The following is a 57671-nucleotide window of genomic DNA, read 5'->3' as shown; positions in this document are numbered from 1 at the left end:
TTCCGAGACTCGTACCAGTTCAGATACTCTTTCAGGTCTTCAAACATCTGGGTGGCCATGGGGTGCCAGATGCCGACATCGGGGAAAGTCACGGGCTCAGCATGTTCCAGGCTGTCCGCCTGGGGCGCACCTTCGATCGTTTTGTCGGTGAAGACGTAGCGATCGGCCAACATCAGGAAAAAGTTTTCCAGGTTTTCGGGCGACCCGCCCAGCCAATACTGGAAGCTGAGCATAAAGTTGCGCGCATCCTGGGCCTTTTCCACCGGCAGGTACTTCAGCACATTCGGCAACGTCCGCAGCAGCTTCAGCATGGCGTCTTCAAAGCCGCTGCCTTTCTTCTGGCGGCGCTTCTTCATGAATTCGCCGATGACGCTTTTAGACTGGCCCAACTGCGCCATGGAGAAGCTGCCCATCTTGTTCAGGCGCATCACCTGGGGCATGGAGGGGAAGACCACCGCCGCATCCAAGCTGTCGCGGTGGGGCTGCACCGCTTCCACCACTTTGTCGGCCAAGTCTTCGATAAAGATCAGCGAGGCGATAAAAATATTGGCTTCTGAAATATCTTGTTTAAAGGCTTCGTAGTTTTCCTGACTGCGCAGCTCTTCGATCAAATAGCCGCTGACTTCAAACGCGACTTCGGAATTGTTGGTGTTGATCGCGCGAATGGCCGATGAAAGAGCACTCTGGTACTGAGGCTCCAGCACCACGTAGACCACTTTTACCAGCGATCGCCCGTTCAGATCATCGGGCGCGATGTGGCGCACAGTGGGCTTGACGTTGGTGAACATGCAGTGATGACTCCTTTATGACGTATCTAAATCCCAAAATGACTCGGCCAGTCAACTTCCAAGCCTGGCTTCAGCCGCCATGCTTCGCCCAGTCAAGGGGGTCGAAGGATGGCGATCAGCTTCCGGTAACAACTTTAAAGGGCCGGGTTTTTATTCAGCAAAAGACTATTTACAAAACCCAACAATGCGTTTAAAGAAGCCACTCAAACCAGGCTAAAAAGATTGCAAAACCTACCAACCTTGTAACAGAAAAACCTTGTCAGATAAGGGATGCAGCAGCAGGAGTAACAATTCGCAATGTTTTTCGCCCCGACTGCCGGGTTTGTTTGAAGTTTTGTAGCGTCATTAGGAAAATTTATTTTCCGTATAAGAAGAATAAACGTCGGTCGGGGCTCGCGATCGCCCGGTTGCTGGAGTGGTTGGGCGCTGAAGTGGCGATCGCGATCGCCGCCCTTCCCTCACTGAGGCGATGGGGCCGATGCACGCCACGCAGTTACCCACTACAGAGCTACTCACTACGCCGATGATCTTTGACCGTCGCCTCGCTGCTGCTTTTGATAGCCGTCCAAAAGTGGGCGGGCGCTTTTTATGGCGTCCGTTGCAGCTCTTGCACGTTCCACAGAGCAAAGGGGCGCACGATGCCGGAATAATTGACATTTTCAATCGTGTTACGCACCGCCCCTAGGTTGAGGGGGTTCACCAAGTAGATGAACGGCAAGTATTCCTGGGTCAAGCGCTGGCTCTCGAAATAGAGGGCTTTGCGCTTTTCCGGGTCAACTTCTTGAGCGGCCTGAATGTAGATGTCGGCGATGCGTTTTTCCCAGTCGGCGGCTTCCCACCCCTCCAAGGGTTCTTGCCCAGCGAGGGCCTGTTGATTAAAGGCGTGCAGTGTCCCATCCAGTAGCCAGACCGTAGCGCCGCCATTGGGTTCGAGGCCAGCGGTAAAGCCGATGATGTGGGCTTCCCAGTCGAGGCTGTCGCTGAGTTTGGTCACCAAGGCATTGAAGCTGATGGGCTGAAAATCCACCTGAATGCCGATTTTGCTCAGGTCTTGCTTGATTTGCGCCCCGATCGCTTCGCGAATCTTGTTGCCCGAGTTGGTCAGCAACGTGAAACGCACGCGATTGCCATCAGCATCTAATAGTTCGCCTGCCGCGTTGTACTGAAAGCCATCGGTCTCCAATAGGTTGCGGGCGGCCTCTTGGCTGTAGTCATAGATGGGCATGCCGTCTTCGGGACTGGCGTAAAACGGACTTTGCACTGGCAGCGGTGATGTTTGGGGTTCGCCTAAGCCCTGATAGATGTTGTTAATCATGGTTTGGCGATCGATGGCGTAAGACACCGCTTGGCGAAAGGCGACGGAGTTAAACCATTTAGATTTGATGGGATCCACTAAAGGCTTGCCGTCGCGCACCCCTTGGTTCAAGTTAAAGGTGACGAACAGGGTGCTGAGGGCCGGTCCACCTTCATGAATGGTGAAGTTGCCGCGATCTTCTTCCCGCTTCATTAGCGCAAATTCGTCGGGGCCGATGCCAATGGTGTCGAGCCCCCCAGAGCGAAACTGGAGGAGCTGGTTATCGGTAGATTCGATGACCTGCCAGACGAGTTCTTCGATGTAGGGCTGCTGGTTGCCTTGATCGTCTTGCTGCCAGTAGTAGGGATTTTTCTCAAAAATGACCCGCTGGCTCGGCAAATATTGCTTGAGGCGATAGGGGCCGTTGCCGACGATTTCTTCGGGTGGGGTGCCGGTGGTCCACATGGACAAGAACTGCGGGCTGCCCTCTTCATCCAACGTGTTGACTGATTCTTGCAGGATATGGGCGGGCAAGATGCCATTGCCAGTGGTTTCCAGAAAGGGCGCAAAGGGCTCTGGCAGAATGAATTGGAAACGGCGATCGTCCAGTTTGGCAATCTTGGGGAGCTTGCCTTCCGGGCCGATGCGGACAATGTCGCGGGCGGAGGTCGGAATTGCTTCATTAAAGATGACGTCGTTGTAGGTGAAGATGACGTCATCGGTGGTGATGGGTTCGCCATCTGACCATTTCAACCCTTCGCGCAGGGTAAAGGTGTAGGTCAAGCCATCTTCAGAAATGTCCCAGGATTCGGCCATTTGCGGCACAATCTCCCCGGTTTCGCCATCACGGGTAACCATGCCCTCAAAGGTGTAGAGAAAGATATTGGGATATTCCTGACTGAGGGCGGGGTTGAAGGTTTTGGGGTCGCCGAGGGAGCTAAAGACAATGCGGGAGTTGGTGGCCTCAGCGTTGGTGAACTGGGACGGGTTGCAGCCCGCGAAGGCGATCGCCCCCACCAACGCCAACACCACTAACAGCCATCGCTTGGCATATTGCCGTAAATAACGACCCATCCGCTGCCCCCGGAGCCCCAAATCAACCATGTGCTTTCCGCCGATTTTCTTTCTCAGCATTATTACAGCTAATTTTGGCAATGCCTACGATCGCAGCGGAAAAGTACCCTCCTGGTTGAGAGTAGTGGTTGGGTGATCGGGTGGTTGGGTAGCTGAGGGGCGAGTCTTGGGGGGTGAGACTGTCTCTGGCCCGGTCGGGCGTTGGTACGTTGATTCTCCAGCGTGGCCCTTATCGCTCCAACAGCTCGCTTGGCTGCGCTGCATCCGGTGGCTGAGACGCGGGAACCCAATAGCGCTGCGCCCACCAGGCAAATAAGCCGCCGATGACGAACATGATTAAGCTGTAAATCGCGGCGGGAATTGCCATGGTGGAATTGTTGAGGAAATTCGGGGCGCTGGCGATCGCGATCGCTAGCGTGCCGTTTTGAATGCCCACCTCAATGGTGATGGCGGTGGCGCTGGGGCGATCGAGTTTCGTCGCGATCGCTAATCCATAGCCTGCCAACATCGACAATGCAATCAGCGGCAACGTCACCCAGCCCACCTGAGCAAAGAAACTCAGCACGTTTTCCCGCTCTTTGAGCAACAATCCAGCGATCACCAGGCCCAGGAAAAACATGGCGAGCCATTTCACCTGCTTTTCCACTGCGGCGGCCAAGCGGGGGGTGTAATGGTGCAGCAGCATCCCCAGGCTCACTGGCACTAGGGTGATGACCGCGATTTGAATCACCGTGGCGAGAAATGGGAGGCGTAGGGCCGCGCTCTCGCCCATGAAATAGCCCATGGAGGCATTCACCACAAGGGGGATGGTAAAAACGGTGATGACGCTACCGATCGCGGTCAACGTAATGGAGAGTGTCACCCGCCCCTTGGCGAGATAAGTCATCAAGTTAGACGTGGGGCCACCCGGACAGGCCACCAAAATCATGACGCCGACGGCTAATTCTGGGGGCAAGGGCAAGGTGGCGGCCAGGGCAAACCCAATCAAGGGTAAGACCAAGAGTTGGGCAATCAGCCCCAGCAAGACGCCTTTGGGTTCCGTTAAGATGCGCCGAAAATCCGCCAGCGTCAGCCCCAAGCCCATCCCCAGCATGATGATGAACAACGCCAGGGGTAAGAAGACCGTCGTCAAAAAGCTAGATTCCATGGGGAATGCGCCCTCAGTAGTCGCGATTTGGGAGCTAGTCTACAGCATTCCTAAAACGCGATCGCGGTATCGCGATCGCACGATCATCCACCTCCAATCCCCGGTGCTTGAAAACCGCCATCACAGCGCCGACCCTCGCCCCCTTGAGCACCGATAACTTGGCCGCCTCAGCAGCGCTACCGAAAGGCTAGCCAAATTGCGCGGCAGCTCTGATATTGCCCAGCCATCGCTGGCTTGACTATCGACAAGGCTCAGTATTCAGGTTGCTGCCGCCACCATTTGGGCCAGTGCTAGCGACCCAATTGGGGCCTCTGTAGGTATTGACATGCAGCCAAACTCGGCCATCAGCAGGATCGGTGCGAAATTCCGGTGGTTGGGTATGCGGGGTGATCAAAGATGAGGTGGTGAATGTCATCCCCGTATTGGCGGAGGTAATGCTCGGCCCACTGCGAACGACCAGAGTCGTGCGAGGGCGGAAGCAGACATTCGCTGTCGGGGGTGGGGTGGTGCCTGGGCAGGGGGTGAGTTGAGCGGCGTCGATCCACCCGACAGGTTGGGTCGTGGTTAAATCGCCATCGTTCAAATAAACCTGAGCTGCCGTGTAAGTGTCCGTCTCGCGTAATACGCCAGTCAGGGCAACTTCGGTACCCGCGAAGATCGTCCCGATTTGATTGTCGGGTTTATTGGCCAAGTCAGTATTGTCGTAAACGATCGCGCTCACCCCTTGCTTAATCTGGCGGCAGCCGCGAATGTAAGACTGGTTTTCGCTCAAGTCGGTGGCTTGCGCGTGGGCCGTCCCTGTTGGCAGGAAGACAGCCGAGAGCGACAGAGCGGCAAACCAAGCGGTCGTTGAAAACATGCGATGCAACATGGGAAAACCAGGGGTGGACGCCGCCGCTATTCTAAGGGGAATTACTGAATCGAGGCGATCTTTACCAAGATCTTTAATCAATGGCTGCTAGCGATCGCGCCCACGCTTCACAGCTCCATAGCGTTGCCCATTTCCTGGCGAAAAAGATGATTCAAGGGCATGGGCAGCGTTGCCGCCAGTGCGCTAAAAATGGCAAAACCTCTCTGCGCCAGCGCGATCGCCGCCAGTGAATATTCTCTTTCTCCATCAAAATTTTCCGGGTCAATATTCCCACCCAGCTCGGACTTTGGCCCAGCTACTTACTTATCGCGATGTTTTGTCAGACCAAGACATGCTCCGAAGCTTGGTCGAAGAGGTGGAAGCGGTTGAGGTCGAAGCTGATGCGGACGGTTTCGCCGGGGGTGAAGCGCGATCGCGGATCCACTCGCGCCAGAAACTCCTGATCGTCGCCCAGGGTTAGGTACACAATCTCTTCGTGGCCCATCATTTCGACGACGGAAACGGTGGCATCGATGTCTAACGGGTTGATGCCGGGGGGCGCAAATTTGGGGTTATAGATGTTTTCGGGACGGAGGCCGAAGATAACCGGGGTGCCAATGTGGGGCTGATAGCGCGATCGCTGATCCGGTGGAATCGGCAAACGCAACGCCCCTGCTTCAATCAATAGCTCGTCGCCGTCAGGCTTCAGGGTCGCGGCGAAAAAGTTCATCGACGGGCTGCCCATAAAGCCCGCGACAAACACATTGTTCGGCTGGTCGTAGAGGGTTTGCGGCGTATCGACCTGCTGCAAAATGCCTTGATTCATCACCGCAATGCGACTGCCCATCGTCATGGCTTCCACCTGGTCGTGGGTGACGTAGATGAACGTGGTGCCGAGTTTTTTGTGGAGTTTGCTCAGTTCGGCGCGGGCCTGCACCCGCAGTTTGGCGTCGAGGTTGGAGAGGGGTTCATCCATGAGGAAGGCGGCGGGGTCGCGGACGATCGCCCGGCCTACTGCCACCCGTTGACGTTGGCCGCCAGAAAGTTGTTTGGGTTTGCGATCGAGTAGTTCTTCAATGCCGAGTTGGGTGGCGGCGGCGTGTACCCGTTGCTGGATATCCGGTTTCGCAGTGCCCTGAAGTTGCAGACTAAAGGCCATGTTTTCAAACACGCTCATGTGAGGATAGAGCGCGTAGGACTGGAACACCATGGCAATGTCCCGCTCGCGGGGGGACAGCTCATTGACCCGCTTGCCATCGATATAAATGTTGCCGCCGCTGATGGATTCAAGGCCCGCCAGCATTCGCAGGGAGGTGGTTTTGCCACAGCCGGAGGGGCCGACGAGGACGAGAAATTCGTCTTCGCCAATATCCAGGTTCAGGTCTTTAACGGCGACGAAGCCATTTTCGTATTGCTTCGTGACTTGCTCAAATACGATATGCGCCATTATCCCTTCACCGAACCGGCCAACAACCCTCGTACAAAGTACCGCTGCAAGGCAAAGAACACCAGCAGCGGCACAATCATGGAAATAAACGCTCCAGCGGTAAGCAAGTGCCAGTCTTGACCGCGATCGCCCACTAGGTTCCGCAACACCAGCGTCACGGGGGCCACGTTTTGGTTGCCGCCGAGGTACACCAGGGCCACCAGCAAGTCATTCCACACCCAGAGGAATTGGAACACCGCGAAAGAGGCGATCGCGGGGGTCGATAACGGCACCACGATGCGAGTGAAAATCTTCAGGTGGGACGCCCCATCGACGGCAGCAGCTTCGATCAGATCGCGGGGCAGGGTGCCGATGTAGTTGCGTAGCAGGTAAATGCCGAGGGGCATACCGTAACCGGTGTGGGCCAGCCAAACGGCGAGAAACGTCCCGGAAAGTCCCAGGGTGTTGTACGCCCGCAAGACGGGAATTAGCGTCATTTGCAGCGGCACCACCAGCAAACCCACAATCATGACAAATAACAGTTGCCGACCAGGAAAACGCATCCAGGCCAGGGCATAGGCGGCAAAGGTGGCGATCGCGATGGGCATCACCGTGGCGGGAATGGTGATGATCAGACTGTTCAAAAACGCCTGTCCCATGCCTTGCCCCGTCAGCACGTCGGCGTAGTTGCCCAGGTGGAATTGGCCGGGATTGAACGGCGGCGTAAACACCGTCCACCAACCACTTTCGAGCAGCACGTCGGGTTGACGAAAAGAGCTGATCAGCAGTCCGGCGGTGGGCAGCGTCCACAGCACGGCGAGGGCAATCACCACCAGGTGGACGGGGGCGGTGGTGAGCAGTTTTTCGAGGCGATCCATCCGGGTGAGGGCTTGGGGCGATCGCTTTTCCGGTAGCTCCATCATCGGTTGGCCTCCTGCTGCTGAAAGCGGCGAATGTTGGTCACCATGACGGGAATCACCGCGAGGAGCAGAATCACCGCGATCGCGCTGCCCCGGCCAAAATTGCGAAAGTTGAACATTTCTTTGATCATGCGGCTGGCGATCACGTCGGTATCTAAGTTGCCGCCCGTCATCACAAACACGATGTCAAACACCTTGAGCACCAGCACAATAATCGTGGTGGAGACGACGACAATGGTGGAGCTGATCATGGGAATGGTGATGCGCCAAAAAATTTGAAACTCGTTGGCCCCATCGATGCGCGCCGCCTCCAGCACGTCTTGGGGAATGCCCTTCACCGCAGAGGACAGCAGCACCATGGCAAAGCCGGTTTGCAGCCAGATCATGATGGCGATGAGGGCAAAGTTGTTGACGGTTTTGTTCACCAGCCAGCCGATGGGTTCAAACCCCAGCGCCACGACCACGGCATTCAGCAGGCCAATCTGGTCAACGCCGGGGGGCTGATAGGCATACACAAACCGCCAAATCACACTTGCGCCGACGAAGGAAATCGCCATGGGCAAAAAGATTAGCGCCTTGGCGAGGGGTTCGTACCTGACGCGATCGACCAGCACGGCAATCACGAGTCCCAAACTGACGCTTACGCCCGTCACCAACACCAACCACAAAATGTTGTTGCGAAAGGCCACCAGCATATCGGAGTTGGTGAAGGCAAATATATAGTTGTCGAACCCCACCCAGGCTTCCGATCGCCGATCCATAAAACTGAGAATGATCGTGCGCATGGTCGGCAAAATCAAAAATGCCGTCAGCACCGCGAGGGCTGGAGCCATGTATACCCAGGGCAAAATGCGCGATCGCGTCTGGTAAGGCAACCGATTCACCAAAATGTTGGCGGCGTAAAACAGCGCAATCACGCCACCGGAGCCCAACACGATGGCGGCGATCGCGCTAATTAGTCGAATGATGTTTGAGGTCTCCTGCATTGGTGTTACCCCAGCGCAACGGCATCGGTAATTTCTAAACGCGACTCGTGCCCATTACACCAGAAATGCGCCGCAACACAAACCTTTTAGCAGAGAGCCCGCAGCGGGTGAATGCTGCAAAGCCCGGTATTGGGATTCTCAGGAGGTCAAGAACAACGCTTTTAGAGGCCCTGAACTCTGTGAAACAAAGTCGGTCAGCTTCTGAGGCGACCCCGCCCCACTAATCGGCCACGTCAGGAGGGATCGCCATCACTCCCACTGAGCACTCACCCTGATTGCGGAAGGGTGAGCGCCCAGTGAGATATACCAGGACTGAGTCCAGCCTCCCGCAGAAAATTTTGTTCAGCCGTCGGCAGCCTCGTTCAACCTTCTCGCCAACTCTTAGGGATCAGAATTAGATGAATCCCGCTCTGGCCAATCAATACAGGCCCTGCCAGTGAACAGCCGTCTCGGCTGTTCCAACTTATGCAATCCCCATGCCATAGCACTTCTGATGGATCATTTGGAATTTCTTTCGCGATCGCGGCGAAATCCTTCGAAAGTGGCTACTCAAAGTTTCATTTCATAGCTACACTACGTTAACCATCAGCAGTCAATCGCACTTAATTTACCCCAATGACCACCCAAGCCCGCTTAATCGAATATTTGGAAAAAGAGATGGGCTTGTCAGAGGACGCGATCGCATTGGCTGTCCGCCAAGCTGGGGCCTTGCCAAATCTGCTACCGATTGCGCTGTGGAAGTACGGTCTGATCACGACAGAACAGTTAGACCAACTTTTTGACTGGCTAGAGACCCCGCAACCAGGTCAAAACTTCGTGTAGGGACGCAAATATTTGCTGAGCGATCGCCTGGGAAGCAGCGGTCGGCGACTGCAAATCGGGCACCATCACGACAGGTATACCAGCCGCTGCAGCGGCCTGTACCCCAGCATTCGAATCTTCCAGTACTAAACATTGTGCGGGCCGCATCCCCAACTGGGCGGCCGCCGCGAGAAAAATATCCGGGGCTGGTTTCCCTGCTGTGACTTGATCGGCGGTCACAATGGCCGCGAAGCGATCGCGAATGCCCGCCAGCCCTAAACACAACTCCGCTTCCGCCGCGTTACTTGATGTCCCGATGGCTTTGGGAAGGCCCTGTTGTTCGACCCAATCCAGCAAGGGCAGTAGTCCCGGCTGTAGTGGTATCCCCTGCTGTTGAACGAGCGATCGCCACTGCTCTTCCCAACGGTCATTAAACGCCTGCACCGGAAATTGATCGCCATACATTTGCCCAAACAGACGGTCGGTCTCTTCGCTACTGCGACCCACCAAACTGAGATACAGCTCTGCTTCCAGCGTAAATCCCAAATCCTGGGCTGCCGCTTGCCACGCCTGTTGATACAGCGGTTCGCTATTGAGCATCAGCCCATCCATATCAAAAATCAGCGCCTGGGGGATGATCATCAGCGTTTTCCCACTACCGACTAAAGACAACATTGCGAAGGTAGCAACATTTCGCTCATTACAGCCTATCCTTGCAAGCCTTTTCTGAGGTCGCCAGCCACCAGTCAGAACCGGTGAGTCGCGAGCCGCGATCGCCCCCGAATGTCTTCACTGGAGTGTCGCTACCTTCAACATTTATGGCTGCGCCCCAGCCAGATCCTCACAGCACAGATATCCAGTCCAACGCTATATTTGGGGACTCTCACCTCCTAAAGGCCGACAGATACTCTATTAGTGTCGTTTTTAGCAATGATAAAAAAACGTCTTCTACGCTCAGCGATCGACAATAATCAGTCAATTCATCCATTCCCAAAACTTGGCGATGTCACGCTGATAAATCAACTCTAACTTGCGGGCTTGAACCTCAGCCTGATTACCAGACTGTAAGAAAACGCTAAAAATATTTAAATCCGTCCATCTCCGCATCAGTTATTGCTAGCCAAAATCTAGATAATAACTTTTCGCCAAAAATCGCTACGTCGTGAAATATCATCAACCGTCCTTTGTTAAGGTCTGTTAAAAATTTCCGGGAATTGCCTTTGGCTGAATTATGCTTGGTTCCCCTCTTGTCCATTCGCGATAAAAATCACGCGATCGACTCGCCAACAAAAATTAGACAGTCGTCCTTTTTTTCTGTATACAGACTTTCAAAAAAAAAGGATTTGTAACAAATGCCAGCAAGAGGTGAGTGTTTTAAATAACATCGTGGGTATCATCACGTTGGTTGATGGCATCTGTGAACTTTTGATGAAATCCCCAGTTGATAGAACGCGAGTCAAAATTGCCTCAAGTCTGTGTAAGCCTCTCTGCATAGAGCTTACATTGACCGCTAAAAGGTGGGAGGACACGACTCTGAGGGGCACTGAATGCCTGTGCTGATGTAAAGACAGCATGAATGTAACGGATATGCTGAGTGCTCTTTCGGACGTGTTGAGTAATGTCATCCCCGGAGATCTCTGCGCCATTGGCCAAAATGTCAAGGATATTTTCAATCCGATGGGTTCTAGTTGGTAGCTGAGGTTCTGGAGCAAAAGTGGGTTTAAAGCAGCGATCCGAATTGACTGGCGAGAAAAATCGCCGGGGTGAAAGCGAGTTAAGGGTGCGATTTTTTGTGTGATCTTTGCGAAAACCTCTTATACACTTTGGGCAGCGTGATAGCTGCAATCAATGAGTAAGCGTTTGAGTAAAAAGAGTGGGTTCGGTGTGCAGGTTGTAGATTTTTTTGGGATGCGAATCATGGCGAATAAAACGAAGTCTATTGTTTTTGTTGATGCGGGTATTGAGGCTCCTTTGCAGCTAGCTACCGGAATTGCCCTCGATGCGGAAACCTTGATTTTGCCTCCCGATAGTGATGGTGTGGCGTACATTGCTGCGGCTCTGCAGGCCCGTGCCGATGCGACCGAGGTCTTTGTGGTGGCTCACGGTGCGCCGGGGCAGCTCTGGTTGGGCAATGCGGAACTCAGCTTGTCAACGTTGCCGCGTTATCGCGATCGCCTTCAACAGTGGACGGCCCAGACGTCCGTTAAGGATATCCACTTTTACGGTTGCCAGGTCGCCGCGGGCGATGCTGGCACTGAGTTCTTGTCTGCCATCCATACGCTGACCCACGCCAATATTGCTGCATCCACTCACTTGCTTGGCCACGCCGATCGCGGCGGCAACTGGACTCTCGACGCCTTTTGGGGCGAAGTCGAGCGGCGCAATCTCCTCACCGCTGCCGCCGTATCCACCTATCCCGGCATCTTGGCGGCCAATAATGATATTCAAAATGCGATCGCCCTCACGCCAGGTACGCCCGATGCAATTGGCAACGCCCTGGCGAATAACCAGGTCGGTGAGCCGATTCACGATACGACTCCGGGGGCGAACAATCTTTCCAACGACTCCGTCTGGTGGACTTGGACCTCTAATGTGGATGGCCTAGTCAACGTGAACACTGAGGGCAGCACCATTGGCACTGCCCTGGCGGTATATAGCAGCACGATCGCTGCGACTGATCCCACCTTTACCTTTGGGAGTCTGACTCGTGTTGCCGACGATTTGAGCGCCTCGGGTAGCCAGACCACCAGCGCGAGCTTTGAAGCGCAGAATGGGGTCATTTACTACTTTGCGGTCGATGGCACGGGCTTTCAGCAAACGGCTAACGCCACCGCTGGTATCACGATTCAACTTGACGTGCCGCCGCAGATTACAGCCGCCCAGCTATTTCCTGTATCTGAGCTAGCCAATAATGGCGACGTGGTGGGCACCGTCGCCATTGATAATGCTGTGACAGTCGACACCTGGGAGATTACGGGTGGTAATCCTGACAATGATAGTGATGGCACGTTAGCGTTTGCGATCGATGGGACGACAGGTGCAATCACAGTCAACGATGCCGATGACCTCGACTTCGAGACTTTTCCGCAAAACTATGAGCTGACCGTTTCGGCCACCAATGGCGCTGACACGGACACCGAATCAGTCTTTGTGCAGGTGACCGATGTCAATGAGGCTCCCACGATCACCAGCCTCAGCGCACCTGGGACGGTCAGCGAAGGGCAAACCTTTACTCTGACGGGGCAAATTGACGACCCCGATATTAACGATACCGCGACGGTTGAAATTACTTGGGGGGATGGCAAAACGAGCACAGTGTCGGCGAATAGCAGTGGGGCCTTCTCAGCTTCCCATTCCTATGCCGATGATACGGCGTTCACAGCGGGTAATATTTCAGTCGAAGTCACTGACTCTGGTGGTCTGACTGACACCGAAATTCGGAATATTTCGGTGGTGAATGTGGCTCCCACCGTTACCCCTTCCATTACCCCGACGTTTTCTCTAGCCGAAGATGGCACTAAGAGCTTCTTTCTCACGGCCACTGACCCAGCCGGGGCTGCCGATCCGTTTACCTGGAGTGTCACCGCGCCATCGTCGGGCGGTACCCTTACGCCCCCTGCGGGAGCAGCAGCGACACAGTTTTTCACCTACACGCCGCTGGCTAATTTCAACGGTAGTGAAACCTTTGAAATCAAGGTGGATGATGGCGATGGCGGCACGAGCACGATCGCCTTCACCGCTAATGTGACACCCGTGGCGGATGCCCCGAGCAATTTCAAGCTAGCCACGTCCGCTGCCACCATCGACGAAGGTGAGTCCATCACCCTCAGCGGCAGTTTTGTCGATCCGGATGTCGGTGACACCTTTACCGTCACTATCGACTGGAACGACGGCACGACCCCGACAGTCTTAAATTCGTCAGATTTAAAGTTCAATACTAAGACCCAAACTTATTCCTTCAACACGGGTCATGAGTTCAACATCAATGGTGCCGCCTCGATCACGGCCACCGTGGTCGATAGCTTTGGCAAGACGGCGATCGCCACTAAGTCGATCACCATTGATAACACGCCGCCTGAAGTGACGCCGGCCAGTAGCTTCCTCACCATCGATGAAGACGATGCAGGCACGCTGACCCTGACAGCGTCGGATATCAGTTCTGAGACCTTTACCTGGAGTATCGATACCGCGCCGACTCAGGGCACCGCTAGCTTTGTGACCACTGGCACGGGGGACACTCAGACCCTCTCTTACACGCCTGACCCGGATTATTTTGGGGGTGACAACTTTATCGTTAAGGTCATTGATGAGGACGGCGGCATCTCGTTTGCCAGCGTTGGGGTCAATGTCAACCCGGTAAATGATGCGCCGATCAACCTCGCGGTCACGCCTGATGTCACCAGCATTAATGAAGGCGATACCGTCACCCTTAGCGGCAGCTTTGATGATATCGACAACTCCACCGAGGTCGATTTAGACGACGTTCATTCCATCACCGTGGACTGGGGTGACGGCACCGTTGAAACGTTCAACGATACTGACGCCATCATCTTTACGAATACGGATCAGACTACTGTTTCCTTTGCCGGGCTCTCGCACACCTACTTAGATGAGGGCACGGGCACCTATTCGGTCAAAGTCACCGTGACTGATGCCGAGGGAGCCACTGATGCCTTTACGACTGAGATTGAGGTCGCGAATGTCGCTCCGGTCCTGGTCGATCCAGCGGCATCACCCACTAATTTAGGCCCCGTCACTGAAGATACCCCCTTCGATTTCACCGTCAAAGCGAGCGATGTTGGCACCCAAGATACCCTGACCTGGAATATTATCTCTGGTCCCAGCAATGGCTCACTGGCGTTGGGGGCGAGCACGGGCAATGGCCTGCAAAACTTTACCTATACGCCTGACGACAACTTTGATGGCGATGGGGATGGCGCGACCTTTAACGACGATACCTTTACGTTACAGGTCTCCGATGGCGATGGCGGCTTTCAAGCGCTGGTCTACAACGTGGGGATTGCGCCCGTTGCCGATCGCCCCGATATCACGGTCAATAGCTTCACCGTGGTGGAAGATCAGGTCCTCAAAGTTGATGGCAGCGTGTTGAATGCGATCGACGACGACACGCTCGCGGCTGACCTCACCTTCACCATCACCGGTACCGATGCGGGCAGCTTCTTGCTCAACGGGGTTGCCAGCCCGACCTTTACCCTGTCCGATATCTTCCAGGGCAAGGTCACCTTCTTATATGAGAATGCCAACGATGCCGGTGCCCCCAGCTTTACGATTAAGCTGGCTGACGATACTACGCCGACCGCTCTAACCGACATTGCGGCGGGCAATATCGTTGACTTTACTGCGGTGAATGATGCGCCGGTTTTAGATGGCACGCCGTTGACGGTTGACCCTGTTGATGCGCTGACGCCCATCACGGTGGATGAAGGTGGTCAGGTGGCCATCACCAGCGCCAACCTGGGGGCCACCGATGAAGAGTCAGGGGCCGCTAATCTGACTTTTACCCTGACGAATATTGAAGGCGGCGACTTTATTGTCAATGGGGTCGTGAGTACGAGCTTTACGCTGGCTCGGGTAAATGCGGGGGCGGTGTTCTTCCAGCATGACGGCACGGAGATTGCCCCGGTTTACACCGTGACCGTAACGGATGGCGATGGCCTATCGTCGCCGCCGCAGACCATCACTGGGGCGATCGGCGCGACGGTTAATGATCCGCCGCTCATTTTGGTGAATGACTTCGATGTCGTGGAAGGGGAAGAACTCCTGGTTACGACGAGCGTGTTGGATGCGATCGATGTTGATGCAGCAACCCCTGCGCCTGATATCCAATTCACCATTACCGGTGCGAATGCGGGTAGTTTCTTGGTTGGTGGCGTTGCCGCCACCACCTTTACTCGTGCCGACATTGTGGCGGGCAATGTGTCCTTCCTGTATGACGGTGAAACTGCGCCCGTCTTTAGCATCACGGCCAACGACCAAGATGCCGGTGGTGCAGCTGAAACCACCGTTGCTGGCAGCGTTAACTTTACTGAAGTCAACGACACGCCAGTCTTCTTGGAGCCGGTCAACCCAGCGGTGACGCCGGTCGTGTTTGAACTTAGCGACGGCATCTTGCCTGACTTTACCGTGCAAGAGGGCGGCAACGTCGCGATTAATCGCCTGATTATTCGGGCGACCGATGGCGACTTTGACGATCGCGACCTCACCTTCACCGTCTCCAATGTGGCAGGGGGCAGCTTCCGCTTAGTGGGCAGCACCACTCCAGTCACCACCTTTACCCAAGGCGACATCAACCTGGGCCGTGTCCTCTTTGTGAATGACGGCACGGTAACTGCTCCTAGCTATGACATCAGCGTCACCGATGGCGACAGCACTGCCACCGCTACGGGCGGCGGCATCGTTATCCCGGTCAATGATGCGCCCGAAATCACGGTTAATAACTTCACTGTGGTGGAAGATCAGGAACTCTTGATCGATGGCAACGTGTTGAACGCGATCGACGAAGACAATACCAATCCGGCTGATCTCACCTTCACGATTACCGGAACTGATGCCGGTAGTTTTCTGCTCAACGGGGTTGCTAACCCGACCTTTACCCTGTCCGATATTTTCCAGGGCAAGGTCACCTTCTTATATGAGAATGCCAACGATGACGGTGAGCCCACCTTCACCGTTGAAGTAAAAGATCCGGGCGGCTTGACGGACAAAGCGGCGGGTAACATTGCCGATTTCACGGCGGTGAATGATGCACCGGTTTTAGATGGCACGCCGTTGACGGTTGACCCCGTTGATGCGCTGACGCCCATCACGGTGGATGAAGGTGGCCAGGTGGCCATCACCAGTGCCAACCTGGGGGCCACCGATGAAGAGTCAGGGGCCGCTAATCTGACTTTTGCCCTGACGAATATTGAAGGCGGCAACTTTATTGTCAGTGGGGTCGCGAGTACGAGCTTTACGCTGGCCCAGGTGAACGCTGGGGGCGTCTTCTTCCAGCATGACGGCACGGAAATTGCCCCGGTTTACACCGTGACCGTAACGGATGGTGAGGGCCTATCGTCGCCGCCGCAGACTATCACCGGGGCGATCGGTGCGACGGTCAATGACCCGCCCATTATCTTAAAGAACAACTTTGTGGTGACTGAAGGGGAAGAGTTACTGGTCACCACGAAGGTGTTGGATGCGATCGATATCGATGCGGCGACCCCAGCCCCCGACATTGAGTTCACCATTAAGGGAGCCAATGCCGGTAGCTTTATCTTTGCCGGTGATACCGACGCGACCGACGGCATCACCTTCAATCGCTCCGATATCGTCAATGGGGATGTGACCTTCCTTTATGACGGTGAAACGGCCCCCATCTTTAGCATTACGGCTAATGATCAAGATGCGGTTGTTGCCGCTGAAACGACTGTGGCAGGCAATGTCACCTTTACGGAGGTCAACGATACCCCCGTTTTCTTAGAGCCGGTTGACCCCACGGCAACGCCTGTCGTTTTTGAGCCGAGTGACGGCATCTTGCCCGGCTTTACCGTGCAAGAAGATGGCAACGTTACGATCAGCCGATTGATCATTAGAGCCACCGATGGCGATTTTGACGATCGCGACCTCGAATTCACCGTCTCCAATGTGCAAGGGGGCGACTTCTTCCTGGTTGGTAATGCCAACCCAGTCACGACATTCACTCAGAATGACATCAACCTGGGTCGCGTCTTCTTTGAAAACGACGGCACTGAAACCGCTCCCAGCTATAACATCAGCGTCACCGACGGCGACAACACCGCCACGGCCACGGGCGGCGGCACCGTCAATGGCGTCAACGACGCGCCCGAAATTATCACTAACGAGTTCGCCATTACCGAAGGCGAGGAACTGGTCATTACGACCGATGTGCTGAACATTGAAGATGTTGACAGCCTCAATAGCGAAATTTCGATTACGGTAGCAGGCAACACCGGGAATGCGCTGGTCGATGCCGCGATCAACGCGGCCTTTTCAGCCACGACGTTTACCCTAGCGGATGTGGTCGCGGGGACTGTGACCTTCAACTATGACGGCGAAATCGAGCCTTCCTTTAGCATTACGGTTGAAGATAATCGAGCTGGAGTGACTCCGACGCCCATTGCGTTAGCTCCGGTTGATGCCAACATCACCTTTACCCCGGTCAACGATGCGCCGACGCTGACGATTAGCACGCCGATCGCCATTACCGAAGACGCCGCGATCGACATTACCGCTGGGCTCTTTGCCGTCACCGATGCGGAGGTCGCTGCTGGACTGCAAACGTCAGCAGAGCTGGAATACACCGTTGATGCCACCACCAACGGCACCTTCCAGATTGGTGGGAAAGATGTCACTAGCTTTACGCAGCAGGATGTCATTGATAATCTCGTGGACTTTGTCCACAGTGGTGAAACCGCGCCCAGTTTTACCGTCACGCTGGATGACAACGGTTCTCCCTCTGCTGAGCAAGTCACCCTCACCGTTGATGCCACTGACTTCACCTTCACTGCTGTCAACGACATACCAGAACTGGTCAACAAAAATCTCACCGTCACCGAAGGCAAAACGGTCACCCTGACGACAGCCAACCTGAGTGCGATCGATGTTGAGACCAAGGCGCTGGATCTTGAATTCAACGTTACCAACGTCGTCAACGGCAACTTTAATAAAACCACCTTCACCCTGCTCGACCTCGTTCAAGAGACGGTCACCTTTACCCATGACGATACGGGTGAAACCCCCACTGACAACAAAGCCCCGAGCTTTGACGTCACCGTGACTGACACGGGAGCCGATGCGGGTGCAGCCTTAGGCGACGCCACGTCCCCGGTGTCAACGGTCAACGTCACGCTGATTCCAGTCAATGATGCGCCCGTCCTCACCCCTGACAGCGATGGAGTCGTAGGCGGCAGCAATGATCCCTTTGCGATCAAAGAAGGCAGCACCCTGGTGCTGAACAACCCAGCCGACGGTTTCCCAAATATTACGGTGACCGATCCTGACACTGCGCCCGAGGACATCGAATTTACAGCGTCCAACGTGACGGGTGGTTTCTTTGCCAGCATCACCGATACCAAAACCGCCATCACGACCTTTACCCAGGCTCAGCTGGATGGCCAACAGATTGTCTTTAGGCACAACGGTAGCGAGACTCAGCCAACCTTCACCCTAGAAGTGACTGATGGTGAAAGCACTGATCTCGAAAACTTCACGGCGACCCTCACCACCGTTAATGATGCGCCTGAAATCACAGCCAATACCCTCACCATTGCCGAAGACGAGGCTGTAACGCTGACTATCAATGACTTAAAAGTCGTCGATCCCGAGAGTGGCCCGGCCAACCTGACCTATACCATCAGCAACCTGGCCAACGGTGCTTTCTTTGATATTACAGATACGGCTTTTGCCACTCCGCTAACAACCTTTACCCAACAAGATGTCATTGATGGTGAAGTGGTCTTCAAGCAGGGAGGCAGCAACGATGCGCCAACCTATACCCTCACGGCTAAAGACAATGGCACACCTCAGGGAATTTCGATCGCCAGCGACGCCATTATCGACTTTACCCCCATCAACGATGCGCCTGAGCTAGCACCAGCAACGACTGAAGGGCTATTTGCCATTCAACAAGGCCAAAAAGTCACCATTGATGGTGCCACGCAGTTGAGTTTCGTGGATGAAGAAACCTTCGACGGCACGACCGGCGATCCGGCCCTGCTGACCTACAGCATCGACGCGGTCAATAAAGGCACCTTCTTCTTGAATGGCGCTGCCCTAGCGGTTTCTGACACCTTTACTCAGCAAGACCTTAACCTCGGCAGTGTTGCGTTCCAGCACGACAACAGTGAGTTTGCGCCCAGCTATACCGTCACGGTGAGCGACAATGGCGTGCCCTCGCCAGTCCAGTCCACCACCCTGGAAGTTGACTTGACGAGCACCTTTGTCAACACTCCTGATGCTCCCACCTTGCTGGCCAATGCCCTCACCATTGATGAGGGGCAAACCTTCAAGTTCACTACCAGCAACCTCAGTGCCGAAGACTTAGATTCGCCCAACCTCGACCTAAAGTTCTCCATCACTAACCTTACTAATGGTGCTTTTGATGTTGACGGCGCAGCCGCAACCGAATTTACCCTGCGGCAGGTCGTCGAAGGGCTAGTCAGCTTTACCCATGACGGCTCAGATAGTGCCCCCGCTTACGACGTTGAAGTGAGTGACGGGGCGCTAACTTCCGGGGTTGAGTCAGCCGCGATCGCGTTTAACCGTGAGAACGACAACCCTACTCTGATTGGTCTCGCTGCCGATACCACGACGACGCCTAATCTAGCCGCGTTCGATTTCACCATCAAAGAAAATGGCATTCTGGGCCTGGGGCTGACGCAAATTGACGCAGCTGATGAAGTCGGTGAGACGGCTCAGGCTGACTTAACCTTTGAAGTTTCGAATGTGCAGGGCGGCTTCTTTGCCCTGAGTACGAATACGACCTCAGCCATCACCGACTTCACCTGGGTACAGATCAAAGATGGCGATATTGCCTTTAAGCACGATGGCTCTAACGTAGCGCCAGCCTACACGCTAACCGCATTGGATACCGAGGGTGGCAGCACCAGCGACGACTATACGGGCACCTTGACCGCAGTCAATGACGCCCCTGTGGTCACGATTAACCCTCTTGCTATCACCGAAGAAGGAACCGTGACAATCGATACTTCGATTTTGGCGGTAACTGACGAAGAATCGGCTTCAAGTGCTCTTGTCTATACAGTTGATGCCGTAACTGGCGGCGAATTCCAGGTCAAAGGCACTACTCAGACAACCTTTACCCAAGCCGATGTCATTGCGGGCACTGTCACATTTGTAGACGATGGCTTAGATGACAATGCGCCAACGTTTAGCCTGACGCTCACAGACGAAGCCGTTGGAGTCACGCCCGCCATCACCACCACCATCAACTCAGATGATAATCCAGGCGATCCAAACGATCTGAACTTTGCTGTGGCGGCCAACTTTACACCCGTCAACGACCTGCCCACCCCCGATCCGTTTATCATCAATTTCCCGACGGTGGTCGAGGGTGGCACTACTGTTGTGGTAAGTGGGGTGACGGCAGCGCCAGGCGAAGTCCAAATCTTTGTCACCGACGAAGAAACGACGAACCCAGTAGAGCTGGTTTACACCGTCGATAGCATTGCCAACGCTAACTTCCAGGTGAATGGCAGCAATGCGACCACCTTTACCCAAGATGACATCGACAATAACCGGGTTACTTTTGTCCACGATGACAGCGAGGTAGCACCAACCTTCACGCTGTCACTGCAAGACAACAACGGCGGTACAGGGGCAAATACCCTGACCCAAACCGTGACGCCTGCCTTCCAGTTGGCAAATGAAGCACCAGAGCTTACCAAAAACACCCTGAGCCCGATTGAGGGGCAAGAGATCACCCTCACTACCGACAACATATTTGCGAGCGATCGCGAAGACCTTGTCACTCAACTCACCTTTGAGATTACTGATGTTGCCGGTGGCACCTTCTTCCTCAACGACGTCGCCCTTGATACGACAGCAGCTGGGGATAACTTGGGCGAGTTCTCGATCGCGCAAGTAGCCGCTGGTGAGATCACCTTCAAAGACGATGGCGACGAAACACCGCCTAGCTACAAGGTCAACGTCATAGATCGCGATGGGGCTGCCCTTGCTGCTCCCGAAGCGGCCACCATCGACTTGTCACAGTTCCCGGTGAATGATGCACCCGAGATCACAGTCGCTAACTTCCCCATTGTGGAAGGGACACTGTTGGAGCTCGATCTCACGATCCTCGAAACTGCGGATGTGGATAACGCCGCAACTGAACTGACCTATACCGTCAGTAACCTAACCGGTGGCGAGTTCTTGGTATTTGATTCAACAGCGACACCGCCAGCTCTAGTTTCCACCACCACGTTTACACAACAAGACGTCATCGATGGCGAGATCAGCTTCCAACCGGACAAAAATAGCGAGGTGCCCCCCAGCTTTACGCTGACCGTCAGCGACGGCGTTGATGGCACCGACACCGTCAACGTTTCAGTTGCGAGTGGCAACATCACCTTTACCCCAGTCAACGATGCGCCAGTCACCGTGGCTGATAGCTTCACGACTGATGAAGAGACGCCGCTCACCGGGCTCAACGTGACGGCGAATGACACGGACGACAGTGGCACCGCCTTGCAGGTCACTAAAATTAATGGGGCAACGGGCCCGGTGACTACCACCAAAGGGGCCACGGTTGAAATTGTCAGTAACTTGATCAATTACGACCCAGGGACAGCGTTCCAATCGTTGGCTGTCGGTGCCACCGATACTGATACCTTTACCTACACCGTTGAGGACAATGACCCCTCGGGGAACAAGTCCGCAACGGGGACGGTGACCATTACGATTGAGGGCAAGAATGATCTGCCCACGCTCACGACTCCTTCGTTGACTGCGGCAACCACCGAGGGGACACCTATTACGCTCAATGCCTTAGTGAATTCGGGTGCGACTGATATCGACTTTGGTGATGTCCTATCCATTAGCAAAGTCACTAATGGCACCTTTGGTGCCGTCACGTTCACTAACGAGACCCTGACCTACACGCCGGGTGTAAGCCTCTTGGGCGGTGAAGTCGAGACTGAAAACATCACATTCACAGTCAGTGATGGTAACGGCGGTACGGTCGATGGCACAGTTGAAATCACCCTCACAGGCGTCAACGACCCACCGATCGCAGTAGCCAATAGTGGCACGGGTTTCAGAACGACAGAATCCGTCGCCTTTAGAACTGCGAACGTGTTGACCAATGATTTTGATCCTGAGGGCGGAGCCGTCACCTTAGACAGTGTGAATACATCTGCTTTGCGGGGCCTATTGGTCAATAACGGCAACGGCACCTTTAACTATGATCCAAACGGTGTATTTGATGCGTTGCCCGTGGGCAAAACTCGCAACGATACCTTTAGCTACACCATCAAAGATGATCAGGGGGCAACGGCCAGCACCACTGTTAGCATTCAGGTAACAGGGCAGCTCAGCTCCTTCCTTGATTATGAGAAGCAACTGAAGCTGGGCAATCTGGCGGCGGTCGCTCCGGGCAATGTCATCGACGTGTTGCCACTGGCCCAGCTTTATGATGAGCGCTACTACCTCAATCAAAACCCGGATGTCGCTCGCCTGGTGGGCTCGACCTTCAGCTCTGGTTTCCAGCACTTTGTGACCTCCGGCATTAACGAAGGTCGCAACCCCAGTGTGTTGTACAACGAATCGTTCTATCGTGCGAATAACGCGGATGTTCGTAACGCGATCGCCAGTGGCGCACTTAGTAGCGGTCTATCGCATTTCCTCACTAGTGGTCACCGCGAAGGTCGCGACCCCAGCGCCTTCTTTGACCAGAGCGATTATTTGCTCAACAATCCAGATGTCAACTCTGCGGTGAACAGTGGGGGGCTAGCGAGTGCCTTCGAGCATTATGTGAAATTTGGAGTGGATGACAACCGTTTGCCGGCACTAACGCTGTTTGATGCGCGGTTCTATCTGAACAGCAACCCCGATTTGGTTAGGGCTGGCGTCACTCAAGCTAGCGCGTTCGACCACTTCCAGCAATTTGGCCAGTTTGAAGGGCGGCGAGGCAGTGCAGCATATACAGAATCAAGCTATCGCGGCTTCAATCCTGATGTTGCTAATGCGATCAACTCTGGGGCCCTGCCCAATGGCTTCCAGCATTTTGAAGCGGCGGGTCGCTTTGAAGGGCGGTTTGTCTTGCCTGTGTAAGGTGGCAGCGGCCTAACAGTCAAGGTCGCACCGTGACCCAGACCTGCCACTTGAAAGTGGTAGGTCTGGGTTATCGAGGTTGCAGGATGTCTACTCCGAGATATCTCTAATTGCGGAATTGCCGATCGCCCTATCCCCCAAGTCGCGATCGCCTTTCCTGATGGTTCAACTTGACTTTTAGCGACAAATCATTAGCATGATTGCGATCGAGGTTATCCAGGTATTGATTAGGATTTAGTCCAGTGTGTAGGGACGCCTCAGGGCTAGCCGATCATCATCCTGGCATGAGTGCAAATGACCATTAGTTGGCGACTAGCCACAGATTTCTTGCAGTGCTAAATGAAGTTACTTCTTGCAATTTCACAGTCAAATCTAAGGCTGGTGTGAGCTGTTATATCGGATCGCGACGAAGGCAACCTCGCTGATGACTTGTGCAGTAATTTGTCTGTGACTCATTCTGCGGTAATGATTGATCGAGGGCTCAGGCCGCTAACGGCATGGGCAGCAGATATCTTCACCAGCATGACCGATTGAGGTGACTGAGTTTTGCCAGATACTTTGCCCCCTTGTAGGTGGCCTTTGGAGGAGTAAGGTTGGGTCAAAGGCTAAAACACTGTATCTGCATCGTTTTTGTCAGGTTTCTTTACAGTAATAAAGTTGATGAGTCGATGGCTTAAACAACTTTTTTCTGTTACTAATGGTCGCAGACTGGCTGGCTGCCATCTTATTAGTCTTACAGGTGTCAAGTTCAAGAATTGTAGTGGCGGCGTGTTTTCGATTAGCGCTGACGTTTAATCTGGCGTCATGGTAAGCGCAGGCATCAAATTGCACGATCGCTGCAAAACCAGCATTACTGAGTTGTTGCGCTCCATAAAATTTCTAGATCAAAAGCCGCTCACTTTTAAAAAGTTGAGCTAGAGTTTATGTGGCTTTTTACACACAGAGATTTTGAGTCTGCTATTAGATGTTTTTTAATCGGCCTAAATTTTTTAGTTAATTTTCATGAGCATTGAGTGTGTGCGAATAGTTACCTGAAAGGCTGCGATCGCAACTGAGTTAAACCTTCCACGGCATTGAAATTCAAGAGTGAACCCTATGGCTATACCCACAATCCTGAACAACATTCTCAGCATCGAAGAGGGCAATACACGGACTCTGTCGCTGAACAACTTGAATGCCACTGCAGGGGAAGCGGCGCTCGACGAAATTCTCATCACCGTGGTGCCCACATTAGAGGGCTCTCTAGCGGGTATTTTTTTGCTCGAAGGGGTGTCAACCCTGAGTTTTACCCTCGATGATGTGGATATGGGGTTGGTGGAATTTGAGCATGACGGCTCTAACTTTGCCCCCAGCTACAGCATCATTGCCAGTAACGATGGTGATCAGTCCGCACCGGAGTTGGTGCAGGTGGAATTTGGGGCGGTGAATGACTCTCCCAATGTGGAAGTCAATGCGCTGACGATCACCGAAGGCGGCGCGGTCATCTTTAATCTTGACGATACGGTCAATTTGCTCACCACGGATGAAGCAGGTGAGTCCACTGCCGCTGAGCTGGTATACGACATTCAAGTCGTGACTAACGGTCAGTTTCAAAAATTTGTCGATGGGGCATTCGTTGATCTGGGCGTGGGCGACGATGCGTTCACCCAGGCCGATGTTGATAATGAACTGATTCGCTTTGTCCACGATGGCAGTGAACGCGCGCCCACCTATCGCTTGCGCGTGGTGGACGGTGGTTTACCTGGTGAGGGCTTTGATAGCTTTCCCAGGGGGCGATCCATTCGAGGCAACATCACCTTTTTGCCAGAAAATGATGCGCCGACCCTTACCACGAATAAACTGACCCTGTCGGAAGGCGATACCGTCACCATCACAATTGCCAATTTGGCGGCCACCGATGTCGAAGAAGACGACAGCACCCTCACTTTTACCGTGACCGCGATCGCAGGTGGCCGGTTTGAGCTACTGGATGCTCCCGGTGGCAACGTCGTAGAAGTGCTGGCTGCACCGGGTCTAGCCCCGATCGGCTTTACCCAAGCAGATGTCGAAGCGGGGCTCGTACAGTTCGTTAACGACCCTGCCACTGATACGGCTCCCAGCTATTCCGTTCAGGTCAGCGATTCTGGCAAGTTGACTGCCACCGCCGATGCAAATCCTGACTTTGTGGAAACGGATAACGGCGATAACAGCCAAGCTCAGATCAACTTTACTCCGGTCAACGATACCCCCATTGTTGAGCTACCAGACTCGACGTTGATCGATTTACCTGAGCAAAGCGAGGTGCTGCTGACTAGCAACGATTTGCTGGTTACAGACGAAGAGTCGAATGCGGGCAACCTCACCTATGAGGTGACGGATCTATCTGCCGAACCAGCGGGCGAATTTCTCCTGCTTAATGTCGAGAGTGGCGAGTCGACGTCGGTCACGAGCTTCACCCAGGCCGACATCAATGCCGGTTTGATTACCTTTGATTATTTTGGTGCCAATGAGGCTCCTAATTTCGTCCTTACGGTGACGGATGAAGGCGGAGAGTCGGTCGTCATCTCTAGCGACCAAATCTTCAACTTTTTGCCGAACAATGATCTGCCCCAGATTGCGGATGATCTAAGTCCTCTGGCCCTGACAGAAGGGGAGATGGTGCTCATCACTGCGGCTAATCTATCGGTCACCGATGAAGAATCGATGGCGGCAGAGTTGACGTATACCGTCACTATCAACAATCTTGACCCCGACCAGCCCGACAGTTTCATCATCGACGGCGTGCGAGAGTTTGGCCCCGACGTCACGTTTACGCAGCAGCAAGTTGATGACGGACTCGTCATGTTGGTGCATGGAGGCTCAAATTTTGAGCCTGACTTAACCATCAGCGTGGCCGATACGGCGGTCGGAGGCGATGCGAATACGATTCCGGTGGAACTGGCGATCGCCTTTGAGCCGCTGAATGATCTGCCAATACTAGAGACGCTGTCCTTGACCCTCACGGAAGGCGGCACAGTGCCCATCACGGATGCGGTATTGTCCGTCAGTGATGAAGAGTCGGGTGCCGCCGCCCTCACCTACACCGTCGATGCGGTGACGGGCGGACAGTTTTTGCGCTTGCCGACGGAGCCCGGTGGGGCAGCAACAGTTGCCACCACCTTTACCCAAGCCGACATTGACGCTGGCAATGTCATCGTCTTTGAGCATGATGGCTCAAACGATGCGCCGACGTTTACGTTGCTCGTGGACGACGGGACAGAGGCGATCGCGATTACCGACGCCGATGGGCAGGTGAACTTTACCGCTACCAACGACACCCCGACCATTACGGTCAACACATTGACGGTGCCCGAGGGTGATCCCGATGCGCCCGCGCCCATCACCCTGACGGCAGCTAACTTGCTGACCGAAGACGAAGAAAGCGTCGGTCGACCGGAAGACCTAACCTACACCGTCACGATCACCAATAACGATCCTGAGAATCCTGACACCTTCCAGGTGGGCGAGGCGATCGAACTTGGGCCAGAAATCACCTTTACCCAGGCGCAGGTCAACGACGGCCTGGTCAAATTTATCCACGGCGGTTCTAATAGCATTGCGACGCTGACGGTCTCTGTCACCGACACCTTCCCTGGTGGCGGCATTACGACAGCACTAGTGCCGCTGAATGTGGATTTTCAGGCGGTAAATGATGTGCCTGTCGTGGTGAGTAATCGCCTCGCCATCAACGAGTCGGGCACGGTGATCTTGGGGCCTAATAATTTAGCGGTCACGGATGAAGAAACGGCAGCGGCGGATCTGGTTTACACCATCGAATCTGTGGCTAATGGTGACTTTGAACTGCGGGATCTGGATCAGGGCACGGCGACCCCACTGGCGATCGGGGCCACCTTTACCCAAGCCGATATTGACGGCGGCCTGATTCAGTTCGAGCATGACGGCGGCGAAGCGGCCCCCACCTATGAGCTGAGTTTGGTGGATACGCCGCTAGAGCTGGACGGCCCGGTGAATTCGGTGGCGATCGCCAGCAATATCACCTTCAAAAACGTCAACGACGACCCCACCCTGACCGCTAATGCGATCGAGATTGATGAAGGTGGCGAGGTCATTCTGACGGCGGCCAACCTGGCGGCAGAAGACCCCGACAACCTGGCTAGCCAACTCCGGTTCAACATCACTAATGTCCAGGGCGGCACCTTTACTTTTGATGGCCAACCGCTGGTCGAAGGGGCAAATTTCACCTCGCAAGATCTCCTTTTGAAAGAGCTGAAGTTTACGGACGACGGTGACGAAACGCAACCTGCCTATACAGTGACCGTGCTCGACCCCAGCGGTGGCGTGGCGACGGGCGATGCGCAAGTGACCTTTAACCCAGTCAACGACCCCCCTCAAATCACGGTTAATACCTTTACCATTGCCGAAGGTGGCACCTTAACGCTGAATAGCACCGACACCCCAGACGTGGACAACCTGGCGGCTACGGATGATGAGACTACAGCGGCGGACCTAGTCTTTACCCTCAGCAATGTGGAGGGGGGCTCTTTTCTGGACTTCAATGCGCAACCGATCGCTGAGTTTACGCAAAGCTTCTTAAATCAAGGGGAAATCACCTTTGTCCAAGATGGCAGCAGCCCCGTGCCGAGCTTTGACATCACGGTGAAGGATGCAGCGGGAGCTGAGGTCACCGTTGCCGCCAACGTCAACTTTATTCCTGAGAATGATGCGCCCGAGGTGCAAGTGAGCGCCTTTGATGTGACGGAGGGTGGTACCGTCACCCTCAGTTCTGAAACCCTGCTCACGCTGGATGACGAGGGCGAAAGTGGCCCCGAAGACCTGACCTATACGATCGCGATCGCCGACAACGACGCTGACCAGCCCGATGGCTTTGAAATCGATGGCGTGTTGCAAACTGGCCCCGAAGTCACGTTCACCCAGGCCCAAGTCAACGCTGGACTCGTGAAGTTTGTCCACGGCGGTGCCAACACCATTGCCACCTTCACGACGACGGTGACCGATGCCTTTCCCGCCGAGTTTGGTGAGCCGATTACGGTGGACGTAGATCTGCAAGCCAACTTCACCGCCACGAACGATTTACTCGTGGTGGAAAACAACAGTTTGACCATCGACGAAGGCCAAACCGTTATTCTGACCACCGATAACCTACTCACCACTGACGAAGAAACGGCACCGGAAGCGATCGTCTACACCATTGGCGCGACGACGAATGGTTCGTTCCAGCGGCGCAATCTCGATCCGGATGATACAGCTACCACCATTCCGGTCGATGGTACCTTTACCCAAGCCGAGGTCACGGCGGGGTTGATTCAGTTTGTACATGATGGTGCAGAAGCCGCTCCAACTTTCTCACTCACGGTCGCCGATACGCCTCTCACCGCCGACGGCGAAGCCACCAGCATCACCTTTGATGGTGTGATTGCCGCCTTTGAGAATGTGAATGACGCGCCCACGTTGACGGCTAATACCCTGACAGTCACTGAGGGGGGCGAGGTCACCGTCACCGCGACAGATTTGGCCGCGACAGATCCCGACAACCCGCGATCTCAGTTGCGTTTTTCCATTGGTGAGGTCACGGGCGGCACCTTCTTCTTAGATGGAGAGGCACTCACGCCAGAGCAAACATTTACGTCAGCAGCGATCGCCTTTAAGGAACTGACCTTTAAGGATGACGGCGACGAAGTTGCCCCCACCTATACCGTCACCGTCACCGACCAAGTTGGGGGCACCACCATCGCCCCGGCAGCGGTCACCTTCAACAAGGTTAATGACGACCCCGACATCACGACCAACGCCTTCACCATTACCGAAGGCAAGCGACTAGTTCTCAACAACCCGGATACGCCGACGGTGGTCAACCTGACCGCCACCGATCCAGAAACGCCGACTGCCGATCTGCTCTTCCAAGTCAGCAATGTGGTGGGCGGCCAGTTCTTGGATTTCGAAGCCCAACCCATCACCGAATTCACCCAATCATTGCTGACGGCGGGCGAAGTCAGCTTTAAGCAGGATGGCTCGGAAACCTTCCCCACCTTTGACATTACGGTGGTGGACACGGATGGTGGCACCTTTACCGAGGCGGGCAACGTCACCTTTGTGCCCGTCAACGATCCCCCGGTGATTGGCACAGCCCAACTCACCGTGACTGAGGGTGCGCCGATCACCATCACCCTGAACGATATTGCCGCTGATGACCCCGACACCTCAGCTGAGAACTTAACCATCACGGTATCGGCCCTATCCGGTGGCACCTTCAACCTCGTGGTGGATGGCGTCGTCACCGCAGCGGGCATCACTAGCTTTACCCAGGCGCAAATTATTGCGGGGCAGGTGCAGTTTGTGGATGATGGCGATCAGGTCGCGCCCAGCTTTAGCGTCAGCGCTAGCGATGGGGAGTTTACCAGCGCGGCGGTGCCTGTCACGATTGTGGAGTTCATCAACACCAATGATGCGCCTGAGGCGGTGCCTGATAGCGGTGACGGCTTTGCCACGGATGAAAAAACGGCTTTTGTCACGGCTAGTGTGCTCGCCAATGACACCGATGTTGATCCGGGGGATACGGAAACCCTCTTTGTATCAGCGATCGCGGGTCAAAATGTCGCGGCTGGCGATATTACGTTGGAGTCGGGCGCGATCGTGTCCCTGGCGGGCGATGGCACCCTTAACTATGACCCCAACGGCGCCTTCCAGTTGGCTCTTGGCGCTACTAAAACTGATAGCTTCACTTACACCGTGAGCGACGTAAATGGCGGTAGCGATACCACCACAGTGGAAGTCACCATTACCGGGGTTAACGATGCGCCGATTGCCAAGGATGATCCGACGCCGGAGGACGAGGCCGATCTGGTGCTATTTTCTGCGCCAGACAATGCTCCCTTCACCACACGACCGTTGACCGATAACGACGAAGACGAAGATGGCGACACCCTGCGGGTCACCAAGCTGAATGATCTGGCTGCCGTCGTCGGTGTGCCTGTCGTGTTCGATACTAAATCTACTGCGACCTTGAATGCAGATGGCAGTATCACCTACACGCCGACTGATACTTTCCGATCCATTGCGGTGAGTGATCCTTCTATCACTGAGAGCTTTACTTACACCATTACCGATGGCAACGGCGGCGAAAGTACCGCAACGGTCAATATGGTGATCAATGGGGTCAATGAAGCTCCGACTATCACGACGGAGTTGGTCACCTTTGACACCACCGAAGGTGACGCGATCAATCTCGATGTCATTACCGAAGCTGGCATCACGGATATTGATTTCAACGATATTCCTAACCTGACGATTAGTAGTGTCAGCAACGCGAGCTTTGGCACCATCACGAATAATGGCACGAGCCTGACCTACACCCCTGGGCAAAGCCTCTTGGGCGGGCAAGTCGCAACAGAAGCGCTGACCTATACCGTCAGTGATGGCAATGGTGGCGAGGTCGACGGTGCGATCGAAATCACGGTCACGGGGATTAATGACGCACCGATCGCACTGAACGACAGCGGCGCTGGCTTTAGAACGAATGAGGCCACCGCATTCACGACAGCGAGCGTATTCCGAAATGATTTTGACCCAGAATTCCTGGCGAACCCAGGATTAGGGCAACTCAAAATCGCGAGCGTCGATACCTCTAACACCCGGGGCTTGTTGATCAATAACGGTAACGGCACCTTTACCTATGATCCCAATGGGGCCTTTAATCTGTTGCCCGTGGGGCGTAGTGCCACTGACCAATTCACGTACACCGTGCAGGATGAGCAGGGGGCCACAGCCACTGCTGCGGTCACTATCACCGTACAGGGTCTGCTCAGTACCTTTATCGACTTTGAACAGCAGCTGAAGCTCGATAATCCAGCAGCGGTGGCCCCAGGTGATGTGATTGATGGGTTGCCCTTAGCGCAGCTCTACGATGAGGCGTTCTATCTCAGTCAAAACCCCGATGTGGCGGCCTTGGTCGGTTCGACCTTTAATTCTGGCTACCAACACTTTGTGCAGTTTGGAATTGCTGAAGGACGGAACCCCAGTGTGCTGTTCAACGAATCGTTCTATCTGTCCACATATGCAGATGTTCGTAACGCGGTCGCAAGCGGTGCTCTTGATAGTGGTCTATCCCACTTCCTCAACAATGGCCACCGCGAACGTCGTGACCCCAGCGCTTTCTTTGACCAGAGTGACTACTTATTGAGTAATCCCGACGTGGCCCTAGCCGTCGGCCAAGGCGTGTTGTCAAGTCCCTTCCAGCACTACATTTTGGCTGGAGTCGATGAAAGTCGCTCCCCTAATCTCGCGCTGTTTGATCAGGAGTTCTACCTGACCAACAGCCCAGATGTGGCCGCAGCTGGCGTGAATGCTTACCAGCACTTCATTGAGAATGGGCAGTTTGAAGGACGACGACCCAGTGCGCTGTATAACGAAAGTAGTTATCTCGCTCTGAATCCTGATGTGGCGAGTGTAGTGAACGCAGATCCAGGGTTAACTGGCTTCCAGCACTATCAGGAATTTGGTCGCTTCGAAGGCCGTCGAGTATTCGCTTAGGGACTTGTGCGCACAAAAGATCCCCATGAACCGAGTTTCGACTCCGCTCAACTCTCGATACTGGGAGGTTAAGCGAAGTCGAAACCGGATTGAACGACTTTATTTTCGTGGCAGATCGCTTAGCGTTAGTTCCGAGTCTGGGAAACGCGATCGCCTGGCAGATCGCCCGCTTGGGATGACTTCCTAGGGCGATCGCCCTCTGAACCTGGAACACAGACTGAATTCTGCTCGGATGTCATTTAGGGGTTGATAAGTTCTCCTGCTCAGAGGGCACGAGTGAGCCCTTCAGCCCTCCCACAGTGGGATGTCAAGGGTCGTCACTTGGTTACCTTGGGGGCATCGCAGCAGGACTTTTGACCAGCCACGTTGCCCCTGCTAGCAAGGCCGGAATGATTGCGCTGGCTGCCAAATGCTGGACAGAGCCACGAGCGCTTTTCTAGCCTCGTTAGGGACGAGTCGTTCTCAACCCATGAGTCAACCATTTTTGATCGATACAAAGTCGCTCTAAAATATTGACAAAACCGTCTCGTTTTCTGAAATCGTTGTTATCATCATTGGCGCTTCTACCTATTCGTCCACAATAAATTTGATGACGCCAGGTTTAAGTGTGCGATGTTTAGGGGTGCCTCAAGCAAGCGCATCCTGGTTTCTGGCTCTACAACAGTTCCCACAGCATGGTTAACGCTACCGCCAATTCAGCTGCTGATAGTCTGCCCACTAAGGTGTTAGCGGCGGCTGGGCAGTTTCGGGCGATCGCCCTCTGGCTCAATGAGCCGCTCATTCCCGAGGGCATTTATGCCCAGGTGAGTCAAGACAAACGGCCTGGTTGCATTCACATCACCCTGGAGTTTGAGCGTCCCCCCCTACAAAAGCCGCTGACTCAATACCTTTGTCACTTAATCTGGCAACTCAACTCGCCCCTGATTGAAGGGATTCATTTAACAGCGCGGCCGATTGGAGTGCGCAAGCCGCTCTGGCAGCAGCGCATTCGGGTTATGACGCCCGCCCTGAGAGAACGCTTAAAGCGCGAACAGGGCCAGGGCTCTACCGCTGCGATTATTCCCCCCACGCTGGTGCCGCGACCAGCGACTGGCCCCATGATTCCAGGCTTTGGCTGGTCAGTGCTGGCTGATCAAATTAAGACCATGCGGGCCTTTATGCTGACCGGGTCGGCAGTGGCGGCGTTTGTTTTTGGCTGCATGCTGGAAGTGGTGATGTCGGGTAGAACCGAGCCCGCGCTGCCGTTCCAAACCCGAGTTGAGACTGATGCGGGCGATCGCGCCCTACCCGCCAGTCGCGAGGCGCAGAATAAAGGCTCCGAGCCCCAGCTCCCCGACTTTGCCCCGACTACCCACACGGTATTAGCTGATCATGGTGCACCCGATAAAGCGGCGAACCACGCCACTACGGTGGCGACGTCGGTGGCCTACAAAGTGGAACCAGAGCGCGATCGTCCCAATGTTGTCAACGCGGCGCTAGAGCCCGTCGGCGTCCTCAAGCATGAGCGGCTAGAGCTGCCCCAAGATCCGACCATTACGCTGCTGTTTGGCGGCGATGTCGATTTGGACGGTTTGCCCTATGAAGAACTGGCCTATGAAGGGCAACTGCTGGCGGGGCTGCCCGACTATCGCCAGGCCGATATTGCCATGGTCAACCTACAAGATCCCCTAGCGAGTTCGGCCACCTCGTTAGAAGAGGATTGGTTAGAACGGCAGCGCCCCGACGCGATTAACCTGCTCAAAGAAGGGGGCGTCGATTTAGTGAACCTCACGGGCAAACAGGCACTCGCCTATGGCGAACAAGGACTGGCCGAAACCCTCGACACCCTCGATCGCAACGGCGTCTTTCGCGTTGGGGCGGGGCGGGGGCAGCGCGAAGCTCGTCGTCCTGAGATCGTAGATGTGAAGGGGCAGCGGATTGCTTACCTAAGCTACGATCGCGACTTCAGCCTAGCGGCGGATGAATCCTTGGGCGGGGTCAACGCCGTCACCCTGAAAGACATCGTGGCCGATATTCAAGCCATTCGCGATGAAGTGGACTGGCTGGTGGTGAGCTATCGCTGGTCCACTGAGCCGCCCGCCACCCCCGCCGAATCTCAAACCAACTTGGCCAAGTTGGCGATCGACCAGGGCGCTGATTTGGTGGTCGGGCAGCACCCCCATCAGCTCCAGGGCGCAGAACTCTACAAAGGTCGCCCGATCGCCTATTCCCTGGGCGATTTTGTCTACACCCAGGCAACGGATCAGCCCACCGAGGAAACGGCCGTTTTGCAAGTGGCCATTCGGGCGGGACAGATGAAAGTCGATTTGATTCCCGTCAAGGTGGAAAACGGCCAGCCGCAGAAGGTCAGTGGGGCGGAAGGCGATCGCATTTTGCAAAAAATCTACGACGCATCCCAAGAGTTTCGGGAGCCCATGCCGGCGTCGGTGGTGCTGGATGTGCGCCCCACGGGCGCGGGTACCGCCCCGGCCAGCCCCGATGGCGACGGCTTCACCGTTGACGAACCGCTCGAAACCGCCCCCGCCCTTGCCCCGGCGGCGGGGCAGCCAGCGGCGGAAGACGCCACGCCTTCGCCCGCTTCCCTCGATGAGCCGGCCCCCGTTGAGTCCGCCCCTACCTTTGAAGCGGAAGACGACCTCGACATCGAGATTGAAGAGTTTTCGGACGATTTGCTGCAAGAGTGGGGACCCAAAGACAGCCCCAACACGATTTATGAGCCCGAGTCACGCTTACCCAGTGACTTTGAAAAGCCGACTGCGGAGCCACACCCGTCCCCCCCGACGGATATTGACAAGCTAGAGCTCAATGAAGTCGAAATTTCGGCCCCTGACACCGACACCAAGCCTGCGGCCCAGCCGAAGTTGATCGCCCCGCCGCCCAAACTCGCCCCGCCCGCGCCTAAACCTACCCCTGACGGGGCCATTGGCCCCTACAGCGAGCCTTTAGTTGGCCCCATGAGTGCTTTGCCGGAGACTGCCCCCGAAATGAAACGAATGCCGGATCAGCTCACGGACACGAAAGTTCATCCCGGTATGCCCCAAACTCGCGTCTATGAGCCGCTGAGCCATGACGATGATGCCGCCGATACCGTCAACATTGACGCCATGCAGATGGACGCGATCGCTCAATCAGACCCCTCATCCTCCTAATCACCCTCACGGCAATCTCGCTGTCCGATGGCAAACTGGCGACGGCGATCGGCAGCACCTGCCAGTCTAAATCAGGGATGTCCACGCTCGCATTAAAGGCAGGAGCGTTGTGTTTTACGAGAAATTGTGTGAATCAGTTGCAATTTCAAGTTTTTGCGATACGCTTTGGGCGGAATCAAATTTGCTTGAACTTCCCATTTTTATCTCGTCAAACTGAAGCCTTCGGTAACGATATTTTCTGTGCGGCGATTGTCGGTGTATCGCGTTTTTCGGAACCCATTCTAATGAACGCTCCCTTTAACTCAGACTCCCAACTCTATACCGTGCCAGAAACGGGTCGTCCTGTTTCTGCCTCCGGCTATGCGCCCTCGGTACCCATTTCGGTCTATCGAGAATTGGCCGCTGAACTCAAGACCACCCAATCCACGTTGGATGCCTTGACGCAGCAAAATCAACAGCTACTCCGGCAAAATCAGCTCTTACGTACCGAGATTCATCGGTTCGTGCAATCGGCTGAACAGTTGGGCCACTTTGCTGGCGTGATGCCCGCCGAAACGTATCCGGTGTCACCAGCGACTATCTCGATGCCCTCATCGGCGGATTTGTTTGCTAATGCCGACGAGGCGTTGTTGCCGCCCCCCTTGACCCCAGCGCCTGCGCCCCAACCAGCGCCTGCCGAATCGACCGCAGGCCCTACCACGGCATCGCCGCCAGCCGCGTCCTCAGCCCCTCCCCAGGGCACACCGAGAAAGCGAGAACGGGCGGGCGCTGCTCATGGCGTCAATAGTGCCATCGTGCCGCATCCGAAAGGCAAAAAGCGCGATCGCCCCCGTCCCGCGCCTGGGGCGCAACCCTATCGCTTGTTTACCGAGCAACCGGAAGAGGCGCGGCCCCTGAGTAAAGTCGCCTCTCGCTCTGACCTGGGCAATCTGTGGCTCGCCACTACGATTTTGTTGGTGGTGGTCTCCGCCTTTGGGGCGGGTTTCTTGATTATGCGCCCCTTGCTCAATCGCTAAGACATTGACTCCAGTGGCCTCGCTGTTCCCCAGTCATGACGCGGGTGGGACAGCGAGGATTTTTTTGTCGGGTTTAAATCCATGAGCCCATCCCGCGATCGCCCCCAGTTGTGGGGCAAAATGTGACGTATCCAACGAAATGTAGTGAGAATTACAGTATTGTGTCCGTAGCCCTCGCTAGACATAGGGCTGCACTGCATGTTGGCAGTGGTTGTGTGGAGCCTAAAACGTATGAAGAAAATCGAAGCGATTATTCGTCCCTTTAAATTGGACGAAGTCAAGATTGCCCTAGTGAACGCGGGCATCGTTGGGATGACTGTTTCTGAAGTGCGCGGCTTTGGCCGTCAAAAGGGCCAGACTGAGCGTTACCGGGGCTCAGAATACACTGTTGAATTTTTGCAAAAATTGAAAATTGAGATCGTGGTTGACGAAGACCAAGTTGACATGGTCACTGAGAAAATTATCGCGGCGGCCCGCACGGGCGAGATTGGCGACGGCAAAATCTTCGTTTCTCCCGTCGATAAGATCATTCGCATTCGGACTGGCGAAGAAAATACCGAAGCGGTCTAGACAGCGGTCTACCAGACTTCTCCCTCACCTCTGCCTCAGCCAGCCGTATCTGAGGGGCAGGGGTTTCTATTTGTTCTGAAAATAAGCTGGCCTCAAGGGGACGCTTCCCGGTGAGAGTCACTGATATGGGGATGTGCGATCTGAGGGCACCGTCCCCTTGCCACGCGCCGACCGCCGCCTGTTTATGGTTCGGAGTAGCGCGATCGCGTCATGAATCATGGTTTTGAACTTGTGAGTGAACGTCCCCACCCAGTCGTTATGACCGTCGATGCCTCCCAGCAGCACATTAACCAGCGCTTAGAGAAATATGCCCGTTTCGGTGTCCATTTGGGCCTAGAGCGGATTCAGCACTTGTTAGCGGCCCTGGACAATCCGCAGCAGCAAGTGCCGATCATTCACGTGGCGGGCACCAATGGCAAAGGCTCGGTCTGTGCCTACTTGTCCTCCGTGCTGGTGCAGGCGGGCTACCGAGTGGGGCGCTATACGTCGCCGCATTTGGTGAGTTGGTGTGAGCGCATTTGTGTGAACGAGGAGCCGATCGCCCCCGAAGCCCTAGCGTCTACTTTGGCCCAGGTGGAAATGGCGATCGCCCCAGACACCGAAACGCCTACCCAGTTTGAGGTATTGACGGCGGCGGCCTGGCTGTTTTTTGCCCAACAGTCGGTGGATATCGCCGTGATTGAAGTCGGGCTGGGAGGCCGCTTGGATGCCACAAATGTGGTCGATCGCCCCCTCGTCTCGGTCATCACCTCCCTCAGTCGCGAACATTGGCAGCGTCTCGGCCCGACCCTGGCCGACATTGCGGGCGAAAAGGCGGGGGTTTTGAAACCGAACTGTCTCGCCGTCATCGGCCCTCTGCCCGCCGAGGCGGAGGCTGTCGTGTTGGCGCGATCGCAGGCGGTGGGGTGCCCGGTGCTCCGGCCCCCGATCTCCACTCTGGATGCCGACGGCTGGGCCAGTTATCCGACCCCCGCTCCCGGTCAACCACCGTTGCGCTATCGGCTGCCCTTTTTGGGAGCCCATCAGCAGATTAATTCCGCGATCGCGATCGCCACGCTGAATGCCCTCCGCGAACAGGGCTGGAAGATCAGCGAGGCGGCGATGCAAACTGGCATGGTGCAAGCCCGCTGGCCGGGACGCCTCCAGTGGCTCACCTGGCAGGCTCCCGATGGTCACTCCTATCCCTGGCTGATGGATGGGGCGCATAATCCGGCGGCGGCCCAAACCCTGCGGCAGTATCGCGACGATTTGCAGCGGCAGTCGCAGGCCGGCATGGCCCCTCAGGTTGCCGACTTGCCGTCACCACTGCCCTCGACGACGACCTGGCTCATGGGCATGTTATCCACCAAAGACCATGCCGATGTCTTGCAAGCGCTGCTTCGCCCGGGCGATCGCTTGCATTTGGTGCCGGTGCCCGGTCATGCCACGCTGCCCCCCGCTGAGTTGCAGGCGATCGCCCGACAGGTCTGTCCCGAGTTGGCGGCTTGCACCATTTATGCAACCCTCGCTGCGGGTCTTGCGGGGGCGATTGCCGATCCGGAGGCCGTGCGGGTCTTGTGTGGTTCGCTATATTTGATCGGTCACTTTTTCCAGACCCAGCGTTACCAGGGTTAACCAGCTTTAGAGGACAGGCGCAGTGGTGGCAATGGTGCGGAAGTTTTCGCTGGGTGTGCCTGAGCGATCGCCGTGTGTCGCCCATGCGCCTGTTGCCGAATGGGTTGCCGAAATATAGGAGGGCGATCGCCGAGTCATCGCAGGTTTGGTTTTATTAACACTCACCATGCTTGCTCAGAGATGATTTGTCAGAATAAAGCCGTGTCGGTTTTTCTTATGGTCAGCCAGGACTCAGTGCATGAGTGGATTCCTCCCAACCCGCCGTCAGTTTTTGTATGCGGGAGTCGCAGCGGCGAGCACGGCCATCAGCGGCAGTGCCTGCAAACGCTCCCAAACGTCGCCCCTGGCCGCTGCCCCTAGCGATGTCGTCCCCGATGCTGCCGTGCCAGATGTCGCCAAGGCCACCGCGATCGCGGAGCACTCGGTGGCAGCTATGCCGACCCGGACTTTGGGACGATCTCAACTCACGATGCCAGTGCTGGGGTTAGGCGGCTCAGCGTCACCTCTCTCTCGTGGGGGCCAGGAGGCCGAAGCGATCGCCCTCATTGAACAGGCGTATACGGGCGGCATTCGCTATTTTGATACGGCGGCGAATTACGGGCCGAGTGAAGAACGCTTGGGCAAAGTTCTCCCAGCGGTGCGCTCCGAGGTGATGATTGGCACCAAAACCAGCCGCCGCGATCGCGATGAAGCTTGGCGGCAGTTAGAACAGTCCCTAGAGCGGCTGCAAACTGACTACATTGACCTGTGGCAGTTTCACGCCATCACCTACGACTGGGATGTGGATACCCTGCTGGATGAACAGCAAGGGGCGATCAAAGCGGCGGCAGAGGCCAAAGAGCAGGGGATCATTCGGGCGATCGGCATTACCGGCCACAACAACCCCGAGATTTTTGTCAAAGCGCTGAATCGGTACCCTTTCGATACCGCACTGATTCCCATCAACGCCGCCGATCGCCATACGCCCCAGCCCTTTATTGACCATGTGTTGCCCGTCGCCCAGCAGCACAACACCGGCATCATCGGTATGAAGGTGCCCGCCTATGGTCGGTTATTTCAGCCCGGTGTGTTGTCCGGCATGACGGAAGCGTTGGGGTATGCCCTGTCGCAACCTCAAGTCCACTGCTGCATTGTCGCTGCCGACACCCCAGCGCAGTTAGCCGAAAATCTGGATGCGGCTCGCGGCTTTACACCGTTCACGGCGGAGCAGTTATTGGCGATGGAACAGCGCACTGCCCAAGTCTGGCAAGAGGCCAATTTCTTTCGCCGCTGGTCCTAGTGCGTGTCCGAGACCTATGACTGGCTAAATTCAACCGTATAGTCAGAGTCAAGGGGGTTGAGGCAGCGGCCAATCACCGGGGGGCAGCGCCGCTGACTGTCAAAGGGAGCCAGCGATCGCTTGCCCTTGATGGAGGAAGCGTTGCTGGAGATCTCTCTTGCGAGCCTAGGTAGCGGCGATCGCTCACGACACTTGCGTGAGGACTCAGAACCTGCCAGTCTTTAATACAGCAGATTAAGGCAAAGTTCCCAGCTCGCTGAGCAGTGATACAATCACCATCAAGCTAGGGGTGTCCGAGCAAATCGGGCTGAGATTATACCCTCAGAACCTGACCTGGTTAATACCAGCGGAGGGAAGCGTTGATTGAGGTTACGTAACCGAAGCGACGGGCGGGGCTGCCAATTCAGACTTTTGAGTTGCTGGCTTAAAAGTAGATTCGAGCTGTTTTCTGACTACTGAATTCGGCATCGAATTACTTTCCGTCGCTGCGTCTAGTACCACTCCCGTCATCCTTCCAATCGGTCATCACCTCTAGCATCTGGCTGTCATCTTGCGAGGTGCGTTGTTTATGACCTTAAGTGCCACGGCATTAGGCGTCACGTTAGTGACGATCGCCGCGTTTACGTTGATGGGATTGTTGCAGGCGAGTCGCCGCACCATCACTCTCGAAGACTACATGGTGAGCCGCAACAGCGTCGGCACCCCGGCAGCACTGGCCACCATTGTGGCGTCGGCTATGGGCGCGTGGATTTTGTTCAGCCCACCGGAAGTCGGCGCAACGGCGGGTATCGCGGGCATTCTTGGCTACTGCATTGGGCAAGCCACGCCCTCGGCGATGTTTGCGTTTATGGGCACGCGCATTCGGTTTCTGATGCCCCACGGTCATTCGCTGAACGAGTACGTGCTGCATCGCTTTGGCCAGGCGATGTACCTGCTGACGTTGGGCATCATCGTCTTTTACATGTTTGTGTATTTGACGGCGGAGCTGACGGCGATCGCCAAAGCGGTCGAACTCATGGCCGGAGTGCCCCTCTGGCTGACGGCGGTGCTGGTCATCTCAGCGGTGTTCATTTACACCACCGTCGGCGGGTTAGCGGCGACCATTTTCACCGATGCCATTCAGTTCATCGTGATTGTGCCGCTGCTGTTGCTGAGTTTTGCGATCGCCCTCATGGCCCTCGGCGGCTGGGGCACTGCGATCGCACCCGTGACCCAAGCGGCCCCTGAATTGCTGTCGCTAGCGAACGGCCCTGGCATCAAGTTTGGGGCGACGCTGGTGATTGCAGTGATCGCGGCGGAAATGTTCAACCAGGCCAACTGGCAGCGCATCTACGCCTGCCGCGATGATGTGGTGGTGCGGCGATCGTTCCTCGGCTCCTTTCTCGTCATCGTGCCGATGTTGTTCATTGCCGGACTGCTCGGCATTCTCGCCATGCACTTTGGCTTTAATACCGATGTCGCCTTCTTCTCCCTGATTGAAGCGTTGGGCCTGCCCGGTTGGGTCAGCATTGCGGTGCTGGTGCTGGTGCTCGCCCTGGTCATGAGCAGCCTGGATACCTTGCTCAACGGCATTGCCAGTGTCTTCACTATTGACTTGGTGCGGTTCTTTCCCGCCATGCCGTCCACGGGCATTTTGCGGGCGTCCCGCCTACTTACTGTCGTCATCGGCATTCCCGTGGTTCTGATCGCCGCCCAAGGCTACAACGTGCTGTATCTCTTCCTGCTGGCGGATCTGGTCTGTGCCGGTGCCCTATTCCCGGTGCTGTTTGGCTTGTATTCTCGGCGGCTCACCGGAGCCATGGCCTTCTGGAGTTCTCTGTTGGGCATTGGGGCCGGGGCATTGTTCTTTCCCCGTCCCGACTTCAGCCCCTGGAACGGCCTGCCCTTCGCGGGGGATCTGCTAGTTAGCTTTGCCGTGCCCATCGTTGTCTCCGTGCTGATCTCATTGATCTGGATTCAAGTCAAAGCCCAGCAGGGCCAAACTGAAGCCTTTGACTTCAAGCGTTTGGACGAAGAGATTCGCGCCTACGGCGAAGCGGAGTCGGTGACGGCGGAGATGTCGAACTGAACAAGTGGCTGGGTAGTTGGGTCGCTGGGTCGCTGGGATTTCCTCACACCCTGCCACTCTCACACCCTGCCACCCTGCTACTTCCATACCTGTTTGTCAAAAACTACGAGGTTAAACCCATGCGTACAGAATGGATTGCGAAACGCCAAAATCACGCCAACAAATCCCAGATGCACTATGCGCGACAGGGCGTGATCACCGAAGAAATGGCCCACGTGGCGAAGCGGGAGAATTTGCCCGCCGAGCTGATTCGCGATGAAGTGGCGCGGGGGCGGATGATTATTCCCGCCAACGTGAACCATCCCAACTTAGAGCCGATGGCGATCGGCATCGCGTCGAAATGTAAAGTGAACGCCAATATCGGCGCATCCCCCAACTCGTCGGACATCCAGGAAGAGGTGGCGAAGCTGGAACTGGCGGTGAAGTACGGCGCGGACACCCTGATGGATCTGTCCACGGGCGGCGGTGACCTGGATACCATTCGCACGGCGATCATCCAAAATTCCCCCATCCCCATTGGTACGGTGCCGATTTATCAAGCCCTGGAGAGCGTCCACGGCAACATCGAACAGCTCGCGCCCGAGGACTTTCTCCACATCATCGAAAAGCACGCCCAGCAAGGGGTGGATTACATGACCATCCACGCGGGGATTTTGATTGAGCATTTGCCGCTGGTGCGCGATCGCATCACGGGCATTGTGTCGCGCGGCGGTGGCATTCTGGCTCGCTGGATGCTGCACCACCACCAACAAAATCCGCTGTACACCCACTTTGAAGACATCATTGAGATCTTCAAAAAGTACGATGTCTCCTTTAGCCTGGGCGATTCCCTGCGGCCCGGTTGTCTGCATGATGCGACGGATGCAGCGCAACTGGCCGAACTCAAGACCCTGGGCGAACTGACCCGCCAAGCCTGGGAGCACGACGTGCAGGTGATGGTCGAAGGGCCGGGTCACGTGCCGATGGATCAGATCGACTACAACGTCAAAAAGCAGATGGAGGAATGCTCCGAAGCACCCTTTTACGTGCTGGGGCCACTGGTCACGGACATTGCTGCCGGGTATGACCACATCAGTTCTGCCATTGGCGCAGCTTTAGCCGGGTGGAGCGGAGCCGCCATGCTCTGCTACGTGACGCCCAAAGAACACCTCGGCTTACCCAACGCCGAAGACGTGCGCCAGGGACTGATTGCCTACAAAATTGCGGCTCACGCGGCGGACATTGCGCGGCATCGACCCGGTGCCCGCGATCGCGACGACGCCATGTCCCACGCCCGCTACAACTTTGACTGGAACCAGCAGTTTGCCCTCTCCCTCGATCCTGAGCGAGCCAAGGAGTACCACGACGAAACCCTGCCCGCTGACATCTACAAAACCGCTGAGTTTTGCTCGATGTGTGGGCCAAAGTTCTGTCCCATGCAGACCAAGGTGGACGCCGACGCGCTGACGGAGTTAGAGAAGTTTCTGGCACAGGGGGATGCTAAACAAGCACCAGAAATGACTCAGGTGTAATTCTCAGAGCCCTCAGATCATCACGATTAAGGCTGAGATGGAAGCACTTTCATCCAGCCTTTTTTCATGGCTCAGGAATGCTGATGAGTTGGTCAACCGCGATCGCCATCGCTGGAAACGCGATCGGATACAGCACGCCCTCACTCACGGTCTGACGGATCAAAAAATCACCATTTTGACCATCCTTAAACACGACCAGCTGCCGGTTCGCGATGTCAATCACCCAATACTCCGCAATCCCCGCTTCGGCATAAACCCGACGCTTGGTTTCCAGGTCGTAGGTCAAGGTCGTATCGGCAATTTCTACTAGCCAATAAATATCTTCAGGGTAAGGATGGTGGGCGAGATAACGAGTATCGGGTAGCCGCACGATCGCGATATCTGGCTGCGGCTCAGATGTTGACAGTGTAATGGGATGAGCCTCAAAGATCTTCGCTTTGCCTTGAAGCTTGCGCCTGAGATATTCTGCCCCTCGGTCATTAACAAAGCGATGAAATTGCCCCTCTGGAGCCATGTCCCAAATTTCTCCCTGGATAAGTTCGCAGCGACGGCGATCGAGGATGCCGAGCTCCCGCATCTGTTGATAATCGGCGACCGACCATTGGGTAAGGGTCCGCATGGCATAGCTCCTCAGCGGCAAATAGTAAACCTAAACCTGATCCTACTGCACAGTTCTGGACTGGTTGGGGGTTGGCGGCGATCGCCCCCTCTCCCCTGCTCCCCCTCTCCCCGCACACAAATCCCTTCGCCAACGGGTCCGATAAACTAGACTCAGAGCCTCCAGAACGACTATGACCGCCATCTCTCCCCACCTCTCTGCGGCTAGCTACCCTTCGACAGACGGTGAACCTGGGGCCGAAACCTTTGGGCATCTCTACGCCATGCTCATCACCCTGGAGTTACTGCGCCAGTATTTGGCGGGGCAGCAGGCCACCGTGTTGAGCAATCAGTTTCTTTACTACGCTCAGGGCTTTCCTAAGCTGCGAGTCGCCCCGGATGTCATGGTGATTTTTGAGGTCGAGCCCGGTGGCCGCGACAACTACAAAATTTGGGAGGAGGGCCAAACCCCTGCCGTCATTTTCGAAATGACCTCAGCGGGCACCCAGGAACAAGACCAGTCTTATAAAAAGACGCTGTATGCCCAGTTAGAGGTGGAGGAATATTGGCTGTTTGACCCCAAGGGGGAGTGGATACCGGAACAGCTGCGGGGCGATCGTCTGCAAGGCGAGGACTATGTGCCGATCACCGACAGCATTAGCCAGCGCCTCAACCTGCGACTGGCGGTTGAAGAGTCACTGATCGGCTTCTATCGGCTGGACACGGGGGAGAAGTTACTCATTCCCGATGAATTGTCGGCGGCCCTGACGGAATCAACGGCTCAATTAACCAGTGAGCGCCAACGCCGGGAAGAGCTGGAAGCGGAACTGGCGCGCTATCGTCAACAGTTTGGTGACTTGCCCACGGATTCATAGGGCCTAGAGGCCGCTATTATTGTCGATCTAGAAGCCACCTTATTTGGATTTGGACACGTCCAGAACAAACACATCAATGAGTCCTCTGAGCGTTGGCGGTAGTGCTGCTTCAATGCTGATTTGAAGCTCCTGAGCACTTTCGATGCCGTGGTTTTTTCGTCCAGCAACCTTTTCGCCTGTGCCAAACCAAATTGCAAGGAAAATGCCCTGTTGCGCTGCGTCTGGGTGTATCGAGTAGAGTTCATTCAGCTGAGTGGAGGCGGCAGTATATAGATCTTTATGCCACTGCCCCTTAACCTCTGTAACAAGCAAAAGTTTTTTACTGACAATCATTTTAGTTACAGTGAAATCACTTCGCTTTGCGTCCTTTAGCTCATGCTCCTTCACAACAGAAATACCTTGCGGCTCAAGCCTTGATTTAAGGTATCCAGCAATAACATCTCTAGACCTTTCTTCATCTAGTCGATCACCATTTTTATAAAATAGGTTGGCGAAGTTAAACTCCCCGCCATCAATATCCTTCTGGAAGTATTGAAGCTCTTCGATAACAAGTTGCCGCAAGCTTTCTACAGTAACCACTGCATTGCGATCCAGGTGATTTACGATTTCTTGTGGTGTTGGCGGTTCAAAATCCCTAAGTGCTTTATTTCGTACTTGACTGGCATGTATGCTCTTCAGGTCATTGTGTAAGTCGGCGAAGCGCGAATCAGCAAGAAGCCTTTCGAGGACAGGGATAGCATCATCGGGATCGTCTGAGTTGATAGACCAGATCACGTCGGTCAAAAAGCGATATGCATTTTCTCCTTTAGAGCTGCCCGAACCCCAGTGGTTCGGCAGGTCTACCTTGGGCCATTGACCAATAAAGGCATCCAGAATGGCTTCTACCTTGCTTGATGTGAGCATGGGCCAGGAAGAAGTACCAGGGCTCATTCGTCCAGACCGCTCGTAAAGTAGGAGCACAGTATCTTTATCTGCTTTAAGCCAGTTCCAGTATGTTTCAGGTGTATCGTCGAGAAAGTACCACGCGCGCACTAGCCAGAAAGTACGTTTGCGTTCGATATCTTCATTTTCAGTCTGATTGGGCCAAGCGGACATAAACTCTGTGCAACGCTCAGCAATGATTTCTTTCAACTTATCCCGGTTACTATGTTGAGCTGCAATCTCGAAAAGTGTATTGAGTGGATTCAGTTCCAATTCACGAAAACGTTGAAGCCATTCAAGCGATAGCGTGGCACGTAAATGACGAAAGGTATCCTCTCTACGCAAGAACCAAAGCTCTGGATGTGCATATCCTGACTGTGCCAGTTGTGGCTCAATGTAATGACGAAGGAAATTCTCTGCACTATCGCTATCAGAAAAAAGTAAACGATTAACTTCCTCTAATAGTGCATCGTAATTTTCATTGGAGACAGCATCGTAGGAGATGCACATACCAATACGCAGTGCTCTCAGTAGGTGGAGATTAACTTCTTCTAGATTGCCTTTAAAGCGCATAATCTCTAAGCATGCTGCATAAAGAATAATCTCTGAGTCATCAATTTTTGAAGTACGCCGTAGTTCCGCAATCTCACTCAGGTTGGGAACATGCGGAGCTATAAAATCAAGACAATTTCTGAGCGAAGTTTGAACGAGGTTTTTGTCGTTAACCTCTTGCTCGATATCGTCCGAATGCATTAGAACCAACTTTGCAAAGAGAACTAAACAGTTCCAATCGCGGCCAGCTTCGATAAGCTTCCTGTTGTCCTGAAAGTACTCGATGTTTGCTGCTCGTATTTCGTCTTGCTTCCTGCGGCGGTGCTTCATCTTGCGAGTCGGCCTGACACGCCACTCACGTTTTTCTAAATAGAACTGTTTTGCTGTAGCCCTGTTGATCTTGGCCCACTCTTGCATGAACAAGGTTTTTTTCAGTGCCTGTTTACGCATGTGACGCCGCAAGTCATTTGGGCCTCGCTCTTCCTTACTTTGATAGTATCTATGTCCTTCCATGAAACATGCCCATAAATCTGGGTTGTCGGTTTCGAACGCCAGATCAACTATGAATTTGTAATCATCTCCTCGAAAAATAAGACCGTTGTGGCAGTGGAACCTATGCCAAGTGAACTTTGTTTCGTAGATCTCGTCACGGTCAGTCAGTGTTCCAAATACATGAGCAATAATGCCTTTGTGCAGCTCATTATCGTTTTGAAGGACCTGAACCGCCTTGCTTTGGTGGATACCTTTTTGCTCATGGAAGATCAGGTTCCTGACCCATTGCCAAACCCGTAATGGATCAAAGGGAGGTTTTGCCAACTCGAAGTAGCGATCCAACATTGATCCTACGATTTTGCTTATACCGTTTCGGCAGTCGCATTCATAAGGCTTCTTTCCGCATACGCATACTAAATTTTTGGTCAAGTCATCTAAGAGCCACTCGATAGTCGCAATGTCTAGCCCGTCGATGAACTTTTTCAGGAAATAGCGATCTCCTATTGCACGCCTATGTCTTCTTCGGTGGTTCGGATAAAGCTTTGAGCATACGTGAAGAAACTCTGCGAGATAAGCCCGTTCGAACGTTTCCGGGCCTAGAGTTTCAATGATCTCAGCCGCAATACTGAGAGAAGTACTACTGGCCTCAGAAATAAGGGTTTCCAAGTCAGAGCGACGGACATCACCGTCAACGTCGAGCAAACATCTATTCGCTAGCCAACGAGTATGTTCGCTTTCAGTCGGTGTGAGAGTAAGTTGGCGCAACTCACCTCTCAAGTGCTTGATTGCTGGTGATCCTCTCAAAAGCTCAAGGATCAGATTACGCAAGTGCCCGTCACTTCCAGATGTGAGAAGGGGTTTGATCTCATCCACAACATCTTGGGTGAAGAACCCCGCAACGCTGAACCGACGCCAGGAATCCCCCCTTCGAAAGTAAGGATCTTGTTCCTCGACTTCTATTAGCCGATGTATAAGTAGGCGCTTTGACGAATGGTCAAGCTGGGAAGGATCGCCATTCGCTAGCACTCCGTAGGGATCAAGATTAATGGCAGATTCTTGTATGCGTTTGTTACCTAATGCTGCCATCCAACCTAGCAGCCCTCGCAATTCATCTCGCACTGTCAAGTTTGGAGCAATAATAGGCAGGCACTTGGGCAATGTCAGCGGGTCCGCTGGGTCTGCTATCCGCTTCGTGAGATAGTCCGCTGCACAGTATTCAGCGACAATCTTGTGTACGGGACGATGCTGGTCTACGTTGTCGCTCGGTTTGAAAAGACGAGTTGCCAGAATTGCATCAGCTGCAGTTTCGCTTTCAAATAGTGAAGCAAGCAATGGATACATGCGATTTTCAGTGGCTTCGCTTATGCAGACGCCTTCTGCACCGGCAAATAAAAGCTTAGTGAAAACTTCCGATGATATGTCTACCTTTCGAGCGATCGAAAGCGTTGGATTAATGCCCTTCAGATAAGGATTTGCCTCCTTCGCCAAACGTTCAACCGCTTGTGAGAAAATTGAGCGCTTGTCGGCGAAGTGTCTTTCACTCTCAATATATGCATCAGCAAACAGTTTCAGAAACTGAGGGTTTGGGAGAAGCATTTCCAAGTCAAATCGAGCAATCTCGGTCTTAAACGCCGCGAAGTCCTCTCCTGGCAAGTGATGTTCAAAGATCGCCCTCTGTTCCGATTCATCAAACTCGCGTAGCCTAACTACTAGAGGTGAATGCCCTAAGAATTCGTTGAATGCGTTTGTTGCAGCGTTATCCCACTCGCTGGATCGGCTCGACAAGTAAACATGACTTGGGCTAGTTGCTTCAGCTTTAGCAAGAAGTTTGTAGATTCCGGAGTCATCAACCTTTGACAGCTCATCAAATGCATCAATCACCAACGGGACGTTGTTTTCACTTACTCCTATGTGCGCAAATTTTCTTGCTGTAACGGCCGTTGTCCCCAGCTGTTGAGCAATACTCCCCATCAGATCAGTTTTTCCACCACCAGGTTCAGCCAAGACGACCACGTAACTTGAAGCGGCAAGTAACTCCGTTTCGGTGTATGTGCTGTCATGGCTTGAGAGGATACGTGGAAGGTAGAAAGTTGGACTCATACATGCATGATTGTTCGCGGATAAGAGCGGCTTACCTTTGTTTTAGCGGCATGGGCTGCAATGCTATTCGATTATATAAATTGGAATTGAAGTTCTGCTTCGAGGTCGATTTCAAAGCTTCATGTGGATTTTTACCAGCGGCGGAAATCCTGCGGCAAGATTGAAAGTACAGAGGAACTATCGTGAGCTATCGGAGTTGTGACTGTAGCGGGTGACCTGCCATGAGCTTTCCAGACTTATTGACCCAGGCCGTCGGGCCAACGCCCTGGGTGATCGGGGGGTGCTGTCTGCTGGCCTTCAGTCTGTTGATCCCCAATCCGCCAGCGGTGGCCTTGGGGTTAGCGAGTTTGGTCACCGCGATCGCATCGGTGCGGTTGCCGACTTTACCCAGCCAACTCTTCCTTTGTGGGGTATTATCCGCAGTTTTTACGCTCGTGATGCGAGGCTTGCTGCCCCAAGAATCCAAAGAGTTAGCCGCTGCCCCGACGGCGCGGGTGTGTGAAGCGATCGCGCCGGGGGAGTGGGGGCGCGTGCATTACGAAGGGGCCATCTGGCACGCCCGCTGCCAAATCAGTGATGTCGCGATCGCCGCGCAAACCCAAGTCCGCGTCATCGAGCGCCAGGGCAATACCTTGATTGTGCTGCCGATGCCCCCCGCCCGTTCCACAACTGATTAAAAGGATTACACTGACGATGATTCTGTCCCTCTCCCCAGGAGCAGGCGCTTAATGGCTCCCTCAATTTTTGCGATTTTGGCGCTTATCGTCATTGGTTACACCGTGGGTTCGGTCCGCATTGTGAATCAGGGCAATCAGGCGTTGGTCGAACGACTGGGCCGCTATCACCGCAAGCTGCGACCTGGCCTCAACTTCATCGTGCCGTTTTTAGACACCATCGTTTGGGAAGAGAGCATTCGCGAACGGTTGCTCGACGTGGACCCCCAATCCGCCATTACCCCCGACAACGTCGCCCTCAACGTTGACGCCGTGGTTTATTGGAAAATTTTGGATTTAGAGCGCACTTATTACGAAATTGAAAATATTCAAGATGCGATCCGCGAGTTAGTGGTGACGACGCTGCGATCGGAAATCGGCAAAATGCCTTTTGAAAAGACCTTTTCCTCCCGGGATGAGCTGAACCGAGCCCTGCTCGATCACTTGGATGAAGCGACGGAACCTTGGGGCGTCAAAATCACTCGGGTCGAGGTGCAGAGTATCGTGCCACCAGCCTCGGTGTTGGAATCGATGCAGCAACAGCAGGCCGCTGAACTCAAACGTCGCGCCACCGTATTAGAGGCCGAGGGTGAGCAGCAGGCGTCGATTCGGCGCGCGCAAGGCACCGTGCAGTCGATTGAGCTGCTGTCAGAAGCCCTCAGAGAGCGTCCCGATGCCCAGGAGATCCTCAAGTTTTTGATTGCCCAGCAGTATGTGGAGGCCAATCAAAAGCTCGGGGAAAGCAACAACTCTAAAGTCCTCTTTATGGATCCCAAGTTTCTCTCCGAAGGGTTGATTGACCTCATCAATTCCCCCGTCACCCCCGAAAATCTCCCCAATAGCGAGCCTCGCCCTCAGCGTCCCAAAAATCCGCCGCGTAAATAACCGCGTCGCTAACTGGGCCGCCGCCACTACCCCTGAGAGAGACCTGGGAAACGGCAGTGGCTTGTTTGCCTTGCGGATCTTCCGCATACTGGTCGGCAACCGGAACGGGGAAGCCTTATCGATGTCATCATCCTGATTGACTGACGAAAGTTCCTCGCGTAGGTTGGATAGAACGAAGTGAAACCCAGCACTAGAGGCAGTAGGTTGGGTTACGCTAGCGCTAACCCAACCTACTGCAGAATAAGGGTTTTGGGAGTTTTGTCAGTCAACCAGGTCATCATCACCAGCCAGCGATCGCGCTTCACAGATGGCTCATCCTCCTCCCAGTCGCGACCAAATGATTGCCCACCTGCGGCGAGCCAATGCCGTCGCCCAACAGGCATTGCAAGCAGGGCATCATCCCTTTGGCGCGATTTTAGTCGCGCCCGACCAAGCCACGGTGTTGCTAGCGCAGGGCAACCTTGACACCGTCAACCATGCCGAATCGACCCTCGCCAGGACGGCCTACCAGCGCTTTGCTCCCGATTATTTATGGGGCTGCACGCTGTACACCACGGTAGAACCCTGCGCCATGTGTGCCGGGACGCAATATTGGGCCAATATTGGCCAACTCGTCTACGGCGTGGCCGAAACCCAACTGCTCGCCCTCACGGGTAACCATGACGCGAATCCCACGTTAAATTTGCCCTGTCGCGAAGTGTTCGCCTGCGGGCAAAAGCCCCTGCAAGTTTGGGGGCCAATTGCCGAAGTCGCCGCTGAGATCCGGCATCTCCATCAAGACTTTTGGCAACAGCACCCCCCAGCCCGGGCCTAGCGATCGCCAACGACACCGGCAAAACGCAAAGTTAAACAGCACACTTGTGTGATTCAACGTCAGTGCGACAGGCTGATTTCGCCCTCTCTCCCCACATCTCTCCCAGTGGAAGCAAGACTGCAACCCCTTATTTTTGCCTTGACTGGGATCTCTAACCCCCGCTGAAATGACAGACGTAGACTTTTCATCGAACTCACGTGATTCCAAGCGATCGACCATGCCCAGCATTTGAACCCAATGGTGGCGGCCCCTATCCGGTCTTGTTGGAGGTCATTCCAGGGGGCAATAAGTCCAATAGGTTTATATTTTTTGATGTATTCAATAAGTGAAACAGGGTGTATCGGACTTCAGTTGTCAATGCGAGCAAATACCAGAAAAACTTATGGCACAAACAATCTAATCAAATAATGACGATTCATCTAGACATCTCTACCCTTAGGGGTATTTTCGTCGACGGTTAATGCCGTTTTTATTTTTACCAATTAGTATTGATATTACATTCATCAACTTCACTCGCTCTTTACACTATGGTTGCTTTAGTAGAAATTCCGGCGGCAAAGGCGTTTCATGCGCTCTCTGACCCGTTACGACTGCGGATTATTGAGAGTCTGCGGGACTGCGAATACTGCGTTGCCGATTTGTGTGAGCATCTTGATGTTAGTCAGTCCAAGTTGTCCTTTCACCTGCGAGTGTTGAAGGAGTCGGCCATCTTGCGATCGCGTTCTCAAGGCCGCTGGACTTACTACAGTCTCAATCTGCCGCAAATTGTGGCGCTAGAGCAGCATTTAGCCGATTTTCGCTACTTGACCACGAGCTTGCCCACGCCTCCCGAAACCGGCCTCAGCAACCGCCCTGACGAGTCGTGAGCCTCGCTTGGCAGCCTTCAGGGGGCGTCACCAATTAAGCGTAGAAACCTTGAGAAGCAGGTGTGGTCGCGCCTGCCGCACTGTGTCCGCTGGGGACTGTTGTCCGCTGGCTGCGAAGATTTCCCCGCTAAGTGATGTCCCGCCCTGAACGATGGACGGGAAGACTTCCGGCGGCTCATCGCGCCATGAGAAATTGCTGGATTTCCTGGGCAGTGGCTTCCGCTTGCTCCAAGTGAGGGACATGGCCGCACTGGTCAATCCAGGTGAGGGTGGCGTGGGGTAGCTTTTCGGCAAACCGGGTGGCGTCTTGGGTGCCCAAAATTTTGTCTTGTCGTCCCCACACAATCAGCGTTTCAGGCGTGATGTCGGCAATGCGATCGCTTAAAAAGTTGTAGCCACCACTTTTGGTAAACGCAATCAGCGCCTCCGACCAATTGGGGCAGGCCAGGTGCAACGCCGCGCACAACTCGGCATCCGCCGTGACCCACGATTTATCCGCATAGGCTTGCTGGCTAATGCGTCGCCGCACCCCCGAATTTTTCAGAAAGGCGGTGGCCCAGCGATCGAGCGGTGGAAACATGAATCGCCCCATGGCCGGGCCAGCGGCCAGACCCGCACTATCCAACAAGACCAACTGGCTCACCGCGTCCGGGTAGGTCAGGGCAAAGTCGATCGCCGCAGCCCCGCCCATGGACGCCCCCACCAGCACCACTGGCTGTTGAATCAACTGCTGCCAAAAATCATGCAGATGTTGCTGAATCGCAGCGGGGGAAAATGCTGGCGTGACGGTGCGATCGGTAAAGCCAAATCCCAGCAGATCCACCGCCCAAGTTGTATGAAATTGCGCTAAGTGGGGCAGCAAACGACGAAACTCGAACAGCGAGCTGTCGAAGCCATGTAGCAGCAGCACTGGCGGTTGCCCGGCTCCCTCACAGACGTAGGTCGTCGGTACGGGCAGATAGCTGAGTTCCGTAGCGACCTCGACCTGTTGAATGTGCTGGGCGATCGCGATCGAAGTCGGCTCGGTGAGTTGAGCAACCGCAGCGGGCAAAAAATCCGGCAATTCCATTGGAGAAGGATGAGCAGTCATAACGAGGAGAATGGGTCGGCAGGAGCGCGATCGCTCACCAGAGTAACTTGAGTAGTTTAACCTTGAGCCTGGGCCACAATCCCGCTCATCCTCCGGATGCCAGCCCCCCCAGTCCTCAGATCGCTGCGAATACTGGTCAATACGGACTCGGATCACGCCATCAGATCTCCGGTTCAGTATCCCGCAGCCGCCGTATTAGCCAATCAAATCGAATGCCGCCGAGCGTCATATTGTCCGCCATATCCGACGACAGCAGCGCTTGGTTGAGTTCCGTCGGTTCCCAAAACTCCGCCTCCAAATGCTTGACCGTCCCCCGCAGGCGAATCGACAACAGCGTTGCCAGCGCTTGATACCAGCGTTTGGCAAACCCCAGATCTTGATCGAGCTTCCGGTTCAACACCGATCGCTCCACCATGAGCACCACCGACGACTCGCTTGCGGTCACTGTCGCGGACGGCGGCAAATGATCGACAAACGACATTTCGCCCATGACCTCACCGCTGGATAACCGGGCAATGTACGTTTTGGGAGAATGATCCAGCGACACCCAAAACTGCCCCATCAAAATTAAGTAGATGGCGTCAATCGGTTCGCCTTGTTGAATCAAGACTTCGCCAGCGGCCAGTTCACGTCGGGACCCCGCAGTTACCAACCAATCCACATCTTCATCGTCCAAGATGCCTAATATAAAGAGAATACGTTCCATATCTTAAATCTGTCCTAAGTGGATTGATCATCGCTTATCGGTAAATTGCTTTACCGCAGCAGGTCGCAGGGTTGGGACAAAAATACTTACTTACGGTTAATCACGAGTTGCAGTGTTGTTTACAGATATTGATACAGTCGAAGTCCGAGCCTATTTTCTTGGGCAAAAAGTTGACTTGCAACCCTTTACTCAAACGGCCCCGCTAGCAGTAGATCCCCTGACGATTCATAGTGACGACACCAATTGCGTCGTCCTATTTGATTATGGAGTGGCGGTCTTATTTGGCTTTTCTAGTATTGAAGAAGCAAAGTTTTTGAATGATATTCAAGGACTGATTGTAAGCCCGTTTGCCGAACCTGAGACAGAAGATGTCCTAATTCGTCTCGCTCCGGTGAATGAAGGTAAAGTCGAAGCTGGGGTCATCCTCGTCCCGCAGTTTGACATTCCCGTACTGCAACTCGTGGCCCATGTCCTCGCCAAGAGTGTGGTGCTCGACCAATATGAGGCCGAAACCGCGCAAGTCTTTGATTTGATCGAACCCTTTGCGGCCAGTCTACAAAAGCCCAAATCGCCACGACGCGGGGCTCAGGTGTTGCTGAAGCAAATCGGCAACTCACTGCTCATCCATCACAAAATTGTGGGCCGAGTCGAAATCGTCGATAAGCCAGAGCTGCTGTGGGAATATCCCGAGCTGGATCGGTTTTACGCCCGGCTTGAGGATGAATATGAAATTCGAGAACGGCACTCTTCTCTAGATCGCAAGCTTGATCTGGTGTCGCGCACGGCGGAAACGGCGCTGGACATTCAGCAGCAAAACACCGGCCTGCGATTGGAATGGTATGTCGTGATCTTAATTGTGATTGAAGTGCTGTTATCGGTTTATGAGCTGATAATGATGAATAGATCACTGACAGGAGGATAACGATGGGGGCGATTGTTGAAGTCACGAGCCCGACCTTTGACGAGGCGGTGCTGGAACAGTCTTACCAAATGCCGGTGGTGATTGATTTTTACGCCCAGTGGTGTGGCCCCTGTCAAATGCTGAAGCCGCTGCTGGAAAAGCTGACCCAAGAGTACGAGTTCACGTTAGCGAAGGTTGATATTGACCACAACCCAGAGCTCGCCAGGATTTATCAGGTCGAGGGGGTGCCGGATGTCAAGGTGGCGGTCAAGGGTGAAATCTTCAGCGGTTTTGTCGGCATGCTCGATGAAACGCAACTGCGCTCTTTTTTGGCGCAGCTCAATCTCAAGTCTCACTTTGATGAGGCGCGGGCTGATTTAGCCGCTATCCGAGGCAGTGGGGATATGGTGCAACTGCAAGCGAAATACGCGGAGTTGCTCCAGCAGTTTCCCGATCGCCCCCAACTCCTGCTCGATGCGGCGCAGTTTTACCTGGCTCAAGGCGAGTTTGACTCGGCGATCGCGCTGCTCGATCGCATTGACCCGCTACAAAAGCCCTATGGTGAACAAGCTCAGGCGGTGCGATCGCTGATGGCATTTCATCAAACGATCGCTACACTCACCCCCGATAGTGAAGCCGATGAGCTGTATCTGGCGGGTGCCAAGGCGGCGATCGCGGGCGATTATGAAACGGGGCTGGAGCAGTTTTTGGCGCTGGTGAAGTGCGATCGCAAATATCGCGCCGATGCTGGCCGCAAGTCCATGCTGACCCTGTTCAACCTGCTGGGCAACGACCATGCCCTCACCCAAACCTATCGCAAAAAGCTGATGCAGACCCTTTATTAGCGCGAGGGCGGATTTGTTTTTGCCGGCTGGCAAGATGCTTGCCAGCACAATGGCATTCCTACACTTCGCGGACTAATCCCCCCTCCCCCTCACACCCACTTACCCTCGCTCTCTCAAACCCGCCACGCCGCCTCAAAAAAGTCGTATTCACACTGCATGGCATAGCGAAACGTCGCTGCCGCCAGCTCATTATCAGGACTGTATTGATCGACGAGCGCTTCGAGCTGCGCCGCCAGGGGCTCAAAGTCGTCGCTGCTGTAGGTGCGTACCCAGTCCCCATACTCATGGTCAGGCAGGCCCTGACTGGCTAGCGATTGACCAATAAATGCATACAGGCGCATACAGGGCGACATGGCGATCTCGGTTATCCCCACCGTCTGACTCCAAGCCGTTGCCAGCAAAAAGTCGGTGTAGCGCCGTGTGGCCGCCCCCGGTTGGACGGTGGATAAATCCACCCCCCAGGCTTGGGCGTAGTGATCGTGGAGTTTCAACTCACTCAACACGCCCCCGGCCAATTCATGGAACGTCATGAATCCCTGCCAATTGGGGGCTTTGGCCGCCGCCACGCTGTAAGCCCGCGCAAAGGCTTCGAGAAAGAAGGCATCTTGCCCCACGTAATAGGCAAAGGTGTCGCGTGGCAGCGTACCGTCGTAAATGCCCTGGACGAAGGGATGGGTGAGACAAGCCTGGGCTAAATCTTGGTTGGTCTGCCAAAGGCGCTGGGACAAAGTCATCGCAAAGTCAAGGTAAGCAACCCTTCTCTTGTACCTGACTTTGGGGCAGCGGCTCTACTGCGCCCCGATCGCCCGCCGCCGCCAGCGCGATCGCCTTAATGGGGAAAGCTACCGTAGGGGAAGCCTGCATTCTCTTCGACCAAGGCATAAGCGCCGTTGTCGGCCATGGCTGTTTGCCGCTGCCGACCCGGCACTTCACCCGGGTTGTAGGTAAAATCCGATTCCCGCTGGGGCTCGGGAGTCGCTCGCTTTTCTTGTAAGTCTTTGTTCAGTTCCCGAATCCGGCGAGATAACAATCGAATGATGTTGATGGCAATGCCCGGCGTTTCATCGATCGCTTCGTACAGTTGGTTTTGCGTCAAGATCAGACAGTCGCATTCTTCTAACGTGGTGACTGACGCCGATCGCGGCTCCGCATCAAACAGCGACATTTCCCCAAAACACGCCCCGGCATCCAGTTCTGCTAAGGTCTGACCATTTTCGCGATGGACCTTAACCTGCCCTTTCACCACAATGTAGAGCGCCCGTCCCTCGTGGCCCTCAGTCAAAATAGTGTGCCGTTCAGGAAACGAGAGTTCGTCCATAATCGACACCAGTCTGATTAAAAAGTCGTCCCTTAACTCGTTGAAGATCGGGACTTCTCGCACAAACAGTAAGCGGTCAACACTCGTTAGCATATGTAGTCAAACATTCACCCCAAGCATAACAACGGTTATTCAGCCGACCTTTGGGCCTGGGAGAATCTTTAAGGAACAGGCATCAGACCATAAAGGATACGTCAGAATCTTGAACTGTGCTGCGAAATTTGGACGCGGCACAGGACATTAGTCAAAATCGCCAGCAATTTTTCAGGGGTAAGTGTACCGTTGCCCCTGAGCGATCGCCCGTATAGCTGATCGCGGCCACTGCGTATTGATCGGCCACGGTGTCGCGATAGGTTTTGATGCTGCCGTGCGATTCGGAGTAGTAGAGATTTGACGTGACGGCCTGCACTTGGCCAGGGGGGCTGGGCCAGGTATAGCTCGCCAGGGTGGTTTTGAGAAAGAAGACGCCAAAGAGGCTGAGGGCCGCACCGCTGAGGATGAGGAATCCGGCAAACCCGGCAAAGATGCGGTATTGGCCGGGGGTGACGGGGGTTGGGGTAGTCATGGCAGGTTCATCAACAACGACAGCGGGGGATATAGAAACGGCCCCACTGTATGCAACCTGATTGCGGGTGACGTGACGAATGCCAATCCCCCATCCAAAATCTAGAATCCGCCGCTACCCTTAGAGAAAAATCGCCCTACCCTCGCCATGTCGTCAACTCGCCAACCTGTGTTTGCCAGCCCGGAAGGAGTGCAGCGGCTCGAAGCAGCCAAAGCTGAGCAAAAATTGAGCTTCGCCGCGATCGCGGCAGCCGCAGGGGTGAGTGCCAAAACGGTGAGTCGATTATTTCGGGGCGAAGCGGTGTTGGTCGCCAGTGTGGAAGCGATCACGGCAGTGTTGGGTTTAGAGGTAGAGGCGATCGCTCAGCTCCCCAACCCAGAAGCCGACGAGGGCTATGCCGAAGCGGAAAGACGGATTCAGGCAGCGATCGCTAACCAGGCCACCGAGTTAGACCTCTCCGGCTTGAACCTCAAAGCGGTGCCGCCAGAACTGGGCCAACTGGCCCATCTGACGGAGCTTTCCCTCGACCAAAATCAACTGACGGCGGTGCCGCCAGAACTGGGCCAACTGGCCCATCTGACGGGGCTTTCCCTCCACCAAAAT

The 57671-nt window shown here is 54.7% G+C and carries 38 protein-coding genes and 1 riboswitch (1 of these 39 running past the window's edge); of the genes, 20 read left to right on the top strand and 18 right to left on the bottom strand.

Annotation, left to right across the window (positions count from 1 at the left end; all coding sequences use genetic code 11):
- The 4 genes from JUK32_RS20175 to JUK32_RS20160 form a co-directional block, all read right to left on the bottom strand.
- Nucleotides 1–788, bottom strand: partial view of a magnesium chelatase subunit H gene (locus tag JUK32_RS20175; RefSeq protein WP_204140662.1) — the 5' end (the start) only. Its footprint begins 3211 nt before the window's first position; 788 of the gene's 3999 nt are visible here — the first part of the coding sequence; it begins with the start codon at nt 786–788; its stop codon lies beyond the left edge, outside the window.
- Nucleotides 789–1133: 345 nt separating this feature from the next.
- On the bottom strand, nt 1134–1304 hold the full coding sequence (locus tag JUK32_RS20170; RefSeq protein WP_204140661.1) for a hypothetical protein: 171 nt from the start codon (nt 1302–1304) through the stop codon (nt 1134–1136).
- Nucleotides 1305–1374: 70 nt separating this feature from the next.
- Entirely contained in the window at nt 1375–3186 is a 1812-nt protein-coding gene (locus JUK32_RS20165) for an ABC transporter substrate-binding protein (protein WP_239112891.1), read from the bottom strand.
- A gap of 199 nt (nt 3187–3385) precedes the next feature.
- A complete protein-coding gene (locus JUK32_RS20160) occupies nt 3386–4303 on the bottom strand; it encodes a bile acid:sodium symporter family protein (protein ID WP_204140660.1) in 918 nt (305 codons plus the stop codon).
- Between JUK32_RS20160 and JUK32_RS20155 the strand changes: the two genes are divergently transcribed.
- Entirely contained in the window at nt 4302–4460 is a 159-nt protein-coding gene (locus JUK32_RS20155) for a hypothetical protein (protein WP_204140659.1), read from the top strand. The two genes, JUK32_RS20160 and JUK32_RS20155, sit on opposite strands and share 2 nt — an antisense overlap.
- Before the next feature lie 81 nt (nt 4461–4541).
- On the opposite strand, the gene JUK32_RS20150 is transcribed toward JUK32_RS20155, so the two are convergent.
- The gene (locus tag JUK32_RS20150) at nt 4542–5174 is read right to left on the bottom strand and encodes a hypothetical protein (RefSeq protein ID WP_204140658.1); all 633 of its coding nucleotides are present in this window, start codon (nt 5172–5174) and stop codon (nt 4542–4544) included.
- Nucleotides 5175–5254: 80 nt separating this feature from the next.
- Here JUK32_RS20150 and JUK32_RS20145 point away from each other — a divergent pair, with 80 nt between their 5' ends.
- A complete protein-coding gene (locus JUK32_RS20145; RefSeq protein WP_204140657.1) occupies nt 5255–5404 on the top strand; it encodes a hypothetical protein in 150 nt (49 codons plus the stop codon).
- Nucleotides 5405–5493: 89 nt separating this feature from the next.
- Here the strand turns inward: JUK32_RS20145 and JUK32_RS20140 are convergent, their stop codons facing one another.
- From JUK32_RS20140 to JUK32_RS20130, 3 genes are read right to left on the bottom strand one after another with little or no spacing between them, the layout of a single operon-like run.
- A complete protein-coding gene (locus tag JUK32_RS20140) occupies nt 5494–6600 on the bottom strand; it encodes an ABC transporter ATP-binding protein (RefSeq protein ID WP_204140656.1) in 1107 nt (368 codons plus the stop codon).
- Complete coding sequence (locus JUK32_RS20135; protein WP_204140679.1) at nt 6600–7457, bottom strand: carbohydrate ABC transporter permease; 858 nt, start codon at nt 7455–7457, stop codon at nt 6600–6602. The genes JUK32_RS20140 and JUK32_RS20135 overlap by 1 nt, the downstream gene beginning before the upstream one ends.
- 41 nt (nt 7458–7498) lie before the next feature.
- Nucleotides 7499–8485 carry a carbohydrate ABC transporter permease gene (locus tag JUK32_RS20130; RefSeq protein WP_204140655.1) on the bottom strand — a complete coding sequence of 329 codons (987 nt, stop codon included), beginning with the start codon at nt 8483–8485 and terminating at the stop codon, nt 7499–7501.
- 615 nt (nt 8486–9100) lie between these two features.
- On the opposite strand from JUK32_RS20130, the gene JUK32_RS20125 reads away from it, so the two are divergent.
- Complete coding sequence (locus JUK32_RS20125; RefSeq protein WP_204140654.1) at nt 9101–9307, top strand: DUF2949 domain-containing protein; 207 nt, start codon at nt 9101–9103, stop codon at nt 9305–9307.
- Here JUK32_RS20125 and JUK32_RS20120 read toward each other — a convergent pair.
- Nucleotides 9272–9961, bottom strand: coding sequence for an HAD family phosphatase (locus JUK32_RS20120; RefSeq protein WP_204140653.1), 690 nt, complete (start codon nt 9959–9961; stop codon nt 9272–9274). The two genes, JUK32_RS20125 and JUK32_RS20120, sit on opposite strands and share 36 nt — an antisense overlap.
- Nucleotides 9962–11203: 1242 nt before the next feature.
- On the opposite strand from JUK32_RS20120, the gene JUK32_RS20115 reads away from it, so the two are divergent.
- The 6 genes from JUK32_RS20115 to JUK32_RS20090 all read left to right on the top strand — a co-directional run bounded on the left by JUK32_RS20115 (nt 11204) and on the right by JUK32_RS20090 (nt 37970).
- Entirely contained in the window at nt 11204–23095 is an 11892-nt protein-coding gene (locus tag JUK32_RS20115) for a cadherin-like domain-containing protein (RefSeq protein WP_204140652.1), read from the top strand.
- Between the two features lie 1095 nt (nt 23096–24190).
- Entirely contained in the window at nt 24191–31621 is a 7431-nt protein-coding gene (locus tag JUK32_RS20110) for a cadherin-like domain-containing protein (RefSeq protein WP_204140651.1), read from the top strand.
- 674 nt (nt 31622–32295) lie between these two features.
- On the top strand, nt 32296–34770 hold the full coding sequence (locus JUK32_RS20105; RefSeq protein WP_204140650.1) for a CapA family protein: 2475 nt from the start codon (nt 32296–32298) through the stop codon (nt 34768–34770).
- Nucleotides 34771–35054: 284 nt separating this feature from the next.
- A complete protein-coding gene (locus JUK32_RS20100; protein WP_204140649.1) occupies nt 35055–35786 on the top strand; it encodes a hypothetical protein in 732 nt (243 codons plus the stop codon).
- Between the two features lie 231 nt (nt 35787–36017).
- Nucleotides 36018–36356: a P-II family nitrogen regulator gene (locus JUK32_RS20095; protein WP_204140648.1), complete on the top strand. Its 339-nt coding sequence runs from the start codon at nt 36018–36020 to the stop codon at nt 36354–36356.
- 258 nt (nt 36357–36614) lie between these two features.
- Entirely contained in the window at nt 36615–37970 is a 1356-nt protein-coding gene (locus JUK32_RS20090) for a folylpolyglutamate synthase/dihydrofolate synthase family protein (RefSeq protein WP_204140647.1), read from the top strand.
- Nucleotides 37971–37976: 6 nt separating this feature from the next.
- On the opposite strand, the gene JUK32_RS20085 is transcribed toward JUK32_RS20090, so the two are convergent.
- Complete coding sequence (locus tag JUK32_RS20085; RefSeq protein WP_204140646.1) at nt 37977–38138, bottom strand: hypothetical protein; 162 nt, start codon at nt 38136–38138, stop codon at nt 37977–37979.
- A gap of 70 nt (nt 38139–38208) precedes the next feature.
- On the opposite strand from JUK32_RS20085, the gene JUK32_RS20080 reads away from it, so the two are divergent.
- The 3 genes from JUK32_RS20080 to thiC all read left to right on the top strand — a co-directional run bounded on the left by JUK32_RS20080 (nt 38209) and on the right by thiC (nt 42828).
- Nucleotides 38209–39249 (top strand): aldo/keto reductase, encoded by a 1041-nt coding sequence (locus JUK32_RS20080; protein ID WP_239112889.1) that lies wholly within the window; start codon nt 38209–38211, stop codon nt 39247–39249.
- 275 nt (nt 39250–39524) lie between these two features.
- A riboswitch (TPP riboswitch) is annotated at nt 39525–39621 on the top strand.
- A gap of 196 nt (nt 39622–39817) precedes the next feature.
- Nucleotides 39818–41317: a Na+/proline symporter gene (locus tag JUK32_RS20075; RefSeq protein ID WP_204140645.1), complete on the top strand. Its 1500-nt coding sequence runs from the start codon at nt 39818–39820 to the stop codon at nt 41315–41317.
- Nucleotides 41318–41436: 119 nt separating this feature from the next.
- Nucleotides 41437–42828 (top strand): phosphomethylpyrimidine synthase, encoded by a 1392-nt coding sequence (gene thiC, locus JUK32_RS20070; protein ID WP_204140644.1) that lies wholly within the window; start codon nt 41437–41439, stop codon nt 42826–42828.
- 64 nt (nt 42829–42892) lie between these two features.
- Here the strand turns inward: thiC and JUK32_RS20065 are convergent, their stop codons facing one another.
- Complete coding sequence (locus JUK32_RS20065) at nt 42893–43447, bottom strand: Uma2 family endonuclease (protein ID WP_204140643.1); 555 nt, start codon at nt 43445–43447, stop codon at nt 42893–42895.
- A 172-nt stretch (nt 43448–43619) separates the two neighbouring features.
- On the opposite strand from JUK32_RS20065, the gene JUK32_RS20060 reads away from it, so the two are divergent.
- Nucleotides 43620–44300 (top strand): Uma2 family endonuclease, encoded by a 681-nt coding sequence (locus tag JUK32_RS20060; protein WP_204140642.1) that lies wholly within the window; start codon nt 43620–43622, stop codon nt 44298–44300.
- A 39-nt stretch (nt 44301–44339) separates the two neighbouring features.
- Here the strand turns inward: JUK32_RS20060 and JUK32_RS20055 are convergent, their stop codons facing one another.
- Nucleotides 44340–48365 (bottom strand): hypothetical protein, encoded by a 4026-nt coding sequence (locus JUK32_RS20055; RefSeq protein ID WP_204140641.1) that lies wholly within the window; start codon nt 48363–48365, stop codon nt 44340–44342.
- A gap of 221 nt (nt 48366–48586) precedes the next feature.
- Here JUK32_RS20055 and JUK32_RS20050 point away from each other — a divergent pair, with 221 nt between their 5' ends.
- From JUK32_RS20050 to JUK32_RS20035, 4 genes are all read left to right on the top strand, one after another.
- Entirely contained in the window at nt 48587–49042 is a 456-nt protein-coding gene (locus tag JUK32_RS20050; protein WP_204140640.1) for an NfeD family protein, read from the top strand.
- Between the two features lie 51 nt (nt 49043–49093).
- Complete coding sequence (locus tag JUK32_RS20045; protein ID WP_204140639.1) at nt 49094–49963, top strand: SPFH domain-containing protein; 870 nt, start codon at nt 49094–49096, stop codon at nt 49961–49963.
- Between the two features lie 307 nt (nt 49964–50270).
- Complete coding sequence (locus JUK32_RS20040; protein WP_239112888.1) at nt 50271–50777, top strand: nucleoside deaminase; 507 nt, start codon at nt 50271–50273, stop codon at nt 50775–50777.
- A 527-nt stretch (nt 50778–51304) separates the two neighbouring features.
- Nucleotides 51305–51643 (top strand): helix-turn-helix transcriptional regulator, encoded by a 339-nt coding sequence (locus JUK32_RS20035; RefSeq protein ID WP_204140638.1) that lies wholly within the window; start codon nt 51305–51307, stop codon nt 51641–51643.
- Between the two features lie 175 nt (nt 51644–51818).
- On the opposite strand, the gene JUK32_RS20030 is transcribed toward JUK32_RS20035, so the two are convergent.
- Nucleotides 51819–52712 carry an alpha/beta fold hydrolase gene (locus JUK32_RS20030; protein ID WP_204140637.1) on the bottom strand — a complete coding sequence of 298 codons (894 nt, stop codon included), beginning with the start codon at nt 52710–52712 and terminating at the stop codon, nt 51819–51821.
- A gap of 181 nt (nt 52713–52893) precedes the next feature.
- A complete protein-coding gene (locus JUK32_RS20025; RefSeq protein ID WP_204140636.1) occupies nt 52894–53439 on the bottom strand; it encodes a cyclic nucleotide-binding domain-containing protein in 546 nt (181 codons plus the stop codon).
- Between the two features lie 112 nt (nt 53440–53551).
- Here JUK32_RS20025 and JUK32_RS20020 point away from each other — a divergent pair, with 112 nt between their 5' ends.
- Both JUK32_RS20020 and JUK32_RS20015 read left to right on the top strand, forming a co-directional pair.
- Nucleotides 53552–54361: an RMD1 family protein gene (locus JUK32_RS20020; protein WP_204140635.1), complete on the top strand. Its 810-nt coding sequence runs from the start codon at nt 53552–53554 to the stop codon at nt 54359–54361.
- A gap of 2 nt (nt 54362–54363) precedes the next feature.
- Complete coding sequence (locus JUK32_RS20015; protein ID WP_204140634.1) at nt 54364–55185, top strand: tetratricopeptide repeat protein; 822 nt, start codon at nt 54364–54366, stop codon at nt 55183–55185.
- Nucleotides 55186–55298: 113 nt separating this feature from the next.
- On the opposite strand, the gene JUK32_RS20010 is transcribed toward JUK32_RS20015, so the two are convergent.
- The 4 genes from JUK32_RS20010 to JUK32_RS20000 all read right to left on the bottom strand — a co-directional run bounded on the left by JUK32_RS20010 (nt 55299) and on the right by JUK32_RS20000 (nt 57068).
- Nucleotides 55299–55919 carry a TenA family protein gene (locus JUK32_RS20010; RefSeq protein ID WP_204140633.1) on the bottom strand — a complete coding sequence of 207 codons (621 nt, stop codon included), beginning with the start codon at nt 55917–55919 and terminating at the stop codon, nt 55299–55301.
- Nucleotides 55920–55926: 7 nt separating this feature from the next.
- The gene (locus tag JUK32_RS28100; protein WP_255538304.1) at nt 55927–56049 is read right to left on the bottom strand and encodes a hypothetical protein; all 123 of its coding nucleotides are present in this window, start codon (nt 56047–56049) and stop codon (nt 55927–55929) included.
- Nucleotides 56015–56596, bottom strand: a complete 582-nt coding sequence (locus JUK32_RS20005; protein ID WP_204140632.1) for a Crp/Fnr family transcriptional regulator — start codon at nt 56594–56596, stop codon at nt 56015–56017. The genes JUK32_RS28100 and JUK32_RS20005 overlap by 35 nt, the downstream gene beginning before the upstream one ends.
- Nucleotides 56597–56747: 151 nt before the next feature.
- Nucleotides 56748–57068 (bottom strand): hypothetical protein, encoded by a 321-nt coding sequence (locus JUK32_RS20000; RefSeq protein WP_204140631.1) that lies wholly within the window; start codon nt 57066–57068, stop codon nt 56748–56750.
- Between the two features lie 147 nt (nt 57069–57215).
- Here JUK32_RS20000 and JUK32_RS19995 point away from each other — a divergent pair.
- Nucleotides 57216–57671 (top strand): helix-turn-helix domain-containing protein (locus JUK32_RS19995; RefSeq protein WP_204140630.1); only part of this gene is annotated, 456 nt, incomplete at its 3' end.

Origin of the sequence: Halomicronema sp. CCY15110 (genome assembly GCF_016888165.1) — a bacterium.
Classification (GTDB): Bacteria; Cyanobacteriota; Cyanobacteriia; order Phormidesmidales; family Phormidesmidaceae; genus Halomicronema.
This window is presented reverse-complemented; position numbering and strand designations above follow the sequence as displayed.

Coding starts and splice junctions, on each gene's coding strand:
- JUK32_RS20165 (WP_239112891.1), bottom strand. CDS start 3,186: ATGGTTGATTTGGGGCTCCGGGGGCAGCGGATGGGTCGTTATTTACGG.
- JUK32_RS20155 (WP_204140659.1), top strand. CDS start 4,302: ATGGGGAATGCGCCCTCAGTAGTCGCGATTTGGGAGCTAGTCTACAGC.
- JUK32_RS20160 (WP_204140660.1), bottom strand. CDS start 4,303: ATGGAATCTAGCTTTTTGACGACGGTCTTCTTACCCCTGGCGTTGTTC.
- JUK32_RS20150 (WP_204140658.1), bottom strand. CDS start 5,174: ATGTTGCATCGCATGTTTTCAACGACCGCTTGGTTTGCCGCTCTGTCG.
- JUK32_RS20145 (WP_204140657.1), top strand. CDS start 5,255: ATGGCTGCTAGCGATCGCGCCCACGCTTCACAGCTCCATAGCGTTGCC.
- JUK32_RS20140 (WP_204140656.1), bottom strand. CDS start 6,600: ATGGCGCATATCGTATTTGAGCAAGTCACGAAGCAATACGAAAATGGC.
- JUK32_RS20135 (WP_204140679.1), bottom strand. CDS start 7,457: ATGGATCGCCTCGAAAAACTGCTCACCACCGCCCCCGTCCACCTGGTG.
- JUK32_RS20130 (WP_204140655.1), bottom strand. CDS start 8,485: ATGCAGGAGACCTCAAACATCATTCGACTAATTAGCGCGATCGCCGCC.
- JUK32_RS20125 (WP_204140654.1), top strand. CDS start 9,101: ATGACCACCCAAGCCCGCTTAATCGAATATTTGGAAAAAGAGATGGGC.
- JUK32_RS20120 (WP_204140653.1), bottom strand. CDS start 9,961: ATGTTGTCTTTAGTCGGTAGTGGGAAAACGCTGATGATCATCCCCCAG.
- JUK32_RS20115 (WP_204140652.1), top strand. CDS start 11,204: ATGGCGAATAAAACGAAGTCTATTGTTTTTGTTGATGCGGGTATTGAG.
- JUK32_RS20110 (WP_204140651.1), top strand. CDS start 24,191: ATGGCTATACCCACAATCCTGAACAACATTCTCAGCATCGAAGAGGGC.
- JUK32_RS20105 (WP_204140650.1), top strand. CDS start 32,296: ATGGTTAACGCTACCGCCAATTCAGCTGCTGATAGTCTGCCCACTAAG.
- JUK32_RS20100 (WP_204140649.1), top strand. CDS start 35,055: ATGAACGCTCCCTTTAACTCAGACTCCCAACTCTATACCGTGCCAGAA.
- JUK32_RS20095 (WP_204140648.1), top strand. CDS start 36,018: ATGAAGAAAATCGAAGCGATTATTCGTCCCTTTAAATTGGACGAAGTC.
- JUK32_RS20090 (WP_204140647.1), top strand. CDS start 36,615: ATGACCGTCGATGCCTCCCAGCAGCACATTAACCAGCGCTTAGAGAAA.
- JUK32_RS20085 (WP_204140646.1), bottom strand. CDS start 38,138: ATGGTGAGTGTTAATAAAACCAAACCTGCGATGACTCGGCGATCGCCC.
- JUK32_RS20080 (WP_239112889.1), top strand. CDS start 38,209: ATGAGTGGATTCCTCCCAACCCGCCGTCAGTTTTTGTATGCGGGAGTC.
- JUK32_RS20075 (WP_204140645.1), top strand. CDS start 39,818: ATGACCTTAAGTGCCACGGCATTAGGCGTCACGTTAGTGACGATCGCC.
- thiC (WP_204140644.1), top strand. CDS start 41,437: ATGCGTACAGAATGGATTGCGAAACGCCAAAATCACGCCAACAAATCC.
- JUK32_RS20065 (WP_204140643.1), bottom strand. CDS start 43,447: ATGCGGACCCTTACCCAATGGTCGGTCGCCGATTATCAACAGATGCGG.
- JUK32_RS20060 (WP_204140642.1), top strand. CDS start 43,620: ATGACCGCCATCTCTCCCCACCTCTCTGCGGCTAGCTACCCTTCGACA.
- JUK32_RS20055 (WP_204140641.1), bottom strand. CDS start 48,365: ATGAGTCCAACTTTCTACCTTCCACGTATCCTCTCAAGCCATGACAGC.
- JUK32_RS20050 (WP_204140640.1), top strand. CDS start 48,587: ATGAGCTTTCCAGACTTATTGACCCAGGCCGTCGGGCCAACGCCCTGG.
- JUK32_RS20045 (WP_204140639.1), top strand. CDS start 49,094: ATGGCTCCCTCAATTTTTGCGATTTTGGCGCTTATCGTCATTGGTTAC.
- JUK32_RS20040 (WP_239112888.1), top strand. CDS start 50,271: ATGGCTCATCCTCCTCCCAGTCGCGACCAAATGATTGCCCACCTGCGG.
- JUK32_RS20035 (WP_204140638.1), top strand. CDS start 51,305: ATGGTTGCTTTAGTAGAAATTCCGGCGGCAAAGGCGTTTCATGCGCTC.
- JUK32_RS20030 (WP_204140637.1), bottom strand. CDS start 52,712: ATGGAATTGCCGGATTTTTTGCCCGCTGCGGTTGCTCAACTCACCGAG.
- JUK32_RS20025 (WP_204140636.1), bottom strand. CDS start 53,439: ATGGAACGTATTCTCTTTATATTAGGCATCTTGGACGATGAAGATGTG.
- JUK32_RS20015 (WP_204140634.1), top strand. CDS start 54,364: ATGGGGGCGATTGTTGAAGTCACGAGCCCGACCTTTGACGAGGCGGTG.
- JUK32_RS20010 (WP_204140633.1), bottom strand. CDS start 55,919: ATGACTTTGTCCCAGCGCCTTTGGCAGACCAACCAAGATTTAGCCCAG.
- JUK32_RS28100 (WP_255538304.1), bottom strand. CDS start 56,049: ATGCAGGCTTCCCCTACGGTAGCTTTCCCCATTAAGGCGATCGCGCTG.
- JUK32_RS20005 (WP_204140632.1), bottom strand. CDS start 56,596: ATGCTAACGAGTGTTGACCGCTTACTGTTTGTGCGAGAAGTCCCGATC.
- JUK32_RS20000 (WP_204140631.1), bottom strand. CDS start 57,068: ATGACTACCCCAACCCCCGTCACCCCCGGCCAATACCGCATCTTTGCC.